The 57,671-nt window shown below is 46.6% G+C and carries 48 protein-coding genes and 2 tRNA genes (1 of these 50 running past the window's edge); 29 read left to right on the top strand and 21 right to left on the bottom strand.

Features of this window, described 5'->3' with window-relative positions:
* The first annotated feature begins 272 nt into the window (after positions 1-272).
* From SGRA_RS12290 to SGRA_RS12305, 4 genes are all read left to right on the top strand, one after another.
* Positions 273-362, top strand: a tRNA-Ser gene (locus tag SGRA_RS12290).
* Between the two features lie 141 nt (positions 363-503).
* Positions 504-809, top strand: a complete 306-nt coding sequence (rplU, locus tag SGRA_RS12295) for a 50S ribosomal protein L21 (protein ID WP_015693038.1) — start codon at positions 504-506, stop codon at positions 807-809.
* Between the two features lie 58 nt (positions 810-867).
* Positions 868-1,140: a 50S ribosomal protein L27 gene (rpmA, locus tag SGRA_RS12300; protein WP_015693039.1), complete on the top strand. Its 273-nt coding sequence runs from the start codon at positions 868-870 to the stop codon at positions 1,138-1,140.
* A 331-nt stretch (positions 1,141-1,471) separates the two neighbouring features.
* Positions 1,472-2,572, top strand: coding sequence for a LysM peptidoglycan-binding domain-containing protein (locus SGRA_RS12305; RefSeq protein ID WP_015693041.1), 1,101 nt, complete (start codon positions 1,472-1,474; stop codon positions 2,570-2,572).
* A gap of 53 nt (positions 2,573-2,625) precedes the next feature.
* Here the strand turns inward: SGRA_RS12305 and SGRA_RS12310 are convergent, their stop codons facing one another.
* The 3 genes from SGRA_RS12310 to SGRA_RS12320 form a co-directional block, all read right to left on the bottom strand.
* Complete coding sequence (locus SGRA_RS12310) at positions 2,626-3,675, bottom strand: YihY/virulence factor BrkB family protein (RefSeq protein ID WP_015693042.1); 1,050 nt, start codon at positions 3,673-3,675, stop codon at positions 2,626-2,628.
* A 340-nt stretch (positions 3,676-4,015) separates the two neighbouring features.
* A complete protein-coding gene (locus SGRA_RS12315) occupies positions 4,016-5,218 on the bottom strand; it encodes a cytochrome-c peroxidase (RefSeq protein ID WP_015693044.1) in 1,203 nt (400 codons plus the stop codon).
* Between the two features lie 3 nt (positions 5,219-5,221).
* Positions 5,222-6,001 carry an MbnP family protein gene (locus SGRA_RS12320; protein ID WP_015693045.1) on the bottom strand — a complete coding sequence of 260 codons (780 nt, stop codon included), beginning with the start codon at positions 5,999-6,001 and terminating at the stop codon, positions 5,222-5,224.
* A gap of 466 nt (positions 6,002-6,467) precedes the next feature.
* On the opposite strand from SGRA_RS12320, the gene SGRA_RS12330 reads away from it, so the two are divergent.
* The 5 genes from SGRA_RS12330 to SGRA_RS12350 are packed head-to-tail and all read left to right on the top strand — an operon-like array spanning position 6,468 to position 9,828.
* Complete coding sequence (locus SGRA_RS12330; RefSeq protein ID WP_041329649.1) at positions 6,468-7,220, top strand: phosphoglycerol geranylgeranyltransferase; 753 nt, start codon at positions 6,468-6,470, stop codon at positions 7,218-7,220.
* 39 nt (positions 7,221-7,259) lie between these two features.
* Entirely contained in the window at positions 7,260-8,198 is a 939-nt protein-coding gene (gene rsgA, locus SGRA_RS12335) for a ribosome small subunit-dependent GTPase A (RefSeq protein ID WP_015693048.1), read from the top strand.
* 1 nt (position 8,199) lies between these two features.
* Positions 8,200-8,388, top strand: a complete 189-nt coding sequence (locus tag SGRA_RS24330; RefSeq protein WP_015693049.1) for a hypothetical protein — start codon at positions 8,200-8,202, stop codon at positions 8,386-8,388.
* Positions 8,385-8,903 carry a DUF2480 family protein gene (locus tag SGRA_RS12345; protein ID WP_015693050.1) on the top strand — a complete coding sequence of 173 codons (519 nt, stop codon included), beginning with the start codon at positions 8,385-8,387 and terminating at the stop codon, positions 8,901-8,903. The genes SGRA_RS24330 and SGRA_RS12345 overlap by 4 nt, the downstream gene beginning before the upstream one ends.
* A gap of 1 nt (position 8,904) precedes the next feature.
* Positions 8,905-9,828 (top strand): lytic transglycosylase domain-containing protein, encoded by a 924-nt coding sequence (locus SGRA_RS12350; RefSeq protein ID WP_015693051.1) that lies wholly within the window; start codon positions 8,905-8,907, stop codon positions 9,826-9,828.
* A 135-nt stretch (positions 9,829-9,963) separates the two neighbouring features.
* Here SGRA_RS12350 and rpmF read toward each other — a convergent pair whose 3' ends face one another.
* From rpmF to SGRA_RS12370, 4 genes are all read right to left on the bottom strand, one after another.
* Complete coding sequence (gene rpmF / locus SGRA_RS12355) at positions 9,964-10,194, bottom strand: 50S ribosomal protein L32 (RefSeq protein ID WP_002659500.1); 231 nt, start codon at positions 10,192-10,194, stop codon at positions 9,964-9,966.
* A gap of 50 nt (positions 10,195-10,244) precedes the next feature.
* Positions 10,245-10,775, bottom strand: a complete 531-nt coding sequence (locus tag SGRA_RS12360) for a YceD family protein (protein ID WP_015693052.1) — start codon at positions 10,773-10,775, stop codon at positions 10,245-10,247.
* Between the two features lie 143 nt (positions 10,776-10,918).
* Positions 10,919-12,451 (bottom strand): replicative DNA helicase, encoded by a 1,533-nt coding sequence (gene dnaB / locus SGRA_RS12365; protein WP_015693053.1) that lies wholly within the window; start codon positions 12,449-12,451, stop codon positions 10,919-10,921.
* 334 nt (positions 12,452-12,785) lie between these two features.
* A complete protein-coding gene (locus tag SGRA_RS12370) occupies positions 12,786-13,535 on the bottom strand; it encodes a hypothetical protein (protein WP_015693055.1) in 750 nt (249 codons plus the stop codon).
* Between the two features lie 207 nt (positions 13,536-13,742).
* Between SGRA_RS12370 and SGRA_RS12375 the strand changes: the two genes are divergently transcribed.
* The 14 genes from SGRA_RS12375 (at position 13,743) to SGRA_RS24120 (ending at position 30,581) form a co-directional block, all read left to right on the top strand.
* Positions 13,743-14,816: a PorP/SprF family type IX secretion system membrane protein gene (locus tag SGRA_RS12375; RefSeq protein WP_015693056.1), complete on the top strand. Its 1,074-nt coding sequence runs from the start codon at positions 13,743-13,745 to the stop codon at positions 14,814-14,816.
* 234 nt (positions 14,817-15,050) lie between these two features.
* Positions 15,051-17,336: an OmpA family protein gene (locus SGRA_RS12385; RefSeq protein ID WP_015693058.1), complete on the top strand. Its 2,286-nt coding sequence runs from the start codon at positions 15,051-15,053 to the stop codon at positions 17,334-17,336.
* 56 nt (positions 17,337-17,392) lie between these two features.
* Positions 17,393-17,695, top strand: a complete 303-nt coding sequence (locus tag SGRA_RS21915) for a DUF1573 domain-containing protein (protein ID WP_270100803.1) — start codon at positions 17,393-17,395, stop codon at positions 17,693-17,695.
* Positions 17,696-17,971: 276 nt separating this feature from the next.
* Positions 17,972-18,931 carry a hypothetical protein gene (locus SGRA_RS12395; RefSeq protein ID WP_015693060.1) on the top strand — a complete coding sequence of 320 codons (960 nt, stop codon included), beginning with the start codon at positions 17,972-17,974 and terminating at the stop codon, positions 18,929-18,931.
* 3 nt (positions 18,932-18,934) lie between these two features.
* Positions 18,935-19,741 (top strand): hypothetical protein, encoded by an 807-nt coding sequence (locus SGRA_RS12400; protein WP_015693061.1) that lies wholly within the window; start codon positions 18,935-18,937, stop codon positions 19,739-19,741.
* A 2-nt stretch (positions 19,742-19,743) separates the two neighbouring features.
* Entirely contained in the window at positions 19,744-20,700 is a 957-nt protein-coding gene (locus tag SGRA_RS12405) for a hypothetical protein (protein WP_015693062.1), read from the top strand.
* Complete coding sequence (locus SGRA_RS12410) at positions 20,700-21,269, top strand: hypothetical protein (RefSeq protein ID WP_015693063.1); 570 nt, start codon at positions 20,700-20,702, stop codon at positions 21,267-21,269. The genes SGRA_RS12405 and SGRA_RS12410 overlap by 1 nt, the downstream gene beginning before the upstream one ends.
* A complete protein-coding gene (locus tag SGRA_RS12415) occupies positions 21,266-22,939 on the top strand; it encodes a hypothetical protein (protein ID WP_015693064.1) in 1,674 nt (557 codons plus the stop codon). Before SGRA_RS12410 ends, SGRA_RS12415 begins: the two co-directional genes overlap by 4 nt.
* A gap of 328 nt (positions 22,940-23,267) precedes the next feature.
* Positions 23,268-23,341 (top strand) — tRNA-Ala (locus SGRA_RS12420).
* 530 nt (positions 23,342-23,871) lie between these two features.
* A complete protein-coding gene (locus SGRA_RS12425) occupies positions 23,872-26,313 on the top strand; it encodes an SLBB domain-containing protein (RefSeq protein ID WP_015693066.1) in 2,442 nt (813 codons plus the stop codon).
* 6 nt (positions 26,314-26,319) lie between these two features.
* Positions 26,320-27,438: a hypothetical protein gene (locus tag SGRA_RS12430; RefSeq protein WP_015693067.1), complete on the top strand. Its 1,119-nt coding sequence runs from the start codon at positions 26,320-26,322 to the stop codon at positions 27,436-27,438.
* Entirely contained in the window at positions 27,428-28,192 is a 765-nt protein-coding gene (locus tag SGRA_RS12435; protein WP_015693068.1) for an alpha/beta fold hydrolase, read from the top strand. Before SGRA_RS12430 ends, SGRA_RS12435 begins: the two co-directional genes overlap by 11 nt.
* A 60-nt stretch (positions 28,193-28,252) precedes the next feature.
* Positions 28,253-29,281 carry a hypothetical protein gene (locus tag SGRA_RS12440; RefSeq protein ID WP_015693069.1) on the top strand — a complete coding sequence of 343 codons (1,029 nt, stop codon included), beginning with the start codon at positions 28,253-28,255 and terminating at the stop codon, positions 29,279-29,281.
* Positions 29,282-29,822: 541 nt separating this feature from the next.
* Positions 29,823-30,581: a hypothetical protein gene (locus SGRA_RS24120; RefSeq protein WP_015693071.1), complete on the top strand. Its 759-nt coding sequence runs from the start codon at positions 29,823-29,825 to the stop codon at positions 30,579-30,581.
* A gap of 38 nt (positions 30,582-30,619) precedes the next feature.
* Here the strand turns inward: SGRA_RS24120 and SGRA_RS12450 are convergent, their stop codons facing one another.
* Entirely contained in the window at positions 30,620-31,816 is a 1,197-nt protein-coding gene (locus SGRA_RS12450) for an IS256 family transposase (protein ID WP_015691783.1), read from the bottom strand.
* A gap of 601 nt (positions 31,817-32,417) precedes the next feature.
* Complete coding sequence (locus tag SGRA_RS12455; protein ID WP_015693072.1) at positions 32,418-33,161, bottom strand: sulfite exporter TauE/SafE family protein; 744 nt, start codon at positions 33,159-33,161, stop codon at positions 32,418-32,420.
* A gap of 204 nt (positions 33,162-33,365) precedes the next feature.
* Between SGRA_RS12455 and SGRA_RS12460 the strand changes: the two genes are divergently transcribed.
* On the top strand, positions 33,366-35,483 hold the full coding sequence (locus tag SGRA_RS12460) for a Tex family protein (protein ID WP_041329921.1): 2,118 nt from the start codon (positions 33,366-33,368) through the stop codon (positions 35,481-35,483).
* Between the two features lie 225 nt (positions 35,484-35,708).
* On the opposite strand, the gene SGRA_RS12465 is transcribed toward SGRA_RS12460, so the two are convergent.
* From SGRA_RS12465 to SGRA_RS12485, 4 genes are all read right to left on the bottom strand, one after another.
* The gene (locus tag SGRA_RS12465; RefSeq protein WP_015693074.1) at positions 35,709-37,367 is read right to left on the bottom strand and encodes a T9SS type A sorting domain-containing protein; all 1,659 of its coding nucleotides are present in this window, start codon (positions 37,365-37,367) and stop codon (positions 35,709-35,711) included.
* Between the two features lie 96 nt (positions 37,368-37,463).
* Positions 37,464-38,519: a right-handed parallel beta-helix repeat-containing protein gene (locus tag SGRA_RS12470; protein WP_015693075.1), complete on the bottom strand. Its 1,056-nt coding sequence runs from the start codon at positions 38,517-38,519 to the stop codon at positions 37,464-37,466.
* A 506-nt stretch (positions 38,520-39,025) separates the two neighbouring features.
* The gene (locus SGRA_RS12480; RefSeq protein ID WP_015693077.1) at positions 39,026-41,302 is read right to left on the bottom strand and encodes a TonB-dependent receptor; all 2,277 of its coding nucleotides are present in this window, start codon (positions 41,300-41,302) and stop codon (positions 39,026-39,028) included.
* A gap of 170 nt (positions 41,303-41,472) precedes the next feature.
* Positions 41,473-42,384: a tellurite resistance TerB family protein gene (locus SGRA_RS12485; RefSeq protein WP_015693078.1), complete on the bottom strand. Its 912-nt coding sequence runs from the start codon at positions 42,382-42,384 to the stop codon at positions 41,473-41,475.
* Positions 42,385-42,814: 430 nt separating this feature from the next.
* Between SGRA_RS12485 and SGRA_RS12490 the strand changes: the two genes are divergently transcribed.
* Complete coding sequence (locus SGRA_RS12490; protein WP_015693080.1) at positions 42,815-43,249, top strand: hypothetical protein; 435 nt, start codon at positions 42,815-42,817, stop codon at positions 43,247-43,249.
* Between the two features lie 224 nt (positions 43,250-43,473).
* Here the strand turns inward: SGRA_RS12490 and proS are convergent, their stop codons facing one another.
* On the bottom strand, positions 43,474-44,955 hold the full coding sequence (proS, locus tag SGRA_RS12500; RefSeq protein WP_015693082.1) for a proline--tRNA ligase: 1,482 nt from the start codon (positions 44,953-44,955) through the stop codon (positions 43,474-43,476).
* Between the two features lie 217 nt (positions 44,956-45,172).
* Here proS and SGRA_RS12505 point away from each other — a divergent pair, with 217 nt between their 5' ends.
* Complete coding sequence (locus SGRA_RS12505) at positions 45,173-46,468, top strand: serine/threonine protein kinase (RefSeq protein ID WP_245538554.1); 1,296 nt, start codon at positions 45,173-45,175, stop codon at positions 46,466-46,468.
* Between the two features lie 356 nt (positions 46,469-46,824).
* On the opposite strand, the gene SGRA_RS12510 is transcribed toward SGRA_RS12505, so the two are convergent.
* The 4 genes from SGRA_RS12510 to SGRA_RS23830 form a co-directional block, all read right to left on the bottom strand.
* Entirely contained in the window at positions 46,825-48,429 is a 1,605-nt protein-coding gene (locus SGRA_RS12510; RefSeq protein WP_015693084.1) for a S8 family peptidase, read from the bottom strand.
* Positions 48,430-48,584: 155 nt separating this feature from the next.
* Positions 48,585-49,643, bottom strand: a complete 1,059-nt coding sequence (locus SGRA_RS12515) for a 3-oxoacyl-ACP synthase III family protein (protein ID WP_015693085.1) — start codon at positions 49,641-49,643, stop codon at positions 48,585-48,587.
* Positions 49,644-49,842: 199 nt separating this feature from the next.
* A complete protein-coding gene (locus tag SGRA_RS12520) occupies positions 49,843-50,055 on the bottom strand; it encodes a hypothetical protein (RefSeq protein ID WP_041329922.1) in 213 nt (70 codons plus the stop codon).
* Positions 50,056-50,141: 86 nt separating this feature from the next.
* The gene (locus SGRA_RS23830) at positions 50,142-50,504 is read right to left on the bottom strand and encodes a hypothetical protein (RefSeq protein WP_015693087.1); all 363 of its coding nucleotides are present in this window, start codon (positions 50,502-50,504) and stop codon (positions 50,142-50,144) included.
* A 578-nt stretch (positions 50,505-51,082) separates the two neighbouring features.
* Between SGRA_RS23830 and SGRA_RS12530 the strand changes: the two genes are divergently transcribed.
* A complete protein-coding gene (locus tag SGRA_RS12530) occupies positions 51,083-53,947 on the top strand; it encodes a PD-(D/E)XK nuclease family protein (protein WP_015693089.1) in 2,865 nt (954 codons plus the stop codon).
* 242 nt (positions 53,948-54,189) lie between these two features.
* Positions 54,190-54,837 (top strand): hypothetical protein, encoded by a 648-nt coding sequence (locus tag SGRA_RS12540; protein ID WP_071823186.1) that lies wholly within the window; start codon positions 54,190-54,192, stop codon positions 54,835-54,837.
* Here SGRA_RS12540 and SGRA_RS12545 read toward each other — a convergent pair.
* From SGRA_RS12545 to SGRA_RS12555, 3 genes are all read right to left on the bottom strand, one after another.
* On the bottom strand, positions 54,796-55,722 hold the full coding sequence (locus tag SGRA_RS12545; RefSeq protein ID WP_015693092.1) for an alpha/beta hydrolase: 927 nt from the start codon (positions 55,720-55,722) through the stop codon (positions 54,796-54,798). The two genes, SGRA_RS12540 and SGRA_RS12545, sit on opposite strands and share 42 nt — an antisense overlap.
* Positions 55,723-55,784: 62 nt before the next feature.
* Positions 55,785-56,066, bottom strand: coding sequence for a thioredoxin family protein (locus SGRA_RS12550; protein ID WP_015693093.1), 282 nt, complete (start codon positions 56,064-56,066; stop codon positions 55,785-55,787).
* Between the two features lie 69 nt (positions 56,067-56,135).
* Positions 56,136-56,897 carry an alpha/beta fold hydrolase gene (locus SGRA_RS12555; RefSeq protein ID WP_015693094.1) on the bottom strand — a complete coding sequence of 254 codons (762 nt, stop codon included), beginning with the start codon at positions 56,895-56,897 and terminating at the stop codon, positions 56,136-56,138.
* Positions 56,898-57,105: 208 nt separating this feature from the next.
* Here SGRA_RS12555 and SGRA_RS12560 point away from each other — a divergent pair, with 208 nt between their 5' ends.
* Positions 57,106-57,671, top strand: the 5' end (the start) of a protein-coding gene (locus tag SGRA_RS12560) for a UDP-N-acetylmuramoyl-tripeptide--D-alanyl-D-alanine ligase (RefSeq protein WP_015693096.1). The gene runs 748 nt beyond the window's last position; only the first 566 of its 1,314 coding nucleotides appear in the window; the start codon lies at positions 57,106-57,108; the stop codon falls past the right edge of the window.

The raw sequence follows: 57,671 nt of genomic DNA on the forward strand, positions 1-57,671 counted from the left end.
GGTCGGGCTGTCTCGCAGCTCGCTGTTCGCTCGGCCCTGCGCCAGCAAGCTGGCTGGGTCTGCGGCTTCGCCGCACTGCTGCCCATCCCTCAGCCAAGGCGCTGCGCGCCTTTCTAGACGCAAAAAAATAAAATTTCTTTAGGTTGAAAATGAGAGAGTTATCGCTTTTGCTTCAAAAAGTCTAGGTTTTTTTTGTGAAAAAGTTTGGACAAACCGAATACCCGCCCTATATTTGCAATCGCAAGGACGGAACGATATCGTTCTTCTACGCAGGAGGTTTGGCAGAGTGGTCGAATGCGTCGGTCTTGAAAACCGAAGACCCTTCACGGGGTCCGGGGGTTCGAATCCCTCAACCTCCGCCACAAAAGCCTGATGGTTAACCATCAGGCTTTATTTTTTTGGGCCAAAATTTCTTTCTTTCTCAAAAGAATATTATTTTTGCCCGCTGCCAAAAGGCAAGTACGCAATTTTATTAATTATTCATTTTCACTCATCCAGGTAAGATGTACGCAATCGTAGAAATTAAAGGACAACAGTTTAAGGTGAGCGAGGGTCAGGAGATCTTTGTTCATCGTCTGGATGCTAAAGAGGGCGATCAAGTTACTTTTGATAAAGTACTCCTCCTAGCAAAAGACGACACTTACCAAGTTGGTCAGCCTACCGTAGAGGCTAAAGTTAACACCACAGTATTAGAGCACCTAAAAGGTGACAAGGTAATCGTTTTCAAAAAGAAGCGCCGTAAGGGCTACCGCAAGAAAAACGGTCACCGTCAATCTTTCACAAAAATCAAGATTGACAGCATTGCATAGGCTTATATCTATGCGAAGTTCATTATTTGTTAAATTAGTACGCTAAACATATAAAGTCATGGCACACAAGAAAGGTGTAGGTAGTACGGACAACGGACGGGATAGTAATAGTAAACGACTCGGTGTAAAGAAATACGGCGGTCAACTCGTTCGCTCTGGAAACATTATCGTTCGTCAGCGTGGTACAAAATTCCACCCCGGCGAAAATATGGGTAAAGGTAGAGACTTTACTCTTTTTGCTCTCTGCGACGGTATCGTAGAATTCAAGAAAGGCTATAAAAATCGCACTTTCGTGAATATCATCCCTGCAGAAGTAGAAGTGGTTTCTTAGGAAATTTCACATCAATGATATAAAAAAGCTTTCTTTGACCCTTGGGTTGGAGAAAGCTTTTTTTATTTTGAGGGGCAAAGCCCCTTTTTCGCCCTTTAGGGCGCACAATTGGCCACAACAAAGCCTTTAGGCTGCAGTTCGACGACCAAAGGGAGTAACCGAGGGCTAGCGCAATTGGCCTAGCGATGTGCAGGGGTGGCCGAAGGCCAGACCTAGGCGGCAAAGCCGCCGCAGGGCCGAGCAGACCTGCGAGCCCCGAAACGTAGCGCAGCAAGGCGAAGCCGCAGCTGAGGCCCCAAATTATCATTCATTCAAAAAATCCCCTTAAAATATGATTGCTCGACACACATTTAGTCAGGAAGATATAGCTGGCCGCCTAGCCAATATTCGACGTTATGAGCCCGTACTAGATTATTACGGACAACAGCTCAAGGTAGAGGCCGCCTTGCTCAAAGCTATCGTAGCCGTAGAGTCTTCAGGCAATGCTCGAGCAGGAGCAGGCCGTTATAGCGGGGCCAAGGGCCTGATGCAAATCACTCGGCAGACCTGGATCGCCACGATTAAGCAATATCCAGATTTGCGCTACAGAAACACCAAATTGAGCGAGTATTTGGACCGAGATAAAAATGATGTTTGGGCCGATGCTTCTTTAAATACCTTGATTGGTACCCTAGCCCTCATCCTAAAGGCCCGTAGCCTGAGCCGCATGACCGGCCTAGCCATTTCGGCCAATGATCCCAAGGATGCCCCTATGTTGCTCACGGCCTACAATGCTGGCGAATATACCGTAATGAAGGCCTTCAAACGCGCCCAAGCCGCTGCTAGCTCCAACCCACAAATGGACTTTTTAGAGCGGGCGCATCTGCAAGGCGCTATTCAAGATGTAGTGACCCGCTTTAATCTCAGCTGGGATACCGCCGCTAAGTTTAAGGAAATTAGCCAGTACGCTAGCAAAGTCTTTAGTTTTCTAGATGTTTTTCGGGGAACAACTAGCCCAACTAATAACACAGCAAGCAATAACAATACAACAAGCCCTCAAGAAGAGGAGCCGACACCTACACCCACGCCACAAGCTACAACTCAATATTATTCGGTGGTATCTGGAGATACCGGCTATGGCATTGCTCGAAAGCTAGGGATTTCCTTTAGCAAGTTATCTGCCGCCAACCCAGGCGTGAACTGGGCGCGCCTGTCTTTGGGCCAAAAGCTAAAAGTAGGAGAGGGGCAGCCTCCAAAAGAAACGCCGGTTCGTCCAGAACCCCCAAAAACACCCAAAATCTATAGGGTGCAAAGAGGCGATAGCCTAGGTGTGTTGGCCCGTAAATTCAATGTGAGCATAGCCGCCATCAAGGCGCTAAATAAGAGCCAATTACAACGTTGGGGTAGGGTAGAAGGCTTTTTCGTAGGAGCCAAAATCAAAATTCCTCAATAAATTACTCTAGCATAAAGGGCCCCCAATCTGAGAAGATTGGGGGCCCTGCTACTTTAAATCAGTTCGTTGGGTAAGGGACTTTCATAGAGTTCTATGACCCGACCCTTATCGTCTTTTCGGCGACTTTTCTTGACCCATTGCCGCTCTTTCTGCATCTTCTTGGCAAAGGCCTTGGGCTGAATAATAACCCCTCTGTATTCACAAATCGCCTTAATAAACTCGGCTCCAATAAAAATCAATTGGGCCGAATAATAAACCCAAAGCAAAATGATAATGAGCGAGCCCGTGGCCCCATAGGCACTCACAATACTTGTATGGCTGAGGTAGTAGCCCATCAGCAACTGACCCAACCAAAACAAAATGGCCGAAAATATTGAGCCCCACCAGATGTAGCGCCAACGAAGACGGGCCGCAGGCAAAATCTTATACATCAACATAAAGAAAATCGCAATGATGAGAATAGATACCCCCAAATTGAGAAAGACCAAAAAGTTGGAGGTAAAATAGCTTACCGCTGGCGCCAATTGATCTGGCAAATGACTAGCCACCCAATCCTGATGCCCTTTGATATAGGTGCTGAGCCCCAAAATTAGTCCGTTGAGTAAGATAGAAAGGACCAAGAGCCCCCCAATGCTGAGAATCATCCCAAAAGATAAAATCCGATTGATGATCATTTGCACAATCTGCATCTTTCGAGCGACCTCTCTCACCCCAAAAATGGTGTTTAGGGCCTCCTGTAAGGCATAGAATATATGAGTAGATAAAAAGATCAGAAAGCCCAAACCCAAAATGGTCGCTAACCAATTGGTACTCGGACTGCCAATATTTTTTACCGCATTCTGAATCTGCTCAGCCGCAGCCTCCCCCACAAACTCAACAATGGTGTCGTAAATACGACCCTCTACAGCAGCCTCCCCCAAAAAGAAGCCCACCAAACCAATAATGATAATCAAAATGGCTGGCAAAGAAAAGATGGTGTAGTAGGCCAAGGCCGCCCCCATCCGCTGTACTCGGTCTTGCCCATAGCTATTTATTGTGGCCTGAATAACCAAATAAATCGGACGAAGATAGAGCCGGAAAAAATTTCTAAAAATGCGTAACATGCTTAGCTGATTTTCCTCAAAATAGGGAGATTAGTAGATATAAAAAAAAGCAGATTGCCAATTAGGCAATCTGCTTGCTGTAGGTATACGTTTCATCTTATCAAACGAGCGTAAGCCTTGGAAAATTTCACTCATATGGGGTAGTATTGCTTTAACCTACAGCTCCAAAAGTATCAGTCAGAGATGATACAGTTCATTAGTAAAAATACAAGCTTAATCCATAAAAAAGGCATCTTAATAGAGATTTTTAATGCTAAAAGCAAAGGCTTTATTATAAAACCGTATGATTTTAGTCTAAATAAGCTTCCATTTATCTAAAAAAAGCGCTAAAAACTGCATTTTATTCGGCCCAAGGGTCTGCTTGCAAAAATGGGTCAGCCCATTCGGCCTTATTGACATAACTAGTATCGGTCAGGGCATGCAAAAAGGCAATGATGTCCTGTTTTTCTTGGGCCGTCAAATGAGGCAGCTCTGGCGCAGTGCTGAGCTCATTGGCCACATTCGGCCCCCTACTCCCTGAGGTGTGCTCGGTATAATGGTCCAAAACTTCTTCTAAGGTAGCAAAACGACCATCATGCATATAAGGAGCCGTAAGGCCCACATTTCGCAAACTCACTTCTCTAAATCGACCATTGTCTACGACCGAGCCCGTAACATCTCCCAATCCGTTATCACTAAATTCCATAAAGCTGCTCACCGAGTCAATGGCATTATTAGAAAAACTATTGCGGGCAAAAATAGCCGCATCCCGAGTAAAGCTATGACAATGCGCACATTCCGCATCCTTGGTGCTGGCACTGCCCAGCGCATCTCCCAAAAAGAGCAGCTTCCCTCTTTGAGCCGCCTCACTCATATACTCAAAAGGTACCCATTCGTCTCGGTCATATTCAGAATCTGCCGAGTTGAGGGTCCGTAGAAATTGAGCAAGGGCCTTGGCCGCCAATTCTTTGCTCATCTCATCAATATGTTCTATCCCAAAGGCCTGACGAAACATCCGAGGATAATGCTCATGCGCTTTCAAACGCTGCATCACATCCTCCCAATTGCTCATCATTTCTAAGGGGTGCTCTACTGGCGAAAGCACCTGCTCCTCTAAGCTGGCAAATTTGCCGTCCCAGTTGAAGTTGTGCTGGCTGTTTTGTTTCCAGTTGTAGCCCACATTGATTAAGGACATGCTGTTTCTGGTCCCCACAGCACCCCCAACCCCTATTCCCACAGGGTTCCCATCGGTAAAGGCCCTATCCTGATGATGACAGCTGGCACAAGAAATACTGCTGTCTATAGAGAGTTTTCGCTCGTAAAATAAATATCGACCCAATTTAACCCCCGCTTCTGTCGCTCTATTGTCACTGGGCTCTTCCATGGTCGGTAAGCCGTTAATCTCAGGGTAGTCATAGGCTACTGGGTTATACGGAATGCTATCCAAGCTCCCCACAGTAGGAGAAACCGGACCAATGTCATCGGGCTTGGGGTCGCAGGCCGTTTCCAAAAGTAACAAGCTGCCCAAGCCTAAGCTCAAGTAAAGAAGGGATTTTTTAAACATAGTTTATTGCAATTCTAGGGCCTGGCCCATATTCGTAATAACGGTTTTTACAATGGCGTATTCGGCAGTGCTGGGGTCGCCAGAATGACTGACGTTGTTGTCCGCAATCGGAATTTCTTGCCCCGTTTTGTAAAATACCTCTTTTATATCAATCGTAAAATTCAAGCTGGTCGCTTGCTCCAAATTGAATTGTTTACTGAAATTCTTTTGCTGATACATGCCATCTACCCCAGAGTGATAGAGAAAATTAACATCTCCACCCGCTGCAGCTGGCAAACTATCAATTTTACCTTCCGTTCGCGTAAAAATATAGCTGTCCCAAGCAGTCCAGTAATTTCCCGCATCCCCCAAGGCCACCGCACTGCTAAAGTCCGCAGGGTCCATGGCATTCAAATCAGGCGCTACCCCCAAACCAAAACGAATGGCCGTAAAATTCCCCGTCTCCGCCAAACTATAACTCAAATCAACCCCAGCCTCAGCATCCGCCAAGTCGACCAAGCTATTAAAATTAACGTAGGCCGAACTGTCCACCAATACCCAATCGCCATTTTCTTTTTGCACTTCTATATAAGAAAGAAAAAAATTAAATACTTGCAACTGAAAGTTTTCTCCATTCGGGGCCGTAACATCCGTAAACATCGGCAAGGCCTGCCCATCAAATTGCGCCTTGAAGTTTAAGGTCAGGTTTTTTGTCTCCTCCACCGGAGGATCTACAGGGTCCTTTTTACAAGATGCAGCCCAACCCACTAGGGCCAAAATTAAAAATGCTGATAAATAACGCATAAGTCAAAATTAAGTGAATAAACAAGTCTGATTCTATTATTTTGGGGCCTCCTGCCTGCAGCAGGCGGTTACTCCCTTCGCTCGTCGAACTGCGCCCTAAAGGGCTTGTTGTCGTTTCGGGGCTGGGGCCTCCTGCCTGCGGCAGGCGCTACGTTTCGGGGCTCGCTCTCTGCTCGGCCCTTCGCCGCTTGCAGCGGCTCGGTCTGGCCTTCGGCCCCCCCTGCACATCGCTAGGCCGCTCAACAAATGGCTTTACGCTTGCCTTTTTTCTCCGGCCCCAAAATTTCTTATTATAAGATAAAAAAGCTGGACCAATTAGTCTGTAGCAGCAGTTACCTATACCGCAATAGCAGCATAAAAGTACGCTTTTGTAATATGCCCAAGGGCCAAGCCAACAACTTCAGCCAAAAGCTAGGGGCAGTCGCCAAAAGTTCACTATCTTTCGCCCAAAGATTAAACGAGGATTATGCTAAAAGGATTGGCGAACTTTCCGCTTTACCAAAATTTATTGGCGGCTAAGGCCCAAAAACAAAAGGGCTTTGCCCTGCTTATCGACCCCGATAAACTTAAGACGAAGGAATTGAACGAAACGATTGAACGAGCGGTTTGGGCTGGTGTAGATTATTTCTTTGTGGGAGGAAGCTTGCTGCTCAATGATGCCCTAGAAGAGGTGGTGGCCCTGCTCAAAAGCCAGACGGATATTCCCGTTTTTCTTTTCCCCGGCTCGCTGCGCCAAATTAGCCATAATGCCGATGCCCTACTGCTGCTTTCACTCATTTCTGGCCGTAACCCCGATCTGCTGATTGGCCAACATGTAGAGGCCGCCGCCTATTTGCGCAAAAGCCCACTAGAAATTCTACCCACAGGCTATATGCTCATTGATGGCGGAAAACCCACTTCGGTTTCTTATATTAGTAATACCCAACCCATTCCAGCCAATAAAGAAGATATTGCTATCTGTACCGCACTAGCAGGCCAACTTCTAGGCCTCAAACTGATTTATATGGATGCCGGCTCTGGAGCCCTTCAGCCCATTTCTAGCCAAATGATCGAGGCGGTTTCTTCTGCCATAGAGCTGCCGCTCATTGTGGGCGGGGGCATCCGCACTGCCGAAAAAGTGGCCCAAAATATTCATGCTGGAGCCGATCTGGTGGTGGTGGGCAATGCCCTAGAAAAAGCCCCCCAACTCATGGCCGAAATGGTGGCCGCCTGCCATTAAATATGGACCAATTTTTAGAATTTAGATCTAACGCCTTTTATGCAAGGAACTGTAATTAAATCTACTGGCGCTTGGTATCGTGTCCAAACGCCCGACCATAAAGTTTATGACTGTCGAATCAAAGGAAAGTTTAGGCTCAAAGGCTATAAACTGACCAATCCCGTCGCCGTAGGCGATGAGGTCCTCTTTGAACAGGAAAAAGGCCTAGAAACAGGCATGATCCACAAGATTTTGCCCCGCCAAAATTATGTGCTCCGCCGTTCTACCCGCCAAAAGCACCACCAACACCTCATTGCCTGCAATTTGGACCAAGCCCTTTTGGTGGTCACGCTCCGAGAACCCAATGTGAAGCTGGGCTTTATTGACCGCTTTTTGCTGACTACCGAAGCCTATTCTATTCCCACTTATATTATTCTCAATAAGGCCGACCTCTATGATGAGGGGGACCTCGAAATGTATGAGGGACTCAAAATTTTGTATGGCCGAGCAGGCTACCAAACTCGCTTGGTTTCTGCAGAAACTGGAGAGGGCCTAGAGGAACTGCAATTGTTGCTCAAAGATAAGCGCAGCCTTTTTTCGGGCCACTCTGGAGTGGGCAAGTCTTCTTTGATTAACAGCCTAGCTCCTGGCCTTGGCCTAAGAACAGGAGAAGTTTCGGATTATACCCAAAAGGGGATGCACACCACTACTTTTGCCGAGCTATTTACTTTGCCCCAGGGCGGCGAAATCATTGATACTCCAGGCATCAAGGAGCTGGGCTTCCTCAATTTGGAGCCCCAAGATGTGGCCCATAATTTTCCCGAAATTTTTGAGGCCTCTAAAAATTGTAAATACAATAACTGCTTGCATATCAATGAGCCACATTGTGCCGTAAAAGCAGGCCTAGAAACAGGCGAAATACATGAGCTGCGCTACCAAAGCTATTTGTCAATTATGGAGGAAATCCAAGAACAAAACCATTGGGAGCGACATTTATAAATTGGGCCAGTTAGGCGGCGAAGCCGCCCCGGCTGAGGGATGGAAAAGGGTGGCCGAAGGCCAGACCCAGCTTTTTGAGCAAAGCGAAAAAAGCGCAGGGCCGAGCAGACCTGCGAGCCCTGACACAGCCCGACCCGCCCGCAGGGCGGGGCAGCCCCAAAAAAATATAAAAAAGAAGAAAAGAACATGAAAAACCAACCCCTAGTCAATAGAGTGGCTCAAAGTAGCCTCATCAACTTTAATTTGGAAGATTATTATCCGCAGGCCGAAATTTTGGTCTTTGATATCAAAGATTATCTCTTTAAAGGCTTAATTTTGAGGGAGAAAGATTTTCGACAGGCGCTCAAAGAGATGGATTGGAGCCAATATGCGGGCAAAAACTTGCGGGTTTGTTGTTCTGCGGATGCCATTGTGCCAACTTGGGCCTATCAGTTGGTGGTCAGTTTGGCGGCCCCCTATGCTTTGGCTGTTCGTTTTGGGAGCCAAGAAGAGTTTTTGGCTGGGCATTATCAGGCTGTTTTGGGCCAACTAGATTTGGCCGCTTTTGAGGGCAAGCCCGTGGTGATTAAAGGCTGTAGTGATAAGCCGGTGCCGGTGGCGGCCTATATGGAAATCACGCGGATTTTGCAGCCAGTGGCCAAAAGCATTATGTTTGGAGAAGCCTGTTCGACCGTTCCGATTTATAAGCAAAAAAAGAAGAAATAAGATGAAAACGCTATCCTCCTTATTGGTTTACAGCTTGGGCACTACTGCCTTTTTGGCCTTTTTGGTCCTGACCTCTTATACGGACCCCAAGGACCAGCCCGAGGCGGCTCCTCAGGCCCCTCGTTTAGAGCATGTGCAGCAGGTGCAAATGCCCAAGATTCCCGATTCATTGAGTTTTGCTGGCGAGGCTGTGCCTATTCAGGATATGGATATGCGGGAGCGTTTTGACCGAGAGCAATTGTCGATTTGTTTTCGACATTCGGCCACTATTCATAGTATGAAATTGGCCAATCGTTATTTTCCGATGATGGAGGAGGTGCTCAAAAAAAATGGAGTGCCCGATGATTTTAAGTATTTGGCCGTTACCGAAAGTAATTTGCTAAATGCGACCTCGCCAGCTGGGGCCAAGGGGATTTGGCAGTTTATGCCGGCTACGGCTCGTATGTATGGTTTGGAGGTGAATAAGGAGGTAGATGAGCGTCTAAATTTCTATTTGGTGACGGAGGCCGCTTGTAAGTTGCTCAAGCGCTTAAAAAACAAATTTGGCAGTTGGACCTTGGCTGCGGCAGCCTACAATTGTGGAGAGGGCAGAGTGCAAGAGCGGCAGCGAGCGCAGGGCGGAACGGCTTATTATGAGTTGGAATTGCCTGCGGAAACGATGCGTTATTTGCCTCGTATTTTTGCGACCAAATGTATTTTGTCTAATCCAGAAAACTATGGGTTTTTCTATGAGCAGGACGATCTTTATCCCGCCTTTCCCGATTATCGTTTAGTGACCGTTAATGGACCAACCAACTGGGCTTCTTTTTGTAAGGAGCAGGGCGTGAGTTATCGGACCCTCAAATTGCATAACCCTTGGATTCTCAGTAGCAAATTGACCAATGCCAAGCGAAAAAGCTATACGGTTCGCTTGCCCAAACAGTAGGGCAGGAGCTGAAGTCAAAAAAGCGCAGTTATCAATTTAGATAACTGCGCTTTTGTTTTGGTCCAAAACAACATAGCTTAGGCTCTAGCTGCCGAGCAACTAGAGCCTGAGATATAAAGCAAAAAGGGGATAGACTTAATCGTCTAGGCCTTCATTGCCAAAGTCTACTGCGGGAGCAGCTACTTCTTTAACCTTAGGAGCTACCATAAGGCGGCCACGGTAAAAGCCACACTCGCCACAAACGTGGTGAGGCAATTTAGGAGCGCCACAGTTTTGGCAGTCGATTACGTTAGGAGCCTCGATTTTATAGTGGGTACGACGCTTACGCTTACGCTGTTTTGATATTCTACTCTTAGGATGTGCCATTTCTACAGAATTTTATAAAGTACTATTTTTTCAATAATAAATGTGAAGGGTTATTCTAAGTCTAAATCTTTGAGAGCATCCCAGACAGAAGAACTTGGAGTTTCCTCCTCTTCCTCTTCTTCAGGAAGTTGGCTGTATTGGTCCAGCAAATCCAAAATTTCGGCAGGGCAACCCTCATCGGGGTGGACCTTTCGGATTGGAATGGCGAGCACCAACAACTCATAGAGCGTATTGGCCAAATCTAGCTGACTAGCGCCATGTTGCAGATAAATGAGCTCGGGCTCAGGCAATTCAGGCAATTCATGCACAAACTTAACAATCATTTGCTCATCTAGCGCAATGGGCAAGTCAAAATCTTGTCCACAAAGGTCGCATTGGGCCGGAACATGGCCAGAAAGCTGAAAGTCAAGCTGCATAAACTGCTGCTTTTTGAGCATTTGCAGTTTAACTACGACTTGGGCCTGATCTAGAGGGGCATCCTCAAAGGCACTTAAGAACTTTTCATTGAGCTCATAATCAAATTGATGTTGACCATCGGCCAAACTCAGAAAGTTGATTGCGTAGGCTCTAAGATGTTTCATGTCTCCGCTTTTTTTGGAAACGCCTGCAAAAATAGGCAATTTTCAATAAAATAATAATTTTTACAGCCTAGATATTAAAAAACAGTCTTTTAGGCTGCTGCAGACCCTCAAAAGGAAAAAAAGGGGCAAGAAGTTCCCCTTTTTTAGAAGGGGATATCATCTATGCTGCCATTATCATTATTCATTTTAGAGGAAAGGGGGCTAGGTTCGCCGCCTAGGTTGGAGGGGAGTTGGAAATTGCCGCCAGCTTGTTGTAGGCCATTAAAGTCTTGGTCCTCCAAATTAGAGAAGAGAGCATATTGGCCATCCCAGCGCAGGCGAACGGTTTCTAGCGAACCATTACGGTGTTTGGCGATAATAATTTCGCCAATATTTTGAAGCGAGTTACCTTCTTCATCTTCTAGAATATCATAATATTCTGGGCGATAAATAAAGGTCACGATATCGGCATCTTGTTCGATGGCACCAGATTCCCGAAGGTCGGAAAGCATGGGGCGTTTGGAGCCGCCACGGGTTTCTACGGCACGGCTCAGCTGCGAGAGGGCGATAACGGGCACATTGAGTTCTTTGGCCAGGGCCTTGAGTCCACGAGAGATGGTTGAAATCTCTTGTTCTCGGTTTCCGTTTTTATCGCCACCGCCTGCGGTCATTAGTTGGAGGTAATCGATAATAACGAGTTGGATATCGTGTTGCATTTTGAGGCGGCGGCATTTGGCGCGCAGTTCAAAGATGCTAATCCCTGGGGTATCATCAATAAAGATGGGCATTTTGCCCAATTGGTCCACCTGCGCATAGAGTTGTTGCCACTCATAATCTTCGAGTTGGCCCTTGCGGAGTTTTTCTGAAGAGATTTGGGTCTGCATAGAGATGATCCGATTGACCAGCTGCACGCTAGACATCTCTAAAGAGAAAAAGGCGACCCCCGAGCTAAACTGTGCGGCGGCATTTTTGGCCACGGCTAGGGTGAAACTGGTTTTACCCATACCGGGACGGGCGGCAACGATGACCAAATCACTGGGTTGCCAGCCAGAGGTCACTCGGTCGAGGGCGGTAAAGCCAGAAGGCACCCCGGTCAGTCCATCTTCTTTTTCCGATAGCTCTTCAAATTGTTTGATGGCCATATTGACCAGGGTACTCATCCCCATAGAGCCTCGGCTGAGGTTTTGTTCGGTAATGCCAAAGAGGCCTTGTTCGGCCTTATCGAGAAGGTCAAAAACATCGGCGGTATCTTCATAGGCCTCATTGATGGTTTCTGTAGACACCCGAATGAGTTCTCTTTGGATAAACTTTTGGGAAATGATGCGGGCGTGATATTCTACGTTGGCGGAAGAGGCCACGCGGTTGGTCAGTTCTACCAATTGGTAGGGGCCGCCTACGGCCTCTAGTTTGCCCATTTTGCGGAGTTCTTCGGTCACGGTCAGCAAATCGACGGGATTACTATCTTCAAAGAGTTTGCAGATGGCCTTATAAATATGTTGGTGGCGTTCGACATAGAAGCTTTCTGGAGAAAGGATATCGATGACGATGGCCAGGGCATCTTTATCGAGCATGAGTGCGCCCAAGACGGCCTCTTCGAGGGCGGGGGCTTGGGGTTGCACTTTGCCAAAGGCGTTATTGCCTTGGGCTTGCTTGAAGCTCTTGAGATTTTTCTTTTGGTCAGTCTTATTAAAATTCATAGCAGGCGAGTCTTTCAAATAATTGTATATCAATTAGATGAGGTCTTAATTGGTGGTGCTTGTCTGATTTGCGGAGGGCAAATTTGCTAAGAAAAAAAGGGAATAAAAAATTTGTTCTTTGGAACTCCTTTTTTGGGGGCCATAAAATGGGCTTTTGGGGCTTTTTCTGGCCAATATTTTTTTTGGAGGGGACAGGCGGCGGAGCCGCCGCAGGCTGAGGGGCTGTAGCAGGGCCGCCGCAGGCGGCAGACCAAGGCGCTTTGCGCCGCAGGGCCGAGCGAGCAGCGAGCTGCGCAATGGCCCGACCCGAGCGAAGCGAGTGGGCAGCCCCAAATTATTCTTCTTCTAGAATTAGAATTTCTTCAGCGATAGGGCCATACACTTTTTCTTTTTGGGCATTGTAGAGGCTGAGTTGAATTTGGTGTGGGCCTGGGGGGAGGTTTTGGAGGCTATGGGCCTGCCAGTTTTGGATCCACCAGCTTCGTTTTTGGTCGAGCTCGAGCAGGACCTGATAATTTTTGGGGCCAATTTCGCAATTATAGCGATAAAAATCGACAATTACATTTTGGCTTTCTTGGGGGCTAAATTGGCCGAGCGGGCTGGCGTAGGCAATTTGGGCTTGGCGGTTGGGGATGCTTTTTCGGACCGATTGCTTGAGGATTTCTATATCTCGGCAAACGAAGGCCTGTGGGGCGCGAATCACTTGGCCGTTGGGGGCCGAGAGGAAGGCCTTAAAAAGCTGGGGGCCATCGGGAATATCAATTTGGAAATTGCGGTCATTTTGGGCGGCATGCAGGCTATCGTTGAGCACCAAATGCAGGTGCAGCCCTAGAGGAATATACTTTTGCCCTCTTTTTCGCAGGCTATCAACGGCTTGGCCCAACAAAAGGTTCTGGACAATCATGCTGAGGCGGCCATTTTGGTAATTGAAGCCACGCATTTGGATGCTGCTGTCTTGATCGAGGGCCAAAGCAGGCAGGGGCAAAAGCTTAACTTTTGATAAGTCCTGTTTTTTCGTAGAACTTTGGCAGCTTAGGAGGAAAAAAGAAAAGAGAAAGAGAAAAAATGCTAATTTTACGCGCATAAACCTATAATTTTGGGGCCCCCTTCTTTTGGGGCAGATTATTTTAAAGCATTTAAGCCAAAGAGTTAAGCCCTTTAGGAGTACTTAGTTTAGTTAAAAAATAACTATATTTAACGCTAAATAATTATTCCGGCTCCAGTAGCCTTGACTGGGCCAAAAGAAAGCGAAAACTCTGAAGCATTAACATTGTACAAAATTATCAGTCAGATGAAAATTTTAAAACCTATACTCCTTTTTTGCATCCTCGCAAGCTGGGGGCAACTGCAGGCGCAGGACGTTCACTTTAGTATGTTCGACATGTCGCCAGTGAACCTCAACCCTGCCTATACGGGCTTCTACGAGGGGACCTTCCGCGTGGGAGGGATCTACCGTAGCCAATGGCAAGGTTTGGGCACCAACAGTCTGCTTCCCCAGGGCGCTACAGGCAATGCCTATCCCACTTCTTTTTCGGGCTACAAAACGCCCTCTGCTTTTATTGATGCCCCAATTATTGGCATTAAGGGCAAAGACAAATTTGGCGCTCCCAAACATTGGTTTGGTGCGGGAATCAACTTCTATAACGACCAAGTTTCTTATTTGTCGACCCTAAAAGCAGAATTGGCCCTAGCTTTTCATGCTGGACTTGGCGCTAGAGGCAATACTCGCCTCTCTTTTGGCTTTAAAGGAGGTATCCTGCAACAGTCGGTTGGCGATGCTAGCGACTATACTTTTGAGAATGATATTACTGGCGGAACGCCCGAAACTTTTGCCAGCGGAACCGCTAGCGGAATGGATTTCTCGGCCGGTTTGATGCTTTCTCATGTGGCTGCTGGCTGGAATATCGAGGCGGGAGTGGCGTATAACCACCTCAACTCACCCGAATTGACGATCACCAATGATGTCTATAAGCTGCCTTCTAATATTATCGGTAGTGTTCGCTCTAATATTAGCCTAACGCGCAAGTTGTCTGTTCGCCCGATGGCTTTTGTTCAGTATATGGATAAGGCCTTTGAGGCCAACTTGCAGGCCCTTGCCGCTATCCACTTCAATGACACTAAGGACTTTAATCTATTGGCAGGTGCTGGTTACCGCCTTTCTGATGCTGCCTTTGCTCGCCTCGGTCTAGAATACCGCGGCCTTTCTTTTGGCGTAGCCTATGACTTCAACCTCTCTGGCTTGTCTAATAGCAACTACAGCGGTAGCAATCTTCGTGGCCAAGGCTTCGAATTGGGCCTTACTTATATTGCCAAAATTTACAGAACTCCTGTGGTCAAAGAAATTCTCTTTAACCCTCGTTTCTAATGCTGTTCTGCTGTTTTGGGGCCTCCGCAGCAAAGCTGCGGCGCTACGCTACGGGGCTCGCTATTCGCTCGGCCCTTCGGCGCTAAAGCGCCTCGGTCTGGCCCTGCGGGCCACCCGCTCCGCATCGCTAGGCCGCTCCACCAAAAGCCTCCGCCCAAGGAAGCTCTCCGGCCCCCCAAACAAACAGCCCGCATATTTTAAAAAGCATCTCCCTTAAAATTTAGAAAAATAGCAATGAAAAACTATTTCCTATCGGCCTTGCTAGTTTTACTAGCCATGCCATTCGTCTGGGGACAACCTGTGGGCAACAACCAACCCACAGAAAAACTAGAAGAAATTGCCTCTAGTAACCTCGAACGCTACGATACTTGGAACGCCTTGGATTACTTCAAACAGGTCCGCGAACGCAAACCCAATGATGTAAAGGCCAATTATGACGTAGCCTACACCTATTTCCTCCTTCGCGATTATACTTCTGCCGAAAAAGAATTTCAGCAGCTCATCGAACTCGATAAGGAAAACTTTATGCCTATGGCTGGCTGGTACTATGCCCAAAGCCTAAAGCTAGCCGGCAAGTACAGCGATTGTATTCCCGCCTTTGAAAGCTTCAAAAGCAAATACAATGGCGAAGATGTCGACCGCATGAAAACTTTGGCCGATGTGGAAATCGCAGGAGCCAAATGGGCCCAAACTATGACTTCTCCTAAAGAGGAACTCATTATTAAGCCCCTAGATAAAACTATCAACTCTCCACTTATGGAGAATTACGCTTACCCTATTGGCCGTAATAAAATTGTCTTCTCTGCCCTCCGTGGCGATAGCATTATCGTTTTGGAAGATGCGGAAGAAGAAGCTAAGTTTACTCGTATCTTTGTGGCCGAAAAAGCAGAAGATGGCGAAAAATGGGAAAAAGTAGAGCCCTTTAGCGCTTCTACACTAGCCGCTGAAGGTTTTCATGTGGTTAACCCTACCTTTAATAAGGATATGAACCGCTTTTTCTTCGCTAAAGCACAGTTGGTAGGTAACCTCCTTCAAAATAGTAAGATTTATGGCGCAGGCTATGACGGTACTAATGTTACTGAGCCTACTGCTCTTGATTTTAATGACGGAGAATATAGCTGCAAAAACCCCGCAGTCGGTATGCTAGATGGCCAAGAAGTACTTTTCTTCGCTTCTAATATGCCCGGCGGTAAAGGGGGCTTCGATATCTGGTATGCAGAAATCAATGCCGACGGAACTACTCGCACGCCCCTCAACCTAGAAGCCGTAAATACGGTAGGTGACGAAAGCCACCCCTTCTTTGATGAGCGCGATAACCGTCTCTATTTTGCTTCTAATGGCCACCCCGGTATGGGCGGTATCGACCTTTTCCAAACAGAGCGCAATGAAGCAGGAAATTGGTCTGCTGTAGAAAATATGGGACCTGGCTTTAATACTAGCGTAGATGAATTTGGTTTCATCGTGACTCGCGAAGGCCGCGATGATTGCTTTGGCTACCTGATCTCTAACCGTGAAGGAAGTAGCGGAGCTGTACAAAGCCAAACTTCTACCGATGATATCTTCTCTATCTTGATGCCCGAACGTTGTGATGTTGATCTAATCGTTAAGGTAACTGATGATAAAACAGGAGAAGAAGTAGTAGGTGCTACGGTGAAAATTGTAGACAAAGAAACTGGTGAAGTAGTTGCCGAACAAACCAATACAGAGAATAACAAATTTGTATTTCCTCTAGAACAAGGTAAAGAGTATGAAGTAGTGGCTAGCAAAGAAGGCTGGGAAGCTGGCTCTAGCACTTCTGCAGATACTCGCCGCCCCGCTCTAGAAAATCGCTTTGGTAGCGTTTCTGGCCCTATGGAATGGGAAGAAACCACTACCTTGAAAGAAGCTGGCTTGATGGTGCAAACCTTTGACCGCAACAGCAAAGCTCCTTTGAATGGCGTAACCGTAATGGTTTATGATGGTGATAAGTTGGTTGAGGAAAAAACAATGACTGATGGCAATCAGTTTAGCTTTATCTTGGACAACAACAAAGAGTACAAAATCAAAGCTCGTCTAGAAGGCTATATTGGCGACTTTAAGACCGTAAAAGCTACTGAGGCTAAAGAGATGCACAAATTGTATTTGGCTCCTCCTCCCTTGTTTGTAAATGTATTGTTCGACTTTAATAAGTCGAATATCCGTACTGGCGCAGCCGATACCTTGGACCGCATTGCTGAAGTAATGACTGACTACCCCGAAATGGTAGTAGAAGTACGTGGTTTTACCGATGCTGTTGGTTCTGATAGCTATAACGATCGTCTTTCTAAGCGTCGTTCTAAAGCAGCCATTGACTACCTAGTAGAAAAAGGCATTGCTGCTGAGCGCTTGATCTCTAAAGGTTTTGGTGAAGCGGAGCCTGTTGCACCCAACGAAAACGAAGATGGTAGCGATAACCCTGAAGGTCGTCAGCTCAACCGTCGTGTAGAGTTCAAGATTATTGAAGGTAATGTTGGCGCTGTAGAAACAGAAAAAAAAAACTAACTGAATCGGCAGCTCCTATTCAAGAGAATAAGCGGCCGAAGACAACAGTAAAGTTTATTGAGCCAGAACTAAAGCTGGGAGAACTCAAATATGGAGAAGTTAAGGAAGCGACTATTGAATTTGTCAATACTGGGACCGAAGACTTGAAGATTGAGTTTGTGCAAGGCGGATGCAGCTGTACGGAGCCTACTTCATGGAGCCGCAAAGCCATTGCCCCGGGCCAAAAAGGCTATGTCAAAATTAAGTTTGACTCTTCTAAGGCCGATATTAAAAAAGGCTACGAATCTGCTGTAGAGCTTTATGGAAATGTAGAAGGTGACCTTCTGCTGTACTATATTAGCGCAGATATTGTAAAATAGCTTTTCAGTTAGCTGAAAACCCCTAAACGACTAGTTTGCGTTTAGGGGTTTTTTTATGTTTAGGGCCAGCTTGTTTTGCGTCTTGCAGGCCCGGAGGGGCCGCAGGCCACAACAAGGCCTTTAGGCCGCAGTTCGACGACCAAAGGGAGTAACCGATGGAAGGCAGTGGCCCGCAGGGCCAGACCGAGCCGCTGAAAGCGGTGAAGGGCCGAGCAGACCTGCGAGCTGCCGAACGTAGCGCCTGCCGTAGGCAGGAGGCCCCAAAAGAAAAAAACTATGAATCAAATTGTATTGCTTTTTGCGCTTTTAGTTGCCGCTCCCTTGCAGGCACAAGTAGATGCCTATGCTTATTTGGGCCTAAAATTGGCCCCGCAAGAAGTAACAAATATTCGCCTGAAAGAGACCTATGTCATCAATACTTCTAAGGACTCAAAGTTTAAGGAGAAGTATTTATTTTCGAGAGAAGAGTATAATGAACAAGGCCGCCGCTCCCTCAATTTGTTTTTTAAGCCAGACGCTAGTTTAGAGTCGAAAATTGTGGCTTTTTATCCCGACTCGACCAAAGAAATTAACATCTTTCAGCAAAAAGGGGAGGTGGTGGATAGTGCCGTTTTTCTCTTTCATCCTGATGGCCGCAGGAAAATGGAAATTTGGTATTGGGGAGATAACTGCAGCACCGATAGTCTGCTGTTTTCTTATAATGCCCGCAAACAATTATCTAAGGTGTTTAGGCGCTATGATTGGGATGAAAAATGGGACACACTTTTTTATAAGGCCGATGGCAGCCTAGATAAGGCCATTTTTTATAGCAAGGCCGATGGTTTGCAAAAGCAGGTAGACTTTTTGTTTTCTCCAGACTCTTTTTTGTTAAAAACGGCTAGTCGTAACCGCGATCGCTTGATTGTAGAAGAAGAATACTTTTTTTATGATAAAAAAGGCCGCTTAGATTATACCACCACCCGTTATTTTCCAGATGGAGAAGAAAAGCCAGAAACCCCTCGATTAACCAGCCGCTATAGCTATTGGCGAAATGGGGAGCTGAAGCGGGTAAAAAAGGTGTTATCGTCTAAGAAGAAAAAGCGGATTTCGGTGTCTATCTTAAAATATAATCGTTCTGGCCGCCTAATTTATCAGCGAGACCGAAATAAGTCAGAGGGGATAGATAGTAAAATTATTATAGAATATAGAGCTCGGCCCAAGGGCTGGAAGCCTCGGCAGGGCTCAAATTTTTGGTAGCAGATGAAGAAATTATGGATCCTATTGCTCTTTGTTTTCTTTGCCGGCAAAGAGCTAGCTGCTTGTAGCTATGCCTATCAGTATAGTCTATTTTTATTGGGCAGCAGTTCGGGAGAGCTCATTTGGTTAGAGCTAGAACTGGAGCGCTATGTGAGTGGGGCTGCGGGCAGTTTGCCCAATTTTCAGCCCATGGGGCGAAGCAAAAATTTGGGGCAGACTCGCTGGAAGGGGCAGCTCAAATTGAAAAAAGGGCAGAAGGTGGACCAATTAGAGCAGTATAAGCATATTGCTTGGGTCGATTTGGCCGATGAAGATTATCAAGCGTATCTGGCCCCTCATTTTGAAAAGGCCCAAGATTTGGCTGAGGAGCTGCCTTTTTTTCAGCCCGCCCAGCTATTGGAAGAGGCCATTTGTGATTATGACCGCAGTTGTGGCCAAATGCAACTAGAGGCCGATAGTTTGGCCCTTTGGGCGGCCTTGCCAGGCCAGAAGGGAGCCAAAGCTCATTTTCCAGGGCCCGTTTTGAGTAAGTTTGAAAACCTCACTCGACTCAATTATAGAGAAATGGGCAAACTGGCCGCAGAAGAGCGCCTCAACTTTTTTCAGGCCTGGAAACCCTTCTCTGTTCGGCATTATCGGCTGGCCGGCCAAGAGATTTATGTCTATAGTCTAGGCTGGGGCCTAGCCAAGGGCTATAAACCGCAGCCTTCTGCGGCTTGGGTGCCCTGGGGCCGTCCCCTAAAAGATTATATTCGAGGAAATAAAGTAATGATGCATGGGCAGCGTTTCGACTTCTTCCAAATTTTGTAAATTTGCAAATCAAAAAATTAAACGAGATCAATTTATTTAAAATGTTAGGAGTCAAGCGTATTTTATTAGGATGTGGCCTAGGCCTATTGCTGAGCTGTTCATCGGAGGAGCCAAAGATGAATGTAGGCGAAATCGCCAAGGAAACAGATAGTTTATATACAGCCTTGCAAAGCGAGCTGGCTTTTTATCGAGAAAAGGCCGATAGCCTCTATCCCGCCCTTCTAGATAAAGAGGCCGAGCTAGATAAGCAGTACCTAAAGATTAAAAACCTTTTGGCCCAGGCTGATCAGCAGAAAAATAATGCGCGCAAATTAGCTAGCCAAGTAGAGGCCCTACAAGAAGAACTCAAAAAGCTGAGAGCTTTTGTAGATGAACAAACCCTAGATTTGGCCGAATTGCGTCGGCAAAATGCCCAACTAGTAGAGGAACGCAGCGAATACCGAAAACTCTATGAGCAAGAACAAGATCTAAAAGACTCTTTGGCCCAAAAAGCTGCCAACCTAAAAGCAACCACCGAAGAGCTCAATAAACAACTCGATAAAGGCGCTATCCTCCGGATCTCTAATTTAGAGTTTATTGCGGCCAAACTGACTAGAGGGGGAGAAACCAAGGCCACCAACCGCCGAAAACGAGCAGAGTTTTTTCAGGCCTGCTTTAAGATGGTAAAAAATGAGGTGGTGCAGCCCGGCCCCAATAAGTTTTATATGCAAATTGTAGATCCCAATGGCCATATTATTGTCGAAGAAAAAATGGGCGGCGGCTATTTCTCCGATGCAGAAGGTAATAAATTGCCTTATACCATCGTAAAAAGCTTTGAGTATTATCCCGATAAAGAGGACCTTTGTATTAGTTGGAGCCCCGCAGTAGGCAGTAAATGGACCTTTGAAAAGGGAGAGTATAGCCTGCAACTCTATAATAGAGGCCTTAAGGTGGGCTTCCAAAAATTATCGCTCCGCTAATGCAATTGCCCTCCCTAATTACAGCCTGCCAACAGCAGCTGCAACAACAAAGAAGCAGCCTTTGCTACCATAATTTGGCCCATACCAAAGGCGTTGTGGCCGCTGTGGCCGCCCTGCATATTGCTCCCGAAATCCTGATTCCAGCCGCCTATATCCACGATTTAGGCTACGAACAATCGGCCCAAGGACATGAGGCTATAGCCATAGCCTGGGGGCAAAAACAGCTGCCCAAATGGGGCTTTAAGCAAAAACAAATTCAAGAAATTTGTCTAGCCATTGAAGCGACCCAATTGGGCCAAAAACCAAAGACAATTTTAGGCGCCTACCTAAAAGATGCCGATATTTCCTATAGCTTGAGTAGCCATTTCTGGAGCCGTGGAGAATTGCTCCGAACAGAATGGCAACTAGAAAACCAAAGGCAATATAGCGATACAGCCTGGCTGAAACTGCAATATCATTTTCTAGAAGAACTCTTGTTTTTTAGCCCCTGGGGGCAGCTTTATTTAGAACCACTGCGGCGCTATTATCTTCAGCAAATTACTGAACGGCTGCAAAAAATGAACATATGAATTATCCCCAATCTATTTTTTTATTGCTTTGGGCCTGCCTCTGTGCCAATAACCTGACAGCCCAAACAAAAGAGGATAAAGAACAAGCCCCTAAACGCTATTATACTATCGATATGACGGTGGCCTCTATGAAAAAAGCTGCCGAATCCTCTAAAAGCGGATACCGAAAGAATCCCTGGAAAACCATCGAACATAATTGCGAAATCGAATTGCCCTTTGAGCTAGATAATGCCTTTTTGGGCGTGCCCAAACAATCACAGGCTAGTCTGCTCAATCTGGTCAAAGGAGGCGTCAAAATCTCTAATCAGGTGATCCAACCCATCGAAAGACAACTGATGGCCTCCGAGTATTTTCGCCCCGGAATTAGTAAGGAGCTCTTCGAATGCCTGACGGGCTGCACCCTGGCCGAAAAAGATTTTCAACAAAGCCATTTTCTCTATATCGAGGACCTGAGCCGAGATATCGCCTACGCCCGTAGCGAACTCTACGGCGAAAGCTCTTTCGACTCCCCTTTGCCTTACGCTACGCCCTGGGGCAATTATAAGTGCCGCATGATCAGAACTAAGGCCGATCTCGATAGCGTGATGAGCCATCCCAACGAAATTGGCCTGACCTACAGCCTGCGTGGCGGCCATGTGTTTAGCGACCTCTTTGCCCTGCGCCCCGATGAAGAAAGCGGAGAAACAAATCTGGAAATCTTGGGCCGACAAGAGTTTGGCCAGCTGGTCCTCAATAGTGTCAACCAACTCAAAGGCATTTTGCCCATCCGCCAAAAAACAGGGGAGTACCTCAGTGTTCCGATTTTTTCCATTAGCTTCGGCAATTATTTTGAAGATGGTATCGTGGGCAAGGTCTCCAGATTTAATAGCGCCCAAGAAGAGGTTTTTGGCGAACAAAATAGCCTCGGTAAAGGCTTTACCGAACTGGGCCAATGGGTCTGTCGCCGCCTACTCGACAAAAAGGTGGGCCGCCGCATCTTAGTCGATGTAGCCGATATGAGCCTAGACGGCCGCCTCTGGTTCTATAGCTACCTCAAAGAAGAACGCTTCCGAAAAGATACCATCCCCGCCCTAGCCCTCAATGTGGGCATCAGCGGCCTTTCTTATAAAGATAATGCCTATAGCGGAAGCGATGAACCGGTCAAAAATCAACAGTCTTTTTTCAATAATCGCCAAGCCAATTTGTGCCGCCAAGATATTAAGGCAATCGTCAAATCAAAGGGCCTGGTGGGCATTTCTCTAGATAGAGACCGCCTGATGGGCAAGGCCTTCCAAACCCGATATAATTCTACCGTGCCCGGCTCCGCCAACCGAAGAGCCGTAGCCGTAGAGGCCATTGTGGCCAATATTTGCCGCTTTATTTATGTAGCCCAATCTATCGATGCCTGGGAAATGATCAGCATTTCTTCCTCTTTCGATATGTACGCCCGCCCCCTAGAGGTCTATGATAGCTCCGATGATATGGAGCAGCTTTATCGCGACCTGATCGCATTTTTTGAAAACCCCCAGGATATTGAAGGCCTCTATACCGCCGAAGATATTCAAACTTTTATGTATAGTTTTTCTGCCGAGGAATTGGTCGATCGGATTATGTATAAAAATGCCCTGAATTTTATGTACAAGCATTTGCCTGAAGTAGATCTAACGGAAGAAGAAGCGAATAATAATTAGAGGGTTTTGGGGCCCGCGGCCAGCTAGGCTTCGCCTAGCTCGGCCGCCGCTATGCTGCGGGGCTCGCAGGTCTGCTCGGCCCTGCGTTTTTTTCGCTGCGCTCAAAAAACTTGGTCTGGCCTTCGGCCACCCGCTCCGCAGCGCTGGGCCTGCCCGCCGCAAACGGAAAGGCTGCGCTAAAAAAAAAGCCTAGCTAAACTTTTGACAATCAAACAAAAAGAAGAATGTGGCTAAAAAATCTCATTTTTTAGCTAGAAAAAGTTTGGCAAAATAAAAAAGCCGTCTTATATTTGCAACGCACTCAAAGGAATGCAATGTTAAGTTGAATGGGGGATTAGCTCAGCTGGCTAGAGCGCTTGCATGGCATGCAAGAGGTCATCGGTTCGACTCCGATATTCTCCACAAAGAGACCAACAATTTTGTTGGTCTCTTTTTTTTTGCTTTTTGTCCAAAAGCAGCTGCTTTATAACAGAAAATCAGTAACTTAGTTAAATAACTAAGACTAAAGTTATGGACAAAAAGCGGACAAAAAAGCCTATATATCTACTTTCTTCTTGGATCCTTCGGGCCCTTAGGAAAGAGAAGAACACTCGGCCGATTAGCCAGCGCCTAGAGTTTAATTGTCGGCCCAGCCTGATTAAGGAGTTGGCCTACAAACAAAAAATGAAAAAAAAGAGCCTCTAAAAGCCCGCTATAGCGGGCTTTTTTTCGTTAGAGCCAAAGAAAAAAGCCAAGAGCGGGTCGGCCTAGCGATGTGCAGCAGTGGCCCGTAGGGCCAGACCAAGCCGCTGCAAGCGGCGAAGGGCCGAGCAGACCTGCGAGCTGCGAAACGTAGCGCCTGCCGTAGGCAGGAGGCCCCAAAAAAATAATAGTCACTTAATAGAAAACTTGTACCTTAGCAATTCTAAGTAAAATCAAACCTTTTGACCAGTATGCGAGAGCAGATTAGCTTGTTTATCCTGATTTGTTGTAGCCTGTTTGCCCTAAATCTACAGGCTCAAATTCCCCCTATTGTGCCTCCCGTTATTGATCCGGGCCAAGTAGATCCCAGTGGAAATGGAAATGGCGGAACCATAGAAGCGCCCAAAGTAGATCCTAAGGCTAGTGAAATGAATGCCGAGGAGCAAAAAGTAAAGGAGCAAATTGAAGAGGAGCGGAAAGCGCAGCGCAAAAAAGAAGAAGAAAAAGATATTTTGGCCCGCAAACGCCAAGAAGAATTGCCCGAACCCAAAATTTGGGGACAGCAGTTTTTTAGAGACCAAAGTATCAAACTCTTTGATCGCTCCAAAAACCAGAGAGCGATAGAAAGCTATCGGGTGGCCTCTGGCGATGAAATTGAAGTGACCGTTTGGGGAGCCGTAGATTTTAGTAAAAGCGTGAGCGTAAATGACAATGGCTATATCGACCTCTCTATTCCCGATTTGTTGGTGCCCAGATTGTACATCAAGGGCATGAAATTTAAAGATGTGCGAGATGCTATTTATCAGCGGCTTTCTCGGCATATGAATATGAAAGGCTCTAATTATGATGTGCAACTGAATTACTCTAGAAGTATTACGGTCAATATTACGGGAGAGGTATTTAGCCCAGGAAGCTATACTATTCCGGCCACCAACACGGCCTTTAATGCCCTAGTAGCTTCTGGCGGCCCCTCGCAGATTGGTAGCGTCCGTCGGATCAAAGTGATTAGTAGCGATCACCCGACCAGACAGCTAGATGTCTATAAGTTTGCAAGCGACCCCAATGTTTCTGAGGAATTTTTCTTAGACAATAACGACTATATTTTTGTGCCCCTAGCCGAAAAAGTAGTGGAGGTCCGAGGATCTGTGAAGCGCCCTTTTGACTACGAATTACTAGAGGGCGAACAACTCCTAGAGGCCTTGGCCTTTGCGGGGGGAGTAAAGGCAGATGCCTATTTGCGCAATATTCAGATTAAGCGCTACGCCAATGATGAAGAGCGAATTATTGATGTGAATTTGGCCAAAATTATAGCCAATGGAGAGAACTTCCCTTTGATGAATGGGGATATTATTGAGCTTTCGCCCATTTCTGAGGCCTACTCTAATTATGTGACCGTAGAAGGGGCGGTAAAGCTGCCTGGAGAATACGAATTGGGGGCGGGGACCCGTATCCTAGAAGTCTTGCAGAAGTCGGGCATTATGCTCTCTGCGGTTAAAGAAAAAATTTATGTGCGCCGCCTTCGTCCCGATTTCTCCATTGAATACATCGATGTAAGCATTGATAGCATTTTGGCGGGCCAAGAAGAGGCTAATATCGCTTTGCGGGCCCTGGATAAAATTGAGGTAAAATTCAAATCGGAATTTGTAGATGAGTATCAGGTGCAAATTTATGGCGCCGTGCGCAAATCAGGAGCCTACGCCCATAGTGATAGCCTCACTCTAGCCGATCTGCTCTATCTGGCTAATGGCATCGAAAAAGAAGCGGCCAACTCTATTCTAGAAATCTCTAGATTGGTCCCTCAAGCTGATGGAAGCTCTAAGGTAGAGCTGATGAGCTATGATATCAATGAAGACCTAGAGGTGGTTGGGGCCGAAGGCCTGACCCTAGAACCCCAAGACCAAATTTTTGTCCGTCTAGCCAAAAATTATAAGCTCCCCCAAAATGTAAGCATCCAAGGGGAAATTGCTTACCCTGGCGCCTATACCTTGCAAGATAATGGCGAACGGATTGCCGACCTCTTGGCTAGAGCAGGAGGGACCACCCCTCTGGCTTTTCTAGAAGGGGCTCGCTTGATTCGTCAAGGTGAAGGCTTTGTGGTCCTAGACCTTAAAGATGTGGTGAATAATCCGGATTCTCGCTTTAATTATATTTTGCGCCCTGGCGACCGACTTTCTATTCCGGTCGTTAAAGATTTGGTGGCCATCGCAGGCCGAATTAACCACCCCGAGGTGAAAAATAAATCGGAAATTGCCGAAATCGAACTGAAGTTGAAGTTGCTAAAAACTGAGAATAAGATCGAAAGAGAAGAAATTCAGGCCGAAGAAGCCATTAGCCGAAAAATTAAGCCCGACCGTATCAATGTGCCTTTTCATAAAGGTAAACGAGCCAATTATTACCTTAAAGAATATGCTGGGGGAATTGACCGAGCCAATGGTGGCCGCAAACGCCTGGTCTATGTTCGCTACCCCTCTGGTGCCGTGAAGAAAACACGCAACTATTTCTTCTTTAAATGCTACCCCAAAGTGACCAAGGGCGCTATGGTGTATGTAGACACCAAAACCAAAACCGACAAACAAAATATTCCTAAGAAGAAACGAGAGCCTATCGAATGGAACCGTATCATCCAAAATGGAGTAGCCATTACTTCTTCTACCTTGACCCTCTTGCTCGCTATCCGAGCCCTAAACAACTAAGTGACTATGGATCTTTCTCAGTTGCTGACGGCTGAAAATATACAGAAACAACTTAAGCGCTATGCTTGGCTTTGGCTAAAATGGTCTTGGCTGGTGCTAATTTTAGCAGCCGCCTTGGGCTATTATCTCTATCAGTCTAAAGCAAAACTCCCTACCCGATATGTCGCCCGCCTCTCTTTTAGCATGAATGAAGGAGGCGGAGCCGACCAAGGCTACCTACAGCAGGTGCTAGGCGGAGGCCTTTTTGCAGGCCTAGGTGGAAGCTCTGAATTGGCCTCTGGAAATATGGGCCGCTTGCAAGAGTTGCTATCTACCCGCCGCCTTTTGCAAATGGCCCTCTTTGAAGAGGTCGAAATGATATACCCCGAAGGCCCTAAGAAGGACTTTATGATCCACCATTATCTAGAGCTACAAGGTATGCGGAAACAATGGGCAGAAGAAGAGCGAGCGCTAGCAAATGTTTATTTTAAGCATAAAAAATTTGAGACCTTTAGTCGCCAAGAAAATGTGGTCTTACAAGCAGCTGTGGGCCGAATCCAACAACAGCTGACCCAAGAGCTTAGCCCCTCCGAAATTCTGAATATTCGCTTTGTGAGCAATTCAGAGGTCCTCTCTCATGATTTTATCAATCTGCTCTACGACAAACTCAATACTTACTATAGCAACCAGTCGGTAGAAAAACAACGCCGAATCTTTGAGGCCGCCCGCAGCCGTAGAGATTCGCTAGAACAGGAAATGGACCAGGCCGAAGAGGATTATATCAAATACCTCAACCAACATAATGCTACCGCTCAAGGCCGCTATGCCGAAAGTATCCGTACCCAGTATTTGGCCCGAAAACTCTCTGGCGAAATGGAGGGCTATTTTCTGGCCATCAAAAATGTAGAAACGGCCAAATTGGCCCTAGAACAACAAACTCCCTTGCTGCAGGTCATCGACCGCCCACTTTATCCACTCTATGCCGAACGACCCAACCCCCGCCTGTTCCTATTTATTGGCCTCTTTTTAGGCTTTTTCTTAGGGACCTCTCTCGTTCTAGGTATACAAGGAGCCAAAGATTTAATGAAGTTTTTAAAGGCCCAGCAAGCCGCCAAAAAAGAACATCCAACGGAAGATGATGCCTAAGCTTTTTTATCAAGAGACTGGCCAAGAAAAGGGCCCCGTTTTAGTCTATCTACACGGCTTTTGTGAGGATCACCGCATTTTTGCTCCCTTTCAAGAGCAATTGGGCCAAAAGTATCGGCAGTTGCTGCCCGACCTGCCCGGCTTTGGCCAATCAGTAGGGGCAGCAGAGGATCTCGGCCAATTGGCCGAGATCCTCTGGCAATGGCTAGACGATTTGAAGGTAGAAGAAATTAGCCTTTTGGGCCATTCTATGGGCGGTTATCTGGCCCTGGCGATGCTCGAAAAACGCCCCCAAGCTATTGAAAGACTCTGCCTGCTGCATAGCCACCCCTTTGCCGATCCCCCCGCCAAACAGGCCAAACGAAAAAAATCAGCCGCTTTTATTGAGAAATATGGGGTAGCCACTTACCTCCAACAACTGATTCCCCAACTTTTTCCCGCAGAACTCCGTAAAACAAAATTGGTCCAAGCCTTTTTGCAAGAACAAAGCGGACATAGCGCCCAAGGCGTACTGGCCGCCCTCAAAGCGATGTGGTCTCGACCCGATCGTTCTGCTGTTTTGGCCCAATATGAAGGCCCCGTACTGGCCCTGATTGGCGAACTCGATGAGGTGATTCCCCCCGCTTTTTCTGCCGCCCAAGCCCAAGAACAACTGTCTCCCAATTGGCAGTGCAAAACGATTCCGCAAATTGGCCATATGGGCTTTTTAGAAGCGCCAGACCAACTGAACGAAATTTTTAATCATTTTTTTTAGCTCCACACACCTCTTTTTTGCTTCCCAACATCTATTAAGGTGTTTGCAGCAATTTTAATTATGTTTTTTCAGACAGAAGAGTCATCTGATTTATCAGATGTGTTGTGTGTGAGCCCTAGGTTTTTGGTCCTAGGGCCCTTTTTTTTGCCTATGCCTTCATTTCCTCGCCTTGTCGATTTCCTTTTTTATCTGCTGATTAAGCTGATTCCCCTTTTGCTGGCCCTCGCCCTGCCGCTGGCCTTGCTCTACTGGAATTGGCGCTGGACACTAGCCTATTCTATTAGCTCAGTGTTTATTTTGGGCCAAATTGGAGAATGGCGAAAATTATTGGCTTATTCCCCCTCTCCCTGGCTGCATCTGGCCCTCTTTGCCGCCTTTATCGGCTGGGGCTTCCTCATCTATTATGTCCCGCTCTCGCCTTGGTGGACCGGCAGCCTGATCGCCGCCGCTGTGCTGGCAAGTACCTATGGCCTCGATTGGATAAAAGCCCAACCCCAACGCTATTTCTATTATCTGCAAAGCCCAAATGTCGATTGGGAGCTCTGGCTGGATAAGGAGCTGAATGAGGAGGATTGGCAAGAAATCATTGGCGGCCTGCGAGAGAAAAAATGGTCGGCGCCTATTCTGGAACTACAAGACCGCTTTTTACAACAAGATGACTTGCCCGATGCTCTCAATAGAGTACTCTGGCAAGATGCAAAACAGCTTTTTGAACAGGAGGAAAGCGGAATATTGCCCCTAGAGCGCTATTATCATCTCCCCACTTATCTGCATTTTTTCCTCCAAAGCCCTTATTTTATCGATGGCCTCTGCGCCAGTATACAGGCCCCAACAGACAACCAGCTTTTCGAGAGCCTGATCGCCAAATGCAATGATTTACTGGCCCAAACCCTAGCCGAAGAACCCCTAAATATAAACAGTCGACTGAGCAGCTACCTCGATCCTCAAGCGCTTTATGCCTATTTTGATAGCTGGCCCCAATTAAGTCCGCATACCCCAAAATTAGCCCTACTACTCGAAGATTTTAAGGCCCAATTACTGCTGCTGGCTATTCAATATCAAGCCATTAAGGAGGAAGAGGAGGATTAGGGGCCTCCGCCTCCCTTCGGTCGTCGGCGCTACGCTTCAGGGCTCGCAGCTCTGCTCGGCCCTTCGTCGCCTTCGGCTCCTCGGTCTGCGGCTTCGCCGCCCCCTTTCGCATCGCTAGGCCTGCGGCCCTTCGGGCCTGCTATCTGGGCCTGTAGGTTGAAACCTACAGCCAGGCAACGGTTGGTATTGCTCCGCAATGATATACGTATGAGGGTTGAAACCCTCATACAATTAACTCCTTCCCCGCCTAATCTATACCCCCTTATTATCTCCACAGCTTTTAACAGCCGTTTTTATGATTTAAACCGCCCAGAAGATGTTTATTTATGGAGGGTTGAAACCCTCCATTTTATATTAAAATGCATTCGTTAATTGGCTGTAGGTTTCAACCTACAGCTCTAGGATCTACGGCCTTTAGGCTGCAGCTAGCGGCAATGCCGCTATGGCCCAAGGCCAAACAGCTCATCAAAACCTTTATGCCCTATTCTGCAGCTGCAGAATAGGGCATTTCATTTGGGCTAAGCCCTTCGCAATTTGTGAAATGGCAATTGTAAAGCGGGGGATGCTATTTGCAATTTGTGAAATGGCAATTGTAAAGCGGGGGATGCTATTCGCAATTTGTGAAATGGCAATTGTAAAGCGGGAGATGCCCTTCGCAATTTGTGAAACGGCAATTGTAAAGCGGGGGATGCTATTCGCAATTTGTGAAATGGCAATTGTAAAGCGGGGGATGCTATTTGCAATTTGTGAAATGGCAATTGTAAAGCGGGGGATGCTATTTGCAATTTGTGAAATGGCAATTGTAAAGCGGGGGATGCTATTTGCAATTTGTGAAATGGCAATTGTAAAGCGGGGGATGCTATTTGCAATTTGTGAAATGGCAATTGTAAAGCAGGGGATGCTATTCGAAATTTGTGAAATGGCAATTGTAAAGCGGGGGATGCTATTCGAAATTTGTGAAACGGCAATTGTAAAGCGGGGGATGCTATTCGCAATTTGTGAAATGGCAATTGTAAAGCGGGGGATGCTATTCGCAATTTGTGAAATGGCAATTGTAAAGCGGGGGATGCTATTCGCAATTTGTGAAACGGCAATTGTAAAGCGGGGGATGCTATTCGCAATTTGTGAAACGGCAATTGTAAAGCGGGGGATGCTATTCGCAATTTGTGAAATGGCAATTGTAAAGCAGGGGAGGGGCTGTTTAAGATTTTGTGTGAGACTTTTCGGGACTGTTCAGAGGGACTGTTCAGGACTGTTCAGGATTTTGTGGGACTGTTCAGGATTTTGTGTATCAGAATAAAATTTGGTCAATAGAGACTAGGAGGCGAGTGGTAAAATTTAGATGACCCGGTCAGGGAAACAGACACAAAGCTGGCTGAAAACTTTGGTCCAACCAGCTCGTTTGACCTTCCATCGTTTTTGAATTTGCATAGCGGCTAAATAGATAGATTTTATGGCCGCAGCATCATTTGGAAATGAGCGTTTGTTATTGGTATATTTTCTCAGGCCAGCATTAAAGCCTTCAATAATATTTGTGGTATAAATAAGCTTTCTGATTTCTTGAGGATAGTATAAAAAGACAGTGAGATTGTCCCAGTTTTTCTCCCAAGATTTAATGATGTAAGGATAGCGATCACCCCATTTTTCTTCAAAATCTTGAAGCCGATTTCTGGCCTCAGCTTCATTAGGAGCTGTATAAATGAGCTTAATATCTTTGGCCACTTTTCTTCTATTAGAGGCTTCAACAACCTTCATAGAATTGCGAATTTGATGGACCACACAAATTTGATGAGCTGCCTGAGGAAAGACGGCCTCAACGCTTTGGTCCAAGCCAGCTAGATTGTCTGAGCAGATAAATAAAACATCCTTTACCCCTCTTGTTTTAATGTCATTCAAAGTTGTGGCCCAATTTGCAGCAGTCTCTTTTTCAAAGAGATACATGCCAATAATGTCTTGATAGCCTGCTAAATTAACCCCAAGTACAATCATGCAAACCTTGCTTTTAATCTGCCCATCCTCTCTAATTTTATAGTGAATCCCATCAATCCAAAGAATCGCATACTTCTCATCAAGAACCCGATTTTGCCACTCTCGAATACTATCTAAGAGGCTATTAGTAATGGTTGTAATTTGACTCTTAGAGTACTGCTGACCATAAATTTCATCCATATACTCTACTATATCAGACAGGCTCATACCTTTAGCATACAATAGTGTAATCACACTCTCCAGCTTAGCCGTCATCGATTTGTGTTTGGGGACTGTTACAGGGTCAAATTTACCCTCTCGATCTCTTGGTATTTCTATTTGTAATTTGCCACTTTCCGTCTTGATCTTCTTTGAAGAATGGCCATTTCTGCGATTTTCTCCTTGGACTTCTTCGCCACGAGCATACCCTAAATGCGCTGACATTTCTCCTTCTAACAAACTTTGAATTCCTCGTTTTTTGAGGTCATCTGTTAGCTTGTCTAGCTCCTCAATGTTCTTCACATCTCCTAGTAGGCGGTTTAATAACTCTTCTTGTTTCTTGTCCATAGCGGTACTTTTTTTCTAAGTAATTAAATTGATATTAAACCTCCTAATCTTTACCCCTTTTTTAGCCCATACACAAAATTTTAAACAGTCTCGATTTTGTGTATCAGAATAAAAGGGACTGTTCAGGATTTTGTGTATCAGAATAAAATTGGGCCTTTAGCTTGTTAGGATTTGGCCAATCATCGCCTAGGGACAAGCCCCTAGGCTAATCCAATGGAGTCAGCCCTCTGCGAGGGCCTCAACTATTGATATACAAGGCCTTGTTCAGTTGTTATCGCAAAGAAGTAGCTTATCCAAAGGCCCTCTTTAGAGGGCTGTCTAAAAAAGCTAGCCTAGGGGCTTGTCCCTAGGCAGCAAAAAGGAGAAACACAAAATTTTAAACTGGCTCGATCCAATAGCATAAATAAGCCGCCCTATGGCCGAAGGCCAAACGGCCACAACAAGCCCTTTAGGGCGCAGTTCGACGACCAACGGGAGTAACCGATGTGCAGCAGTGCGGCGCAGCCGCAGACCAAGGCGGCAAAGCCGCCGCAGGGCCGAGCGAATAGCGAGCTGCGCAACGTAGCGCCGACGACCGAAGGGAGGCGGAGGCCCCAAAAAACTATTTAAAAATCAGAATGAGTCCGAGGATAATGAGCAGGCCATAAACCAATTTATTGAAGAGGGCGGGATTGGATAATTTTTGGTTAAAAAAGCGGCCGAGGAATACGCCTAGCGCAATTGGAATTAAAGCAAAAGCAGCCATTTTTAGGATCTCAGGAGAGTAGCGGCCCATATAGGCGTGGCCCGAAACGACGGCTATGCCCAAAAGCATAAAATAGCCTTGCATAGTTACGCGGAAAATGGCGGGTGGCCATGCTCTGAAGTTGCCGTAGAGCACTCCGGCGGGGCCAGCCACATTATAGGCGCCCCCAAACAGTCCGCCCAAAAGGCCAAAGAGGTAGCCCCATTTTCGGCCTTCGGGCCCTTTGGGCTCGCCCAAATCTTCGGCAATTTGATAGCTCTGATATAGTTTGAAGACGGCAAAGGCCATAATGAGGAGGCCCAGCAATTTGCGCATCCAAAAGGCGGGCAAATACTCGCCCATAGAAAGGCCGATGGGGGCGGCCAACAAGGCCCCAATTAAGAAGGGCCAAAGCTCTTTCCAGTCGACCTGCTTAAAATCTTGAAGGAGAATATAGGCGCTGCCGCCCAAGGCCAAAATGGCCACCAAGGGTACCGCCTGATCTAAGCCCAATAATAAGGTCAGCAAAGACATATTGACCATCCCCTCGCCAAAACCAAAAGTAGATTTGACCAAAGAAGCAAGAAAAATAACAGCCATGACCCCAATAAAAATTAACATAATTGCTTGTTTACTGAACTTCAGCCAGACTGCATTCTTGGGCCAAAAGGAGGGGAGCAAGGAGAGCAGAATAACCGTCTTAGCAAAGCTCAAATCAGAAAATATGGGGCAAAAGTACGCTTTTCTGGCCCGCCAAACAAAAGGCGTTTGCAAGCTCCCCAAAAAGCCATTATCTTATGCCCCTTAACTCAAAGCGCTACTTTTATGATCGAACGTATTGCGAAACTGCTAAATATTCATGCTCAGGCTGTATCTAGAGTCATTGAGCTCTTTGAATCTGGGGCCACTATCCCCTTTATTGCTCGTTATCGAAAAGAGGCCAGTGGGGGCCTGAATGAGGTAGACCTCATGGCGATTAAAGACGAATGGGAAAAACAACAGGAAATAGAAAAGCGGCAGGCTTTTATCCTAGAAAAAATTGAGGAGCAAGGCAAGCTAAGCGATGAGCTGGCCAAGAAAATTAAGAACTGCTTTGAGCTGCATCTGCTCGAAGATCTTTATTTGCCCTATAAGAAAAAGCGAAAAACCAGAGCCGATAAGGCCCGTGAGTTTGGTCTAGAGCCCTTGTCGGAGCTGCTTTGGGCCCAAAAAGATTTTGATCTAGATGCCATTGTAGAGCCCTTACTCTCTGAGGAAGTTTTGGATGAAGAGGATGCCCTAGAAGGGGCCAGAGATATTATTGCCGAGCGGATTAACCAAGATGAAAGAGCTCGGGCCACCGTTCGCCAGCATTATCAGAAGCGGGCTCGCTTTAAGGCGGAAGTGGTAGCGGGCAAAGAAGAAGAGGCCCAAAAATATAAAAACTACTTCGAGCTGGACCGTCCGCTCAAGCAATTACAAGCGCATCAGATATTGGCTGTTTTGCGGGCCGAAAAAGAGGGCCTGCTCAAGGTCCAATTGGCCCCCAATGAAGATTATGTACTCAATGATCTTTGTGGGCAGTTTATCCGCAGAAGTTGCCCTGATCGTTGGGCCGAACAACTGGATATGGCCATAGAAGATGCCTATAAACGGCTGATGAAGCCCTCTATTAGCAATGAGTTTGTGAAGCAAGCCAAGGCGCAGGCCGATTTGGCCTCCATACAGATTTTTGCCGATAACCTCCGCCAATTGCTGTTGGCCTCTCCCTTGGGCAACAAAAGAATGATGGCCATTGACCCTGGCTATGCCACCGGTTGTAAGCTAGTTTGTTTGTCGGCTACTGGTGAACTACTTGAAGATACCGTCATTTATCCCACACCACCTCGTAACCGCAAGTTTCAGGCTACCGATACGGTTTTGGACCTGATTGAAAAGCATCGGATAGAAGCGATTGCGATTGGGAATGGAACGGCAGGCCGAGAAACAGAGCAGTTTATTCGCCAACTTCCCTTTGAGGGAACGCCCCCAGCCATTTTCTTGGTCAATGAAAGTGGGGCTTCTATTTACTCGGCTTCTGAAATTGCTCGCCAGGAGTTTCCCGATAAAGATATTACGGTTCGTGGAGCGGTTTCTATTGGGCGCCGTTTGATGGACCCCTTGGCCGAGTTGGTAAAAATTGATCCTAAATCTATTGGGGTGGGGCAGTACCAGCATGATGTGGACCAAAAACAGCTGCAAAATAAATTGGGTGCGGTAGTCGAAAGCTGCGTAAATGCGGTAGGGGTGGACCTCAATACCGCCAGTGAATATCTACTTACCTATGTTTCGGGTTTGGGGCCTGCCTTGGCCCGCAACATTGTCGATTATCGCCGCTCGAAGGGGGCCTTTAAGAGTCGGCAAGAACTGCGCTCGGTTAAGCGCTTGGGCGAAAAAGCCTTTGAGCAGGCAGCGGGCTTCTTGCGCATTCGGAAAGGGATTCATCCATTGGATAATACGGGGGTGCATCCAGAGGCCTATCCGATTGTAGAGCAGATGGCCAAGGATCTCAATGCCAGCATTGCGGACCTTATTGCGGATAAGAGTTTGCGCAAAAAGATTCAGCTCAAAGATTATGTACAGGGTGAAATTGGGCTACCTTCTTTGCATGATATTATGAAAGAGCTGGAGAAACCTGGCCGCGATCCTCGTCCGCCCCGCCAAGTTTTCCAGTTTGCCGATGTGCATCAGATAGAGGACCTCAAAGAGGGGATGAAGTTGCCGGGCATCGTGACTAATATTACGGCCTTTGGGGCTTTTGTGGATATTGGAATTAAGGAAAACGGGCTTTTGCATAAGTCTCAGATGAGCCATCAAAGAGTAGATGATCCTGGTCGCTTTGTGAAATTGGGCCAAGAGTTAGAAGTGACTATTGTGGGTTTGGAGCTAGGCCGCAAAAGGATCCAGCTCTCGATCATAGAGTAGGTTTGGCCCAGCGCTGCGCAGCCGTGGCCCGCAGGGCCAGACCCAAGCCGCCGCAGGCGGCTGCAGGGCCGAGCAGACCTGCGAGCGGCGCAGCATAGCGGCGGCCGACCTAGGCGAAGCCTAGCCGGCCGCGGGCCCCAAATCCTAGTTATTATAGGTATAGGTAAAATAAAAATGCCATTCCCCGAGAAGAGGAATGGCATTTTTTTATGCTGCACCAAAGGCTTAGTGCGTTTTGATCAGCTCTTTAGTTTGTTGGAAATCGGGAGCAGCGACTTGGATGAGGTACAAGCCAGCGGGCCAATCTTGAGCGGGAAGTTGAATCAACTGATGTCCGACTTGAGTTTGGGCATCTTGCTCATAAATCAATTGGCCGATAGCATCAAAAACGCGGATTTGTAGGTCGCGCTCTTGGCTAGACAAGATATCGATTTGGGCGTTACCGCTAGCGGGATTGGGGAAAATGCGAATATTTTCCTCTGCTGTTTCGCCATAGAGGCGAGCGACCACCGTGGGGCTATAGCTGAAAGTGCCATCATTATTGACTAGGCGAAGGCGGTAGTAATAATTGACATTAGGCAAGACCTCATAATCATCTAATTGATAGTCTTGGATCAATTGGCTATTGCCTTGGGCATAAACCTGATCTAAAAAGCTAAATTGGCTGTTGTCTAAGCTGCGTTCTACCTCAAAATGAGCGAGATCATCCTCTTCTTCGGTGCTCCAATCTAGCTGAATGTAGTTATTTTCGATAGGCGTAGCCTCTAGGTCCAGCAGCTTATTTTGGGCCAAAAGGATGTCGGCAGCGGCCAGCCCAAACTGAGAGAAGCCATTGAAGCCCGTGCGCTCTAGAGAGACGGGGCTACCGCCACAATCGTCGGCGGTACCGGCAACGGCATTATCTTTAGTCACTAGCCAAACGGTTTTGGCGGGAAAGTTATCATCTTGTGGCCAAACTCTTACGGCATAATCGCCAGCGCCAGCGCCTGTAAAATCATCAAAGACCCATTGGCCATGATCTAGGCCGCCCCAGTAATCAATTTGGTAGCCGCTACATTCTAGCTGGCTGCCAAAGCTATTGTCTAGGCCAGTTTGGAAGTAGCCCGTGATGACATCATAATTATTGGCACCAGAAAAATCGAGATGAATGTACTGCATACCTCTTTGAGCGCCCGCTGCGGCGGGTTCTAGGCCCAAGACATAGCCATAGGTTCCGCCAGCGGCAGAAATAGCTCGGCGGAGTTTTCCTTGTACATAGCCATTATCAAAGGCCGACATATTTCCGTTGGTATTTACGGTATTGTCGAGCATATTGGCTAGGCCAGCTGTGGGGTTCATTAGGCCAAAAACGGCGGGATAAGCAGCGCCATTAGTGGGTAGGGCAGAGGGATCTGCGGTGATAATTCGGTTGGCCGTAGCGGCTCCGGGGCCGTTAAAATCTACGGTATTGCGTACATCGGCTACATTTCCCGTTCCATTGAGCCAAACCACGCCTTGGTCATTGGCCAATTGAAGGTTATAAAAAGAGCCATCATCTACGCCAGTGGCGGCCTGTCCACCTCGAACGGCATAACTACCGCTAATGAACTGCGTTTGTCCAGCATTGACATCATCATTGATGAGTTTGGTTGTTCCCGTTCCTCTTTGCTGAAAGAGGTTATCGGAGTACATATTTCCCTGTACTTCTAGGTAGCCGTCATGGTCCATCAGGGCGGTTGCGCCCATCTGATGCACATCTCCCATAACATAAACATCGGCTCCGGCTTGGACCTTAATCAGGGCGCCATCATTGTAGAGCTCATTATTGTGCTGTGCCCAGCTACTTAGGCTAAGTAATAGAAAGCTACTACTGAGCAGCCATTTTTTGTAGTTGTTCAATGTCATGAATTTATATTTTAGTTGAAGTCGTTTTCTGCAAACGAGCTAGTTTAATTTTTTGTTTTGTCTCTGCTGGGTTTAGCCTATAATAATACGTAAAAATTAGCGATAAGGCTTCTTTGGACCTGCAGCAACCTGTAATTTTGCCGATATATTTAGATCCTGTTCTTGGTCCAAAAAGGCATTTTCATCTGATTTCCCCCAATAGTTGGGCCCAATGACAATGGGCGCAGGCTCATCCGAACAAGGCGAAAAAAGGGCCAATTGATAGCGCTTGCAGTCCATAAAGTTATTTTCTTCTACCAAAGTCTTGCCTTTATTGGCATATTGGCAAGAAAGCTTGAGGTTAGTCGAATTGCCCTTAAATTGATTCTGTCGAATATTCAGGCTAGACCGCCGACTCATTTTCTGCAACTTGATGGCCACTCCCTCAAATTGCTCAAATTCATTGTTTCGGATGTTAATTAGGCCGCCACCTAGCATCCAAACCACTAGGCCCGAATGTCGTCCGTAGTTTGTAAACTTTTTGAGCTGGTTGTTCTCAAAATCAGTGCTGCCCCCCAACATAATCGAGTTGCAGTTTTCTATTTCATTGCCCATCACTTTGGCCATGCTGCTGTTGCGCACATTCAGGGCCCGGTCGCAGTTTCTAATCTCCGAGTCAATCAACTGAATTTTTGCTTGCCGCTCCGACTGAATGGCCGTATAGCAGTCTTCTATTTTGCAGTTTCTAATGCTCAAATGACAGCCTTCGGTCCGCAAAAGCTGGGCGGGAGCTTCACCAATGCCAAAAAACTCACAATATTCAAATTGTGTGCTCCGAACTTGGCCCTCTTCATAATGCAGGCAATTATGATAGAAGCGCAAACCGTTCCAAGGTGCATTATTATGCCCCAAAAAACGAATCGGCTTGCGTTTGCTGCCTATGGCCGAAAGTCCACCTTTGACCAAAATTTGGGTTTCATGCGCAAATTGCAGCTCTACGCCCGCCTCAATCCGCAAACAGGCCCCCTCGGCAATGAGTAGGTTTTGCGTAATAATATAAGGGCTATTGGCCCGCAACCATTCGGTATCTTCCAAAATGGGCCCTTCTATATAGGTGGTGGCCCCCAAACTGAGCGGCAGTAAAAAAAATAATAAAAATATCTTGCTCCACATAAGTATTAGCTAATTAGGGTTGGACAAAACAGCCTAAAGATAAAGAACTTAGCTCGAAATATCATAGCAAAATAAATTCCTTTTACCGCAGGAACAACTGCTTGTAAGCTAGTTTTTCTTTTTTTGGGGCTGCCCCTTCGGCCCTTTGGGCCTTGGGTCGGGCCATTTCGCAGCTCGCAGGTCTGCTCGGCCCTGCAGCGGCTGCGCCGCTTTGGTCTGCCGCCTTCGGCGGCCCTGCTACAGCCCCTCAGCCGAGGGCAATTTCTTTGCTTTGGTGGCTTGAGCATAAAAAAAGGTCCAAAGTCAAAGCTTTGGACCTTTTAGGTGGTGATTAGCGGGATAAACTGCCTAGGCATTAAAAAAGGGCCAAGAGCAATTGGCCTAGCGATGTGCAGCAGTGCGGCGCAGCCGCAGACCAAGCAAAAAACTTGTTTTTTGCGCAGGGCCGAGCGAACAGCGAGCTGCGAAACGTAGCGCCTGCCGCAGGCAGGAGGCCCCAAATCCAATTATTGAAAATTCCAGCGAAGGCCCAGATAAAACTCACGGCCATGTAGGGGGCTGTAGGCGTAGGCCGTATCAAAATAATCGCCAAATCCAGCTTGTACATTGGGATCATTGAAGCCAGAGAGGGGCGAAATGGCTTGGCGATAATCAAAGAGATTTTGAGCGCCTAGATAAATGTCTAGTTTTTGTTTGGGAAATTGTTTGGTGATTTGCAAATTATGGATGCTAAAAGGGGTAGAACTCGTACTTCTAGATTCTGCCAGAGGATCTCCATTTTCATCTAAATCATAGACCTCGGGTAATTGCATTTTGCCTGTAAAATTAGCGGTATAGGCCATGAGTAAATTCCATGGCTTATATTCATAATTGACCGTAAGGACGCTCGAAAAAACGGGACTAAACTCTAGCGGATTCTGTTCTTTAACCCCTTGTTCATTGCTACGATATTCAAAGGCATTTTGGTAAGTCGCACCCAAATTGATTTGGAGGCCAGAGGGGAGGCCATAATTAAAGTTAAGGGCTAGTCCACGACTTTGGGCATAGCCATCGAGGTTTTCATAAATAATTGTATTGGCTTGATCATAATTGGGGATAATCGCATTGGTAAAATGAGTATAAAAAGCGTCTAGGTCAATGCTTCCTTGTCCTTGGCCCAAATTAAATATGCGTTGGATGTTAAGTGTACCGCTGACCGCCTGTTCGGGGTTTAGTTTTTCGGCAAGGACCAATTGTCTGTTGCCCGTAACAAAGGCGTGATCTTCGGCAAAAAGGTTCACCAAACGGAAGCCTGTCCCTGTATTCAGGCGAATTTTCCAATTGGCTTGAGGCTCATATTTTACACTAATTCGGGGAGAGGGGATAAGGCCATGGGCTTCATAATAATCTAGTCGTAGGCCAGAGAGGAGGGTTAATTTTTCGCCATTGGGTTTCCATTCATGTTGTCCCCAAACTCCAGGGATAAACTGTTTTTCGGCTTCATTGGTTGCCACCGTATTATCATCATAGTATTGATATCGGGCCGTCAAACCAGTTGTTAAACTATGTTTGGGGCCCAAATTGGGCATATAAAGGGCATTGAGGTAGGCAATGCGCTGCTCGGCAAAATAACCATCTGCCCCATAATAGCTATCTTGATAGTGCTGGCTAAAACTATAATCGAGTCGGATAGGGGCAGTTGTCGGAAGTTCATAGCTGCCCATCAGCTCAAAGCGTTGGGTATAAATACTCTCGCCATAAATAGAGTCGCTGCCCCGAATTTCTCGATAGGCTCGCTCTTTCATGTATTGCTCCACGCCATTTCTGCGGTCTTCATAGTAGTATTTAGCAAAGAGGTTGGCCTTCTTATTTTTAGGGCGATCGAAAGTGAATTTTCCGAAAACTGAAAGTCTATCCATGCCAATATTATCCCCAAAGCCATCCTGATTAGCATCTTCATAGCGATCGAGATAAGCATGTTGGAGGCCAATAGTAGTATTGAGCTTGCCAATTTTTTGAGAGAAGGCCAAATTAGAAAAGGCTTCTGCATGGGTGGTCCCCATAAGGTCCAAAGAAATCCTTGGCTGCTTGCTCGGCGCTTTGGTAATAATGTTAATGACCCCAGCCATAGCCTCCGATCCATAAAGCGTGGAGTTGGGCCCCTTAATGACCTCAATGCGGTCAATCATATTTTTGGGAATGCCATTTAGCCCATAAACCGAGGCTAAGTTGCCATAGGCAGGAGTACCATCTATGAGGACGGCAGCATAAGGGCCAGGCAATCCATTGATACTAATCGAATTGGTAAAGCATACCCCACAAGCAACCACCTCTTGTACGCCATTGATGAGCTTTAGGGCTTGCATAAGATTAGTTGGGGCCACTGTATTATCTAGATACTCAGCTCTGTAGACTTGAATTTTTACCGGAGAGTTTTTGACAAAATTTTCTTTGAGTTGGCCCGAAACCACCACTTCCTCTAGGCCCAAAATATCCTCTTTTAAAAAAATGCTGTCTAGCTCAAGGACTTCATTCTCCTTGAGCTGAATCATCAGCTTTTGGGACTGATAACCAATGGCTTGAATTTGTAACTCAAAGCTTCCCGCAGCTAATTCACTAAGCTGAAAGTAACCCGATTCATCTGTTGAGCAGCCTTTTTGCTGCTCAAGCAGACCAATACCCGCAAAGGGGATCGGCCGCCCTTTTTGGTCCAATAAATAACCTTGAAGACTAGCCGTCTGGGCCGAAATAGCTAGGCTGAAGAAGGATAGAAGTAAAACTAAGTACTGCTTTGCAGCTGACATAATGATCTATTTTAGTGTAGCCTAAAAATAAGTTTCTCATATTTTGATACAAAGCTAAATTAAAATAGTTTACACTACAAATTAATTTAGATTAATCTAAAAATTAGGCAGAAGCATAAAAAAAGCCCGCTTGAAAAGCGGGCTTTTTTGTTTTGGGCCAAATGATGGGTTTAGCCTAGGCGCTTAGACATGCGGATTTGTGCACGTTCGGCCTCAGAGCGGTCCATTCCAATTTGGTCAGCAAACTGATATACTTCTTCGCGAGACATATTGCCAGAGGCATGAATCGCATTTTCGATGGTATAATCTTGGGCCAATTTGATGAGATCATCGCGCTTTTTCTCTTCAAAGCTCATCATTTCGGCATATTCGTAAAGCTTATCTTTTTCCGATTGGTCAAAGTCCTTATCAGAAAGGGCTACGGCTACCGTAATCATGAAAATATTTTCGCGACCTTCCGTAGATACTTCTTCCAATTCTACTCTAGATAGGGGGGCTTCACGCATTACCTGAGCAAAGCTACCGGTATCATCATCCAAAAAGCTCTGGAAGAATTCTTTTTCTTCGGCAGCAATTTGGCCATCGGCTTTGGCCATTTCAATAAGCATACGGGCCAAGGTTTTCTTGTCGTAGGCAGAAGATAGAGGCGTTGCTTTTAGGCGCTTTTCAAACTCTGACAAACGACGAGCAATTTTCCAGCTTCTGCTGTCCTCATCATAGTAAAAATTGAAAGCCACACGCTCAAAGGCTTTTACTACAGCGGCCTTTTTCTCGGCAGCCGAAAAGCTATTGTGAGAGGTGTTGGCACGCACTACTTCGTTACCCGCCATAGAGGCAATGTTACCTGCCATACCGCCACCAACAGCGCCACGGACCATACGCATCAAAGAAGAGCGCATACGGCTCATCACGGTACGGCGGACCATATTTTTTACCTTGCTACCGGTGTCTTTTGAGTCAATACGAATGGTTCCTTTTCCTTCAAAGACCTCGCCTTCTACTTGGAATTTGCAAACCATGGTGCTATTTTCAGCCTTTTCTTCTAGGATAATCGGCTTGATTAAGTCATAAGTAATTTCCATCTGCTTTTAATACTTTTAGTTGGGTGGCGAACTAATTTTAGTTCAGTAAAAAATGTGGATGTAGGTTTCGTACGCAACAAGTTTAATAAAAAAACTTGAGATTTTGCCCAGACTCTTCTCCTTTTCTTTTCTAAGGCCTGCAGGATGTTTTTTGGGGGCTGCCCCAGCCTTCGGCTGGGTCGGGCTGTGCCGCAGCTCGCAGGTCTGCTCGGCCCTGCGCCGCCTTCGGCGGCTGGGTCTGGCCTTCGGCCACTGCTATCCATCCCTCAGCCAAGGCGCTTCGCGCCTTCCGGACCGTTTAAAAAGCTATTGCTTGGCTATTGTGGTCCATTGGCTTGGGTGCTTGATAGCCAGGGCTTTGCGCTTTGCCCCAAAAGCTCTATTTTATGGCTTTCTTCCCTTTATTTTCTCCACCTAATTGGTTAATCAAATGAATCAGCGTTCTTGGGCTACGGCCTTGCTTTTTATCTTGCTGCCTTTGGGCCTTTGGGCCATGGCGGCGCCTCCTGTAGAGTACCCCAGCACTATTACAGGCATTTTAGCCTTTGTATTTAGTTTGTTGGGCCTATTTCTGTCTATTAGTTTGACGCCTTGGTATTGGTTTTTTGGCGGTCTCTTATCTATTGGCTTTAGTTTTTGGACCCGCTACTTGGCCGATAGGGATAAAACAATGCGCTTTTGGTTGGGCTGGCATGGCTTCTGGCAGCTCATTTTAGGCGCAGCCATTTTAAATGACCCAACTTGGCTACTTACTGGCCTTTCTGCGGGCTTGACCCTTAGTTTTTTGGCTTTGGCGGTTTTGCAGGCGGTAGTGGGCTGTCTTTTCTTATTTTGGGCTATTCGGAATTATTTTGGCTGGGATTAGGGCCAAAAAAAAGTCCAGTTGCAAAAAGCAACTGGACTTTTCTGGTCCATGGGCGTCCTACAGGCGGCTTTAGCCGCCGCAGGCTGAGGGATGAGAGCAGGGCCGCCGCAGGCGGCAGACCCAAGGCTTTTGAAGCGAAGCGAAAAAGCCTGCAGGGCCGAGCGAGCAGCGAGCTGCGGACAGCCCGACCCGCCCGCAGGGCGGGGCAGCCCCAAAACCTTCTTCTAATAAGCTTTGGCAAAAAGCACTCTAGCTTTGGCGGGCGCGCCAGTGAGCACACATTTGGGCTCGGCAACTTCCTCGGCGCCAGTGGGAGTTTCTAGTGGAATACAGCGGCTAGTGGCGCCAGTGAGTTCCTTAATTTTGAGCTCGGTTTCGGTGGTCCCATCCCAATAGGCATAGGCAAAACCGCCTTTATTTTCGATTACATCGACAAACTCCTCCCAGTTGTTCACGATATGTGTTCCTTGGTCTAGGCGGGCTTTGGCCTGATTGAAAAGGTTGCTTTGAATCTCCTCGAGAAGGTTTTTGATATTTTCGGCTAGGCCTTCTAGGGGGTAGCTCATTTTTTCTTTGGTATCGCGGCGGGCCACTTCAATTTGGCCATTGGCGAGGTCGCGTTTACCGAGAGCGAGGCGGACGGGGATACCGTGCATCTCATGTTCGGCAAACTTGAAGCCGGGGCGGCGTTTGCGGTCGTTATCATACTTCACGCTAATGCCAAGCGCCTTGAGTTCCTCCATAATTTTGGCCACCACGGCATCAATTTCCTCATTGGGTTTGGGAATGGGAATGATGACCACCTGAGTGGGGGCGATGCGGGGAGGAAGGACCAGGCCTTCATCATCGGAATGCGTCATAATGAGGGCACCCATTAGGCGGGTAGACACCCCCCAAGAGGTGGCCCAAACGTATTCTTCCTTATTCTTTTCGTTGAGGTATTTCACATCAAAGGCCTTGGCAAAATTTTGTCCTAAGAAGTGAGAAGTACCGGCTTGTAGGGCCTTACCATCTTGCATAAGGGCCTCGATAGTATAGGTATCTTCGGCGCCGGCAAAGCGTTCGTAGGCTGTTTTTTCGCCTTTATAGACAGGCATAGCGAGAATTTCCTCGGCAAAACTGGCGTAAACCTCTAGCATTTGGCGGGCTTCGGCTACGGCTTCCTCTTGGCTAGCGTGGGCGGTATGGCCCTCTTGCCAGAGGAACTCTGCGGTACGGAGGAAAAAGCGGGTCCGCATTTCCCAGCGCATCACATTGGCCCATTGATTAATGAGTAGGGGAAGATCGCGATAAGAAGAAATCCAGTCGCGGTAAGTATCCCAGATAATGGTTTCGGAAGTGGGGCGGATAATGAGCTCCTCTTCTAGTTTGGCATCGGGGTCAACGACAACGCCTTGGCCATCGGGATCATTCATGAGGCGGTGGTGAGTGACCACGGCGCATTCTTTGGCAAAGCCCTCTACATGTTCGGCTTCTTTAGACAAAAAGCTTTTGGGGATGAGGAGTGGGAAATAGGCATTTTGGTGGCCTGTTTCTTTAAATCTGCGGTCCAAATCGTCGCGCATCTTTTCCCAAACAGCATAGCCATAAGGCTTAATAACCATACAGCCGCGCACCTTAGAGTTGGCGGCTAGATTGGCCTTTTTAACAATGTCTAAGTACCACTGAGAGTAGTCTTCTTGTTGGGCGGTAATCTCCTTTGCCATTGGTATATTGGTATATTTTTTGGTCCATTAATGAAGTGGACCTGAACGATAAAAGCTTAAATTAATGGAGCTTTTGGCGGCCAGAACGTTAAAGTTTAGGCAAGCGGCTGCTTTTCAAAACTTAAGCTTTAAAAAAGCTGTATATTCATTAGGCGGCCAAAAGGCCCACAAAGTTAAAAAAAGGACTAAAAGTACAGTTGAAAATACCGAAATATCTATGAAAAATCACGCACTCCCTATTTTCTTGGCTTTCTTTGCCATCTTTCTATTGGGGCCTCAGGCTTGGGGCCAATACGATGATATTTACTTTGATGGCGAGGAAGAAACTGCGGCTCAGCAGCAGAATTATCAGCAGCCGCCTAGTAATTATGATCAAAATAGCTATGATCGTCCAGAGCAAGAGTATGTAGATGCTCGTTACGATAATGCTTATGCGGCTCGTATTCGCCGCTTTCATCGTCCTGCTCGGGGCTTTAATTATTATAGCAACTACTATGTAGATAGTTATTGGTACAACCCTTATCAGCCAGGGATGAATATCTATTGCTATAATAGCTATCGTCCCCGTCGTTGGAGACGTTGGGGCTGGAACTACAGTTATGGTTGGGGCTACAATTCTTACTACAATCCTTATGATCCTTGGTATAATCCTTACAATCGTTGGGGACACAACCCTTACAACAATTGGGGCTGGGGTTATAATCCCTACAGAAGAGCTTATAATCAGGGCTATTGGAATGGCTACTATAATGGTGGTGGTGGAAACAATTGGTATTATGAAAGTTCTGCCCCCAATGCAGCCAATTATGTAACGACTCGTTACAGCCGAGGAAGCGATCCAAATATTCAGAGAAGCCGCAGCCGTGGCGTAAATGGCTATGATACGCATCAGCGGCAGCTAAATCCTTCTGCCTTGCACGCTAGTGGAAATAGCGGCAACCTAAATGCAGGCCGTAGCCGTGGGACAGAAAATAACAATAGTTATAATAGTGGCCGCAATAACAGCAGCAGCAACAATGGCGACTTAAATGCAGGTCGCAGCCGTGGGACAGAGAATAACAATAGTTATAATAGTGGTCGCAATAACAGCAGCAGTAATAATGGCGACTTAAATGCAGGCCGTAGCCGTGGGACAGAGAATAACAATAGTTATAATAGCAACCGCAATAACAGCAGCAGCAACAATGGCGACTTAAACGCAGGTCGCAGTCGTGGTTCGGAGAATAACAATAGTTATAATAGCAACCGCAACAACAGCAGCCGCAATAATGGAAATATTAACAACGGACGCAGTCGCAACAACCGTAGTTATAATAACCGCAGTAACAACTCGACGAGAAATAATGGCAGCATGAATAACCGCAGCCAGAACAACAACCGAAGTCGTTCCTTCAACAATTCTTCTCGCTCTTCTTCTCCTTCTCGTTCATCGGGAAGAAGCAGTAGCCGAAGCAATAGTTCTTCTCGTTCGTCTTCTAAATCTAAATCTTCTGGAAAGAGCAGAGGACGTTAGTGGGTCCAATTAAGCGTGTAGAAAAGCCAGCTCCCTTTTGGGGAGCTGGCTTTTTTGCGTCTAGAAAGCGAGCGCAGCGAGCTTTGGCCTAGCGATGTGGAAGGGGGGGCGAAGGCCAGACCGAGGCAGCAAAGCTGGCGACAACAAGGCTGAAAGCCGCAGTTCGATGACCGAAGGGAATAACGGCCGAGCAGAGAGCGAGCCCTGACAACCAGCCTCGAAGAGGCGCCAGTTCGACGACCAAAGGGAGTAAACGTAGCGCCGACGACCGAAGGGAGGCGGAGGCCCCAAAATACAATAAAAAAAGCCCTTCTACTGAGCAGCAGAAGGGCTTGATTATTTAGCTTAGAAGTCGTTTATTTCTTCTCCTTAACCATTTTTTCGGCGAGTTCTAGTGCTTTATAAGCGTTGACTACACCGCCTTTTTTACAAAGGTCTGTAAACTTAACGAGTTCAGAAGTACCTGGTTTGTTCACCTCATAATTGATAGGCACAACAGATTTTTCTAGGCATTCTTTGAGCTCTTGGCCAGAAAGTTCGGGATAGTAAGCTTTTACCAAAGCGGCAACACCGGCCACAACGGGAGCGGCCATACTAGTACCACTGAGGGCCTCGTATTCTCCTTCGGGAACAGTAGAGTAGATATCTACGCCGGGGGCAAAAATGTCTACTGTGCTAGCGCCATAGTTAGAGAAAACGGCTGGAGCTTCGGCGGCGCCTTTCCAAGAAAGGGCCCCTACTTCGATCCAGTTATCGGCTTCTTTGGGGCCGCGTTTGTAAGGATCTTTTCCTTTTTGGTAGAAAGGAGTAGGGAAGTTATACTCTACATCCGTGTTTTTGTTGTCGTTACCAGCGGCATGCACCAACAAAACGCCTTTTTTGGCGGCATATTTTACGGCTTTATCAACAATTTTCTTGTTGTAAGAATAAGCTTTACCGAAGCTCATATTGATAATATCGGCGCCATTGTCTACGGCATAGCGGATAGCATTGGCCACATCTTTATCGCGCTCATCTCCGTTAGGAACGGTGCGGATCGACATAATTTCTACATTGTCGGCAACGCCCATCATACCAAGGTCATTTGTACGAACGGCGGCAATGATACCGGCAACATGGGTACCGTGTTCGGCATCGGGGCCATAAACATCATTGTTTCCGTAGCGGCGTTCCGATTGTTTTTTGTAGTTATCGCCAACGGTGGGGCGGGGGTCAAAATCCTCATTGAGGAAATAATCTACATTCATGCTGAAGTAGTTCACGGCGCCTTCTAGCTGCTCTTTCATGACTTTGCTAGGCACTTGAGCCAAAGAGGGAGCCATCATGGCTGCGGCTTGCTTGAGGTCATCGCTAGCATCTTCGGGGATTTTCTCTAGGTCTTCAGCTGTAAAGTCATCGGTACCTAGTTCTTTTTCCACCAACTTGAAAGCGTCGAGGATCATGCTATATTGAGATTTGCGTTGCTTCATCTCTTTACGGCGAGTTTCGTACTCTTCTTTAATTTTCTCAAAGAAAGCCTTTTCCTTTTTGTTGAGTTTTTTCTTGGCTTTGAGCTCGCGATAGAGGCGAGTGAGTTCCAAGTTCTCATAATTGACATTTTTGCCATCGGCTCCACCAATGAAGTTCCAGCCATGGATATCATCCACATAGCCGTTTTTGTCATCATCGATACCATTGCCAGCAATCTCATCAGGGTTTACCCACATGACATCCTTGAGGTCCTCATGTTCGGGATCTACACCAGAGTCAATAACGGCCACCAAGACTTTTTTCTTGGGTTTTTTGTCCTTAAGGAGCTCTTTGTATGCTTTTTCGGTGCTTACTCCATGTACTTTATCTGCGGTAAGGTCCAAGTTGAACCAATTTTCGGGAGCTTTTTCTGCTGGGGCTTGTGCCTGTAGGCTAAGAGAAAGGGCCAAAAAGCCGATTCCTGCCACTTTAGATTTCCAATTCCAAGTCATTAGAATATAATTATAATTTAAGGTAGATAATATCTTGCGATCAATAAGAATACGCTTTTTTGTCTTGATTTATTCCTTGAGTTTTTGCTTATCCGACAAAAGACCGCCCTAAACCGACAGTTTAGGGCGGTCTTTATACTAATGCCAAAGCGGCTTTACCATTCAATCAAGGCAGAGGCCCAAGTAAATCCACTACCAAAGGCGGCCAAACAAACCAAGTCGCCTTCTTTGATCTTGCCTTCTTCCCAAGCTTCGCAAAGCGCAATTGGAATAGAAGCCGCAGTGGTGTTCCCGTATTTCTGAATGTTGTTGTAGACCTTATCATCGCTTAGGCCCATGCGTTTTTGTACAAACTGAGCAATACGCAAATTCGCCTGATGCGGAATCAACATATCAATTTCTTCAACCCCTCTTTGGTTGGCCTGTAGGGCTTCCATGATTACTTCAGGAAAACGAACTACAGCATTCTTAAAGACAAAGGGCCCGTCCATATTGGGGTAAATATGCCCAGCTTCTACCATCTCCGGCGTAATGAGCATAGAATCCCAAGCACTGTCGGTATGAAAGTCTTCGGTATCTCCCGTGAAAATTCCTCCATGTGCACCCGGATTGATATAAGCCAAACGCTCGGCATGCTCTCCCTGTGCATGCAAATGCGTAGACAAAATACCTTGGCCTTCTTTGGTAGTGGGTTGCAAAACAACAGCTCCCGCACCATCGCCAAAAATAACGGTCACATTACGGCCTCTAGTGCTAAAGTCTAAGCCCGCAGAATGCGTCTCAGAACCGACCACCAAAATATTTTTATACATGCCCGTCTTGATAAACTGATCGGCTACCGATAAGCTATACACAAAACCAGAGCATTGGTTGCGAATGTCTAAGGCGCCAATATGGCTCTTGATGCCCAATTCGCGCTGTAATAATACTCCACAACCAGGGAAGTAATAATCCGGACTCAAGGTCGCAAAAACAATAAAGTCAATATCGTCTTTGGTGATCCCCGCCCGCTCAATCGCAATTTCTGCAGCCTTTACCGCCTGTGTGGTGGTGTTCTCCTTATAACGATCTACATAACGGCGCTCCTTAATTCCAGTGCGCTCCTGAATCCACTCATCACTGGTCTCCATCACCTCTGTCAGGTCATTGTTGCTGATTACATTCTTGGGGACATAATGCCCAATTCCAGCTATTTTACTGCGTACTTGCGTCATAGTTTTTCTTTTTTTGTAGAATTTTGAAAAGCTCTGGGCGGCAAAAATAAGTTTTTTCTCCTTTTTGCTAAGATAAATTAAACGCTAATTTCATATATAGTTTAAGATCAGCCAGATGAAGCCAATAGTTTTTTGCCCCAACACAAAAAAAGCGATTTAGCCCAATCGCTAAATCGCTTTTTATAACATGCAAAAAGACTTATGTCTCTTCTACTTCCGGAAGCTGACATTCCTCCTCCGGCTTGCGGCCACATACCGTGCATTCCCCAATCTGATTCTTCAATAAAGGGTTGTTCTGTGCACATGTCCCCCGAAAATCCTCTCCCACAAAAATTTTGCGGATGTTAATGAGGAGAAAAGCAAGAATAAGTGCCCCAAATGCTACGGCTATGGTCAATAAATTGCTCATCATAAGCGCTATGTTTTTATAAATGATGTCCTTATAAACTAACGCAAAACTAAGCATTTTTTAGCGAAAAGTCGGCTTTTTAGATTTCCTTAATCTTCCTCCTCATCATCATCCCAATCAAAGTCGTCATCATCATCGTCATCGTCATCATCGTCATCATCATCATCATCATCATCATCATCGTCATCATCATCATCATCATCGTCGTCGTCATCATCATCCCAGTCAAAATCCTCTTCTTCCGCCGCCATTTCAACAACTTCCTCTTCCACCACCACAGTTTCCTCTACCACCGCCTCTTCCTGAGGGGCTTCCACTTCAGCAACTTCTTCTAGCGGTTTTTCTTCTTCCTGCCCGCCTATTTGGGCCGTAGAAAATTGCACTTTGGTCAATCCTCGCTTAAAAAATTTGGCTCTCTCTTCCTTAGAACGGCGCGATACTAATTTTTTCATTTCCTTTAGTTTTTTTCGTGAAAAGCAACAGCAGTTGCCTGAGTTTGTTTGCCAAACAAATTAGGAAAAAAAAACGGCTTATCTGTTTTATCTGCTGATAAATCTATTCAGCGCTTTAGATTATGTAACTCCTCCTTATTTTAACCAAATTTATGTTGGTTGTTCTGTTTTTTTAGGGGCTGCCCCTGCGGCCTTTCAGGCCTTGGGTCGGGCTGTGTCAGGGCTCGCAGGTCTGCTCGGCCCTGCAGTTTTTTCGCTACGCTCAAAAACTTTGGTCTGCGGCTGCGCCGCCCCCTTTTCCATCCCTCATCCGCTCATCATTGGCCCTTCTCTTTGGCTTTTTCTTCGGCCCTCTTTTCCTTTTTTTTAAGGCAAAAAAGGCCTTTTACCCCTTTTTTAAGCCAAAACCCCTTGTTTTTGTCATTATTTTGACTAAAAACTGGAAATCTATTTACTTTTTGCGTATAAAATAACTAACTTGTCTTATCTCTTAGATGTTGAGCAGTATAAAGGTATGGGCCTTTCACAATTTTAATCTGCCCCTTTACCTCAAATCCTGCTCTTTAGACTGAAGTCTTATGATTGTACGTTTTGGTTTGAGCCTGCAAGAGCAAATTTTTCCGCTCTGGGAAGAAGGCATCGATTATAGTTGTGGCCCACAACAACTCATTGAGTTCCTAGAGGAACAGTTGGGCATTGGTTATCCCGATAATAAGGCCTTTTTGCGCGTAGAGCAATATCGGCAACTCCTCGCTTTGTATCTAGAAAAAAATAAAGAGGCCTTTTTTGCTGCCTCTTTTTCAGCAGATCCATTAGCTACTGCCCAAGCGCTGCTCGATCGCCGAGATGAACTCTATCTCTCTAGCTGGGATTTTGCTATCAGAACCCAAATGCCTAGCCGCTTGCGTACGCTAGCCGAATTAGAACGGCTGCTCCAACGCCAAGAGGAAATTCAACTCGCCCCCGCTTTTGCCGAGCGCTTCCGCCAGGTCTTTTCTTATATCGAAAAGGGCCGAAAACAACCCATTTCTAAGTTGTTGCTGCAAGAAGCCGAAACCCTCTGGCCCCCTTACTGGCAGCGCTTTTTTGAGTTGATGAAGCAGGAGGGTGTCCTGATTGAAAATTTAGCAGAACCCCAACCCCTAGCCAATAAACAGTTGGGCCAATTGCAAGCCCGCCTGCTCGGCCAAGAGATCCCTAAAGCCAATACCGAAAAAGCCGACGGCTCTATTTTGGTCCTCAAAGCAGAGAGTGAAGCCTATGCCGCCGCTTATTTGGCCAAGCTTTTTGCCCAAATGCCCGATCTAAAACCGCTTTGCCTACTCTCTAATAAAAATAGAGCTTTAGATAATGCATTGGTCCAAGAAGGCTTGCCCTCTTTTGGGGTAGAATCAGCCTCTCTGGCCCGACCCAGCCTGCAAATTCTTAAGCTCATTAGCTCTTTTCTCTGGCAACCCCTCAACCCTTACCGTTTACTGGAGTTTTTGTCTCTCCCCAATATTCCGCTGCATAAGGGCCTAGCGGTTAAATTAGCAGAGTCTATTTCTGAAAAACCTGGCCTCTTTAGCGCCCTCTGGTTTCGCAAAAAAGAGGAGTTCGTTCAAGACATGAAGGCCCAAATCGAAAGAGCAGGCCCCCGTATTGCCAAAAAACTAGAAGCAGAATTGGCCCAAGCCGAAAAAGATTATAGCTTCTGGTTCGAACGCCGCCGCTACGACTCTCGCCAATTATTACCCGTCCGAGAATTAGTCGAAATTTTCGATTACCTCCGCCTTTGGGCCCTCAAATTGGTGGATGAGCAAAAGAAGCAAGTTGATAAGATTGATAAAAAACTCAATAAATCAGATCTAGAAGAGGCCAAGGAACAACAACTAGAACGCCAAAGAGAAGAAATTTTGGCGGCCCAAAAACCCATTCTCCGCCTCTATGAACAAGCTGGCCGCCTCCTGCTTTTGCTGCAGAGTTTGGCCAAAAAGGAACAAGGAGTGGGCTACCTACAGCTCGAACGCTTGGTCAAACAGGTTAACCAAGCCGTAGCTATTCCTTTCCGCCCTAGCGAATTGGGCCATGCGCCCTTTGTCTATGAACCCGCCGCAATTGTGGGCAATAGCCCTCAGCTGCTTTGGTGGAATTTTGTCGACCCACAGCGAAATATTGGCTTTGAACGCTGGTATAAGCAAGAACGGGCTTATCTGGAAAAAAGAGCAATTGAGCTGGAGACCTTGAGCCAAATTAACTTGCGCAATATCTGGCAACGCATCCGCCCAATCTTACACTGTAGAGAACAACTCATTTTGGTCCTTCCCGCCAAAGTAGAAGGCCGAGAACAACATCCTCACCCGCTTTGGGGCGATATGCAGGCCCTTTTTGGCGATTTGCTCGATAGCTTTAGTATTCAACTAGAAGAGGCCAAAAGCTCTACTTATTTTCAACAGTATTTTGAGCTGGCCCAAGAAGAAAAATTGCGGCCTAGCCCACTCAAGTCGCCCTCGCCTTATATCCGTTTGGGCCAACAAGAAGGAGGCGCTGGCCTGCTCAGCGAACGAAAAAATGAGTCCTTTAGCTCTTTAGATAAGCTGTTTTATTATCCTTACCAATGGGTGTTCCGCTACCTGATTGGCCTGAATAAGTCTTCTATTTTGCAGGTCTCTAGCGAAAATCGCCTAAAAGGGAATTTATCGCATGTGCTTTTTGAACGCCTCTTTGATCTGATGGTGGAAGAGCCTAAAACTTGGAGCAAAACAGAATTAGAAGCTTGGATTGATAAAACCTTACCGACAATTATTGAACGAGAGGGAGCGGTTTTGCTAATGTATGGCAAAGAAGCCGACCGCATTAGTTTTATCAATAAAATGAAGTTTTCTGCCTGGACCCTCATTTCGGCTATTCAGCGGAATGGCTGGAGCGTGAAAGCTTCTGAAATGGCCGTAGAAGGCGAACTTTGTGGCCAAAAAATTAAAGGTATTGCCGATTTGGTCCTTTATCGAGAACGGAATGGCCAAGCAGAAACTGCTGTTTTGGACCTCAAGTGGAAGGGCAAGAGTTTTTATCGCCAAAGTCTACAAAATAATGATGATTTGCAGCTGGTGGTTTACTCTAAGTTCCTTTCTGAACAAGAAGGACAATGGGCCCATAGTGGTTATTATATTATTAGCGAGGGAATTATTTTGTCTCGAAATAACCAAGCCTTTGCCGAAGCCGAAGCCGTTTCTCCCGAAATTGATGCGATCCAACAACAAAGCAAAACTTGGCAGGAGATGGAGAATACTTACCTCTGGAGAATGCAACAACTTCAAGAGGGCCAAATTGAGCTGCGCAATGAACACACGCAATCTGCCTTAGAAGAAATTTTGCAGTCGCAAGGGTTGCTAGACCTTTTAGAAATGCGCCAAGAATCGGCCAAATATGATATTTATAGAGTGTTGGTCCAACCCATGGCTTAAGTAAAAATGAAGTTCTATTTTGGCGCCTCCATTTGAAGAAGGCGCCTTTTTTTTGCAATTTTGTTTGCCGCCAAGCGTATCTTGGCCCAGCGCTGCGGAGTGGGTGGCCAAAGGCCAGACCGAGTTTTTTGAGCGTAGCGAAAAAAACGAAGGGCCGAGCGAAGAGCGAGCCCCGCAGCATAGCGGCGGCCGACCTAGCCGAAGGCTAGCCGGCCGCGGGCCCCAAAAAAAACAGAAGAATTATGCAAAAATGGATATGGATTTGGGCCTTGGCCCTTTGTTTTTCCTGCCAAACAGAAGGTCCAAAAAAAGAAACTGTTGCCCGCCCAAAAGTAGAAAGCGATAGCTTATTGCCTGCCGCCAGAGCCTTGAAAAGCAATCGGGCAAAATCCTTTGAGGCCTACTGCTTTTTTGAAGGAGACGACCCACAAAACCAGCTGGATAGCTTGGCCGCCGCCGCTTGGTGGGCCCAAATGCAGCAGGAAGAGGGCTGGCATCAGGCCAAAAATTTACTGAAAGAAAAAGGCGGAGGCCCCTTGGGCGCAGAATGGAACGCCAATACCGATTTGTATGTCTTGCTCCGTTTTCCAGCAGACTATAATGGCGATTTTCGCTTGAGTTATGGAACCCTAGAGCAAGATTTTAAGGGTGAACCCTATCGACAGGCGGAGGGGCTTTTGCTTTTCCGTTTGCCGCAGGAAATTTGGGCCATGAAAGCCAGCCAACAGCCCCAGCCCAAGGATTATCCGCTCCTTTTTTCTGAAGAAGAAATGCAAGCGCATGCCGAGGATCCCGCTATTTTTCGGGCGGCCGAGTTTTTGCCGATACGTATATATTATAAGGGGGAGCTATTCCGTAGTTTCTACCTGCGCTTTGCTTATGGCGAGTAGCCAATTGCGTAAATATTCGCCTTGGCCTTTTCGCTTTTTGGCTTTGTAGTACCATTTTGCGGTAACGGCCAGATGGCTGGCGCCTCGGATGCAATAAAAAGAGTAGGGCAGGCCCTTCTGCTCTAGGCTTCGGGCGAAAGAGGCCGAAGCTCGAAAATCGACTAGGCCATCTCGGTTGCCATGTAATAAAAGAGCGGGGAAGTCGTCTTGGACATCGATTAAATAAACGGGATTGGCCAATTTGAAATTAACAGATTGCTTACTTCCTGCATATTGCCGCAGGGGCAAACTTGGCTCCATCTGATTGAGGTCTAGCGCGCCAGCAATAGAAAAAAATCCGCTAATATTTGCGCTGCTTAGGCCCAAATTGGCTAGCCGTTCTTGGTCGTAGGCCAAAAGAGCCGCCAGGTTTCCCCCTGCAGAACTTCCGCCAATAACCCATTGACTTTTGGGGAGCGAAATGCCCCAATGCTTGCTAGCGGCTAAAATAGCCTGGTCAATATCGAGCTGTAAATCTTCTTGGCAATAATCGGGGGCCAAGCGATAGGCGGGCATCACCAAACGGTAACCCAAATCGGTAAATAGTTGGGCCAAATGCTGATGCTGCTCAGGCTTGCCCGTTCGCCAAGCGCCACCATGCACATAAAAAATAATGGGGGCTTGTTCGGCCCCGCCCAAAGGCTCGTAGAGCCAAAGATACTGCCGCTCTTCTGGACCATATTGAAGGCGTTGCCGCTCTGCTTGGGCCGGAGCTTGCCGATTGAGCCGAAAAGCGTGAACGGGATAAGCGAGTACTTCCCAAATACTGCCCGAGGTTTTGTTCTGGGCCCAACTGCTGGCCGAAAAGACCAAAAAAAAGAGCAAAAAGTAAAATTTCAGTTTCATTGAACAACTGTTTAGTTTTTACTTTTTGCTCCACAAAGAAAGCACCAAAAATAGTGGGGAAATCAATCTTCAAATCGAAGTTGATAGGGCCGTTGCATTTGGGCGGCCAGCTCGCCTAAAGAGAAGGCCCCAAAGAAACGGTAAAACTCTTTGCCCTCAAAAAAAACGAGGAGCAGCGGGACCGAAAAGGCGTTGTGCTGGGCGGCTCGCTCGGGCTCAGTCATACAATCAATGACCTCTAGTTCCATTTTGGGATAATGCTCGGCCACAAACTCCGAAAGTTTGGGCAAAAGGGCATGGCAAACCCCACATTGGGGTTGCGTGAAGTAGAGAAATTTATCCATCTTATTGCAGTTAAAAAGGGCTGACTCTAAGAAGAGTCAGCCCTTTTTTGAGTCAAAAGACCATCAAATTTAGTTCTGATGGGCCAAAAAAGCACTCAAAATGCGGTTAAACTCATCAGGACGCTCCATCATTGGGGCATGTCCACATTTATCGATGTAATATAGCTGAGATTTCTCAATTCCTTTGTGAAAATCCTCACCAACAAAAGGGGGCGTAATGCGGTCTTGCTTTCCCCAAATGAGCAAAGTAGGAACCTTAATATTATGTAGGCGATTTTCTACATTATCACGAATTGCAGAACGAGCACAAGCGACCACGCGAATGGCTTTTTCGTTATTGTTGACAATCTCGAAAAGGCTGTCTACCAACTCTTTGCTAGCCGTAGCGGGATCGTAGAAGGTATATTCTGCTTTGCGTTCAATAAAAGTATAGCTTTTCCGCTTGGGAAAGGTGTTGCCCAAAGTGTTCTCAAAAAGTCCAGAGCTACCCGTTAGGATAAGGCTTTTTAGGCGATCTTGCTCTTCTAGGGCCATAAATAGGCTGACGTGCCCACCCAAAGAATTGCCCAAAACGTGCATTTTTTCTGTCTCTCCTTTGGCTTCTAAAAATTCGACCACATAATTCTTAAGATAGCCCACAGAAAGCTCTCTTAGTGGCGCTTCATAGATAGGAAGTACAGGGACCAAAATGCGGTAATCCTTGCGAAAGTGTTCGATAATAGTACCGAAGTTACTAAGGGCCCCAAAAAGACCATGCAAAAGCAAAAGGGTTTCCCCTTGCCCTTCTTCTATATATTGGAACTTTCCTAGCTCCTTGACTTTGTAGTCCATAACTGAGAAATTCTTATGTTACTGATAATCAATCAAAAAGGCCCTGGAGGGGCCTTAATTGGCCTCAAAAATACATCTTTTAGATTAGTTATGGACCGCAAACCCCTATTTTATATTAAAAAACTTTGATTTCTTTTACCTTACTGCAGGAGCACAAGCCTAAAAAAGGCTATTTTCGCCCATCCTTTTATAGACCAAAATTGATCTCATGCAGCTTGCTCAAATTTATACTACTTTTTTATCGGCTAAGGGCCTTTGTATCGATAGTCGCCAAGTTCAACCGGGCGATTTGTTTTTTGCCTTGGGTCAAAAAGATGAAAATGGCCAACACAAAGGCAATGATTTTGCAGAAATGGCCCTGCAAAAAGGAGCCTTGGCCGCTATTATCAATGCCCCGCAGCTAAAAGCCAAATATGCAGAGGATGAACGCTATATTTTAGTCGAAGATGTGGAAGTTTGTCTACAGCAGCTGGCCCAATATCACCGAAAACAAATCGATATTCCAGTAATTGCTGTGGTGGGCTCTAATGGCAAAACCACCTGCCGCCAATTACTTTATTTGCTGCTCTCTCAAAATTATGATTGTTGGGCCACCCCCGGCAATTTTAATAACCATTTGGGCCTCCCCCTTTCTGTGCTGCAAATTAAAAACGAACATGAGTTGGCCATCCTAGAAATTGGGGCCAATCACCTAGGCGAAACCGCCGCCCTCTGCGAAATTGCAGCCCCTACTCATGGCCTGATTACTAATCACGGTAAAGACCATTTGGGCGA

The sequence above is a fragment of the Saprospira grandis str. Lewin genome (assembly GCF_000250635.1).
Classification (GTDB): Bacteria; Bacteroidota; Bacteroidia; order Chitinophagales; family Saprospiraceae; genus Saprospira; species Saprospira grandis.

Bases quoted from the DNA above. Each gene is read 5' to 3' on its own strand.
- rplU (WP_015693038.1), top strand. From the start codon at position 504: ATGTACGCAATCGTAGAAATTAAAGGACAACAGTTTAAGGTGAGCGAG.
- rpmA (WP_015693039.1), top strand. From the start codon at position 868: ATGGCACACAAGAAAGGTGTAGGTAGTACGGACAACGGACGGGATAGT.
- SGRA_RS12305 (WP_015693041.1), top strand. From the start codon at position 1,472: ATGATTGCTCGACACACATTTAGTCAGGAAGATATAGCTGGCCGCCTA.
- SGRA_RS12310 (WP_015693042.1), bottom strand. From the start codon at position 3,675: ATGTTACGCATTTTTAGAAATTTTTTCCGGCTCTATCTTCGTCCGATT.
- SGRA_RS12315 (WP_015693044.1), bottom strand. From the start codon at position 5,218: ATGTTTAAAAAATCCCTTCTTTACTTGAGCTTAGGCTTGGGCAGCTTG.
- SGRA_RS12320 (WP_015693045.1), bottom strand. From the start codon at position 6,001: ATGCGTTATTTATCAGCATTTTTAATTTTGGCCCTAGTGGGTTGGGCT.
- SGRA_RS12330 (WP_041329649.1), top strand. From the start codon at position 6,468: ATGCTAAAAGGATTGGCGAACTTTCCGCTTTACCAAAATTTATTGGCG.
- rsgA (WP_015693048.1), top strand. From the start codon at position 7,260: ATGCAAGGAACTGTAATTAAATCTACTGGCGCTTGGTATCGTGTCCAA.
- SGRA_RS12345 (WP_015693050.1), top strand. From the start codon at position 8,385: ATGAAAAACCAACCCCTAGTCAATAGAGTGGCTCAAAGTAGCCTCATC.
- SGRA_RS12350 (WP_015693051.1), top strand. From the start codon at position 8,905: ATGAAAACGCTATCCTCCTTATTGGTTTACAGCTTGGGCACTACTGCC.
- rpmF (WP_002659500.1), bottom strand. From the start codon at position 10,194: ATGGCACATCCTAAGAGTAGAATATCAAAACAGCGTAAGCGTAAGCGT.
- SGRA_RS12360 (WP_015693052.1), bottom strand. From the start codon at position 10,775: ATGAAACATCTTAGAGCCTACGCAATCAACTTTCTGAGTTTGGCCGAT.
- dnaB (WP_015693053.1), bottom strand. From the start codon at position 12,451: ATGAATTTTAATAAGACTGACCAAAAGAAAAATCTCAAGAGCTTCAAG.
- SGRA_RS12370 (WP_015693055.1), bottom strand. From the start codon at position 13,535: ATGCGCGTAAAATTAGCATTTTTTCTCTTTCTCTTTTCTTTTTTCCTC.
- SGRA_RS12375 (WP_015693056.1), top strand. From the start codon at position 13,743: ATGAAAATTTTAAAACCTATACTCCTTTTTTGCATCCTCGCAAGCTGG.
- SGRA_RS12385 (WP_015693058.1), top strand. From the start codon at position 15,051: ATGAAAAACTATTTCCTATCGGCCTTGCTAGTTTTACTAGCCATGCCA.
- SGRA_RS12395 (WP_015693060.1), top strand. From the start codon at position 17,972: ATGAATCAAATTGTATTGCTTTTTGCGCTTTTAGTTGCCGCTCCCTTG.
- SGRA_RS12400 (WP_015693061.1), top strand. From the start codon at position 18,935: ATGAAGAAATTATGGATCCTATTGCTCTTTGTTTTCTTTGCCGGCAAA.
- SGRA_RS12410 (WP_015693063.1), top strand. From the start codon at position 20,700: ATGCAATTGCCCTCCCTAATTACAGCCTGCCAACAGCAGCTGCAACAA.
- SGRA_RS12415 (WP_015693064.1), top strand. From the start codon at position 21,266: ATGAATTATCCCCAATCTATTTTTTTATTGCTTTGGGCCTGCCTCTGT.
- SGRA_RS12425 (WP_015693066.1), top strand. From the start codon at position 23,872: ATGCGAGAGCAGATTAGCTTGTTTATCCTGATTTGTTGTAGCCTGTTT.
- SGRA_RS12430 (WP_015693067.1), top strand. From the start codon at position 26,320: ATGGATCTTTCTCAGTTGCTGACGGCTGAAAATATACAGAAACAACTT.
- SGRA_RS12435 (WP_015693068.1), top strand. From the start codon at position 27,428: ATGATGCCTAAGCTTTTTTATCAAGAGACTGGCCAAGAAAAGGGCCCC.
- SGRA_RS12440 (WP_015693069.1), top strand. From the start codon at position 28,253: ATGTTTTTTCAGACAGAAGAGTCATCTGATTTATCAGATGTGTTGTGT.
- SGRA_RS24120 (WP_015693071.1), top strand. From the start codon at position 29,823: ATGGCAATTGTAAAGCGGGGGATGCTATTTGCAATTTGTGAAATGGCA.
- SGRA_RS12450 (WP_015691783.1), bottom strand. From the start codon at position 31,816: ATGGACAAGAAACAAGAAGAGTTATTAAACCGCCTACTAGGAGATGTG.
- SGRA_RS12455 (WP_015693072.1), bottom strand. From the start codon at position 33,161: ATGTTAATTTTTATTGGGGTCATGGCTGTTATTTTTCTTGCTTCTTTG.
- SGRA_RS12460 (WP_041329921.1), top strand. From the start codon at position 33,366: ATGATCGAACGTATTGCGAAACTGCTAAATATTCATGCTCAGGCTGTA.
- SGRA_RS12465 (WP_015693074.1), bottom strand. From the start codon at position 37,367: ATGACATTGAACAACTACAAAAAATGGCTGCTCAGTAGTAGCTTTCTA.
- SGRA_RS12470 (WP_015693075.1), bottom strand. From the start codon at position 38,519: ATGTGGAGCAAGATATTTTTATTATTTTTTTTACTGCCGCTCAGTTTG.
- SGRA_RS12480 (WP_015693077.1), bottom strand. From the start codon at position 41,302: ATGTCAGCTGCAAAGCAGTACTTAGTTTTACTTCTATCCTTCTTCAGC.
- SGRA_RS12485 (WP_015693078.1), bottom strand. From the start codon at position 42,384: ATGGAAATTACTTATGACTTAATCAAGCCGATTATCCTAGAAGAAAAG.
- SGRA_RS12490 (WP_015693080.1), top strand. From the start codon at position 42,815: ATGAATCAGCGTTCTTGGGCTACGGCCTTGCTTTTTATCTTGCTGCCT.
- proS (WP_015693082.1), bottom strand. From the start codon at position 44,955: ATGGCAAAGGAGATTACCGCCCAACAAGAAGACTACTCTCAGTGGTAC.
- SGRA_RS12505 (WP_245538554.1), top strand. From the start codon at position 45,173: ATGAAAAATCACGCACTCCCTATTTTCTTGGCTTTCTTTGCCATCTTT.
- SGRA_RS12510 (WP_015693084.1), bottom strand. From the start codon at position 48,429: ATGACTTGGAATTGGAAATCTAAAGTGGCAGGAATCGGCTTTTTGGCC.
- SGRA_RS12515 (WP_015693085.1), bottom strand. From the start codon at position 49,643: ATGACGCAAGTACGCAGTAAAATAGCTGGAATTGGGCATTATGTCCCC.
- SGRA_RS12520 (WP_041329922.1), bottom strand. From the start codon at position 50,055: ATGATGAGCAATTTATTGACCATAGCCGTAGCATTTGGGGCACTTATT.
- SGRA_RS23830 (WP_015693087.1), bottom strand. From the start codon at position 50,504: ATGAAAAAATTAGTATCGCGCCGTTCTAAGGAAGAGAGAGCCAAATTT.
- SGRA_RS12530 (WP_015693089.1), top strand. From the start codon at position 51,083: ATGATTGTACGTTTTGGTTTGAGCCTGCAAGAGCAAATTTTTCCGCTC.
- SGRA_RS12540 (WP_071823186.1), top strand. From the start codon at position 54,190: ATGCAAAAATGGATATGGATTTGGGCCTTGGCCCTTTGTTTTTCCTGC.
- SGRA_RS12545 (WP_015693092.1), bottom strand. From the start codon at position 55,722: ATGAAACTGAAATTTTACTTTTTGCTCTTTTTTTTGGTCTTTTCGGCC.
- SGRA_RS12550 (WP_015693093.1), bottom strand. From the start codon at position 56,066: ATGGATAAATTTCTCTACTTCACGCAACCCCAATGTGGGGTTTGCCAT.
- SGRA_RS12555 (WP_015693094.1), bottom strand. From the start codon at position 56,897: ATGGACTACAAAGTCAAGGAGCTAGGAAAGTTCCAATATATAGAAGAA.